Source organism: Buchnera aphidicola (Pterocomma populeum), from assembly GCF_049314985.1.
Lineage (GTDB): Bacteria > Pseudomonadota > Gammaproteobacteria > Enterobacterales > Enterobacteriaceae > Buchnera > Buchnera aphidicola_BQ.
In genome coordinates this window covers 519,041-576,711 of the sequence record NZ_CP186013.1, presented here as the reverse complement: position 1 = coordinate 576,711, position 57,671 = coordinate 519,041, and the positions used below count along the sequence as shown (strand labels likewise).

Genomic DNA, 57,671 nt, shown 5'->3' with positions numbered 1-57,671 from the left:
AGTTCAAATTACAGATATTGTAATCTTAGTTGTTGCAGCGGACGATGGTGTAATGCCTCAAACACTGGAGGCTATTCAACACGCTAAAGAAGCTAATGTTCCAATAATAGTTGCTATAAATAAAATAGATAAAATGGAATCAGATCTTGATAAAGTAAAAAATGACTTAATGAAATATGAAATTATTTCAGAAGATTGGGGAGGTAATAATATATTTATACCGCTTTCTGCTAAAACAGGAAAAGGTATTGATCAATTATTAAATGCTATTTTATTACAAGCAGAAATTTTAGAATTAAAAGCTATTTCTAATGGTATGGCAGAGGGTGTTGTTATCGAATCTTTTTTAGATAAAGGTAGAGGACCGATAGCTACTGTATTAGTTCAAAAAGGAAAATTAAATAAAGGTGATATAATATTATGTGGATTAGAATATGGTAAAATTAAAACTTTAAGAAATGAAATAGGTAAAGAAATTAAACATGCTGGACCTTCTATTCCTGTAGAAATATTAGGATTATCTAAAGTGCCTTTATCTGGAGATATAGTAACAGTAGTTCGTAATGAAAAACAAGCTAGAGAGGTAGCATTTTATAGACAAAATAAACATCGTGAAACAAAGTTATCGAATCAAAATCGAGTAAGTTTAGAAAACATGTTTGATAACATGAATAAAAATAATTTTTCTGAATTAAAAATTATTCTTAAATCAGATGTTCAAGGTTCTTTAGAAGCAATTTCTGGGGCTTTAATTCAATTATCTACTAATGAAGTAAAAATTAATATTATTAGTTTAGGAATTGGTAGCATTACAGAAACAGATGCTTCTTTAGCATTAGCTTCTAATGCTATTATTTTAGGATTTAATGTTCGAGCTGATAATACTGCAAAAAAAATTATTGATTCAGAGCACTTAGATATGCGTTATTATTCAGTTATTTATAATTTAATTGATGAAGTAAAATTAGCTATGACTGGTCTGTTATCACCAGAGTATAAACAAAATATTATTGGTTTAGTACAAGTAAGAAATTTATTTAAGTCTCCTAAGTTTGGCTTTGTTGCTGGTTGTATGGTAATAGAAGGTATTATTAAAAGACATAGTAAAATTCGAATAATCAGAGATAGTATTGTTATATATGAAGGTGAATTAGAATCATTAAGACGTTTTAAAGAAGATGTTAATGAGATTCGAAATGGCATAGAATGTGGTATTGCTATAAAAAATTATAATAATATACGTATTGGAGATACTATAGAAGTATTTGAAATAAAAGAAATAAAAAGAACAATATAAAAATTACTTTATTTAAATATTCTTTATTTTCTATATTTTTAAAATATCATTTTTTTTTGGTAATATAATTATGGAACAATTTTTTAGCCGATCTGATCGAATTTCACAAGAATTACAAAAAAATATTGCTTTTATCATACAACATTCATTAAATGATCCTCGTTTTAATACATTAATAACAGTATCTGAAGTTAAATTATCAAAAGATTTATCATATGCACAAGTATTTGTTAGTTTTTATAAAGATAATGATCAATATCATATAAAAAAAATTATTATTATGTTAAATAAAGCTTCTGGTTATATTCGTAAACTATTATGCAAAAAAATGAGATTGCGTATTATTCCATATATTATTTTTTATAATGATGATTCATTATTACAAGGTAATAAGATTTCTATGATATTAAATAATATTATGAATAAAAAGTAATGTCTATTTATAAAGAATGCATAGGATATATAAATGTTTTTTTATAAAAAACGAAATGTTAATGGATTACTATTATTAGATAAGCCACAAGGAGTGTCTTCTAATTATATTTTACAAAAAGTAAAATATATTTTTCATGCCAAAAAAGCAGGTTATACAGGAACATTAGATCCTTTAGCTACTGGTATGTTACCAATTTGTTTTGGAGAAACTACTAAGTTTTCTCAATATTTAAGTGAATCTGATAAAAAATACCATGTAATTGCAAAATTAGGTGAAAAAACTTCTACATCTGATTCTAATGGTATAATTATCAGAAGAAGAGTTATAGATTTTACATTTGATAAATTACATATGTCTATACAATCATTGACTGGTTTGATTGATCAAATTCCTCCAATGTATTCAGCTATTAAGCATAATGGAAAACCATTATATAAATATGCACGGAAAGGATTAATAATTAAGCGAAAGATAAGAAAAGTATTAATACATAAAATTGATTTTATTAATCAGTCTAATAATTGTATTGAATTTAATATATTTTGCTCAAAAGGAACGTATATTCGTACTCTTATAGAAGATTTAGGAGAAAAATTAGGCTGTGGTGCGCATGTTATTTTTTTACGTCGTTTGCAGGTAGCTTCATATTTTCAGTCACAATTAGTAACAATGGAAGATTTATATCATTGTTCTAATAATACTATTCATAGTATTAATTTTTTTGATACATTAGATAATTTTTTAATGCCTATAGATAGTCCTATATCTTTTTTACCAAAGATATTTATTTCTATAATGCAAGCATATGATTTTCATTTGGGTAAAAATATTTTTTTTTCAACTAATCTTCAAAATACTTTAGTACGAGTAATAGAAGAAAAAAATAAAAAATTTATAGGATTAGGTAAAATTAAAAATAATAGTATTATTATACCATATCGATTAATTTCTAATATAGATAATTAAGTAGTATATTTTTAAAAAATGAGTATGATATGATTTTTTAAATAATTTTACTATATTAAAATATATTTAATATAGTTTAAATATATGGAGTATTATATGTCTCTAAGTGTAACAGATAGAAAAAATATTATTTTAAAATATGGTAAAAATCAAAAAGATACTGGTATGACAGAAGTTCAAATTGCATTTTTAACACATCAAATTAATCATCTTCAAATTCATTTTTCTCAACATAAAAAAGATCATGGCAGTCGTAGAGGACTTTTAAGAATGGTTTCTAATCGTCGTAAATTATTAGATTATTTAAAGCATCAAGAAATATCTCGTTATACTATATTAATTGAAAATTTACATTTAAGACGATAATTATTTTTCATAAAAATATTATGTTTTATAAAGGGCTTTATTAGCCCTTTTTTTATAATTTTATCAGTTTTGATAATATTTAAAAATATATTTTTTATTTTATAAATAAAAAATTCTATTAATATTTTATCAATCGAATTTTTTATTAGTAACAATGGATTTATTACTTTCAATTTATTTTTAATTATTTTTAAGGATCATATCTTGCTCAATCCAATTGTACGTAAATTTCAATATGGACAACATACAATTACTTTAGAAACCGGTATCATGGCTAGACAGGCTACTTCAGCTGTAATGGCTAGTATGGATGATACTACAGTATTTGTTACAGTTGTTGGACAGAAAAAAATAAATGCAGAGCAAAAATTTTTTCCTTTAACTGTTAATTATCAAGAACGTGCATATGCAGCAGGTCGTATACCGGGTGGTTTTTTTAGAAGAGAAGGGCGTCCTAGTGAAAATGAAATATTAATAGCAAGATTAATTGATAGACCTATTCGTCCATTATTTCCAAAAGGTTTTTTTAATGAAATTCAAATTATTGTTACAGTAGTTTCAGTTAATCCACAAATTAATCCAGATATAATTTCTATTATTGGTGCATCGACTGCTTTAAGTTTATCAGGAATACCTTTTTATGGTCCTATAGGTGCTGCTAGAGTAGGGTATCTTAATAATCAATATATTTTAAATCCTACTAGTGATGATATGAAATGCAGTACTTTAGATTTAGTTATTTCAGGAACACAAAATGCTGTTCTTATGGTAGAAGCTGAAGCTAATATTATGAGTGAAGAAAAAATTCTTAATGCTATTCTTTTTGGCCATCATCAGCAACAGGTAGTTATTAATAATATTCGATCGTTATCTAATGAAGCAAGAAAATTACCATGGATTATATCTTATCCTGAAGTAAATCAATTATTAGAATCAAAAATTATAAAAATATCTGAATTAGAAATTAGTGCTGCTTATTGTATTTTTAATAAACAAGAAAGATGTGAAAAATTAAATAGTATTAAAGAAAATTTAATTGTATTTTTATCTAGTGAAAATGATAATATAGATCTTGAAGAAATAGAAGCAATTTTCCAAAAAATTGAAAAAAAAATAGTGCGTAAGCGTATATTAAATAATGAAAATCGTATTGATGGACGTGATAAAGATATGATTCGCGCACTAGATGTTCGTACAGGTATTTTACCCAGAACACATGGTTCAGCATTATTTACACGAGGAGAAACACAATCTTTAGTATCAGTTACTTTAGGGACATCTAGAGATGCACAAAATCTAGATGAATTATTAGGAGATCGAACAGATAATTTTTTATTTCACTACAATTTTCCACCTTATTCTGTAGGAGAAATAGGAATGATAGGATCTCCAAAGAGACGAGAAATCGGTCATGGCCGTCTTGCAAAACGAAGTTTATTAGCAGTGATGCCTAAATTAGATGAATTTCCTTATACTATTAGAATAGTATCTGAAATTACAGAATCAAATGGATCTTCTTCCATGGCTTCAGTTTGCGGAGCTTCTTTAGCACTTATGGATGCTGGAGTTCCTATTAAAGAAGCTGTTGCAGGAATATCTATGGGATTAGTAAAAGAAGGTAATAAATATGTTTTACTTTCAGATATATTAGGTGATGAAGATCATTTAGGAGATATGGATTTTAAAGTATCTGGAACAAAAAGTGGAATTACAGCATTACAAATGGACATGAAAATAGAAGGAATTACTAATGATATTATGAATTTAGCTTTATATCAAGCTAAAGCAGCTCGATTGCATATTTTGAATGTTATGCAACAAGCTTTAAGTGCTCCAAAAACTGATATTTCTGAATTTGCACCTCGTATTCATACAATGAAAATTAATCCTGAAAAAATTAAAGATGTCATAGGAAAAGGAGGATCTATTATTCGCATGTTAACTGAAGAAACTGGTACTGTGATTGAAATTGAAGATAACGGTATTGTTAAAATATCTGCTAATATTAAAGAAAAAGTAAAACATGCTATTCGTAGGATTAAAGAAATTACAGCTGAAATTGAAGTAGGTCGTATTTATTCTGGAAAAGTAACAAGAATTGTAGATTTTGGTGCTTTTATTTCTATTGGATTAGGAAAAGAAGGTTTAGTACATATTTCACAAATATCTGATCAAAGAGTGGATAAAGTGTCAAATCATTTGCAGCTTGATCAAATCGTTCTAGTTAAAGTTTTAGAAATAGATCGTCAAGGACGTTTACGATTAAGTATCAAAGAAGTAGATCATTCACTTAATCATAATAAATCTATAAAAAATATGATTATCTGATACAATTAATATACAGAATAATTTTTTTAATAAAATATAGATTTATATTTAATCCAATAGTACCATGTGAATAATATAAAAAATAATTTTTTTAAAATTATATCTTTATAATATTATGTTTTTAAAAAGATAATTTTTATTCATTGCTAATGCGATTTTTTAGTAATATATATTATATATCTAAAAATTCATTAGCAATCACTAATAAATATTAATATTAATTTAAATTTTTTTAAATTATTTAATTTTTTATTTATTACATCATATAATTTGAGCCGGTTCACACCTTTCAATGAGAATAAATAAATATTTTCATCATTAGCTATGTAGACTGGCCACTGTAACTAAAAAGGCATATCTACTGCATGACTCATATTGAAAGCACATTTTCTTTTCTTGGTTTAAATCCCTTTTTAATTCAATCTTTAACTGAAATGGGGTATGTTAAACCTTCTCCTATTCAATTAGCCTGTATTCCTCTTTTATTGGAAGGCAGAGATGTATTAGGAATGGCGCAGACAGGAAGTGGAAAAACAGCTGCTTTTTCACTACCTCTTTTACATAATTTAAAAGTTAATTTAAAAGTTCCACAAATTTTAGTATTAGCACCAACAAGAGAATTAGCAGTGCAAGTAGCTGAAGCTTTTTCATCTTTTTCTAAATATATAGTAGGAATAAAAGTTTTACCGTTATATGGCGGTCAAAGATATGAATTACAATTAAGAGCATTACGCCAAGGTCCTCAAATTGTTGTAGGTACTCCAGGACGATTATTAGATCATTTAAAGAGAGGAACACTTAATCTTTCTAATTTACATGGATTAGTTTTAGATGAAGCAGATGAAATGTTACGAATGGGTTTTATAGAAGATGTAGAAAATATTTTATCACAGATTCCTAAAGAACATCAGACAGCATTATTTTCAGCAACTATGCCAGAGGCTATCCGTCGTATTTCTAAACGTTTTATGAAAAACCCAAAAGAAATTAAGATACAATCAAATATTACTACTAGACCAGATATTAAGCAAAGCTACTGGATGGTATATGGAAAAAAAACTGATGCTTTAATACGTTTTTTAGAAGTGGAAGATTTTTCTGCTACAATTATCTTTGTTAGAACAAAAAATGCTACTTTAGAAGTATCTGAAGCATTAGAAAAAAATGGTTATAATAGCGCAGCGTTGAATGGTGATATGAATCAATCGTTACGTGAACAAACTTTAGATCGTCTAAAAAATGGAAGATTAGATATTTTAATTGCCACTGATGTTGCTGCTCGTGGTTTAGATGTTGATCGCATTAGTTTTGTAATTAATTATGATATTCCTATGGATGCAGAATCCTATGTACATCGGATTGGTCGTACAGGGCGAGCTGGACGAGCTGGACGAGCTTTATTATTTGTAGAACATCGTGAACGTCGTTTATTACGAAATATTGAAAGAATAATTAAACAGTCTATTCCAGAAGTGCAATTACCACATATTGATTTATTATGTCAAAAGCGTCTAGAAAAATTTTCAAAAAAAGTACAACAGCAGTTAGAAAGTAAAGATTTAGAACAATATATTATTTTATTAGATAAACTATATATTACGGATGAATTAGACATTAAAATTTTAGCTGCAGCATTATTAAAAATGGCTCAAGGGGAACGTCCGTTAATTGTGAAAAAAGATTTACTTATTCGTTCTTTTAAAACATCTTTTACAAGAGATGATTATCGACGTGAAGATACACGTCAAAATCGTATTCGACGTGAACGTCGAGATATAAAAAATACAGATATATATCGTATTGAAGTAGGTCGTAATGATGGAGTAGAAGTACGTCATATTGTTGGAGCTATTGCTAATGAGGGTAATATTAGTAGTCGATATATTGGGAATATTAAATTATTTTCTGCATATTCTACTATTGAATTACCTAAAAATGTTTCTAAGGATTTATTAAAAAATTGTATTCGAACTCGTATTTTAAACAAACCAATTAATATGCATTTATTTAATGATACTGTATTTTATGAAAATAAAATACCTAATCGTTCTGTTTTTCATAAAGATAAAATGAATTTTCGTCGTTCATCAGAAAGTAGTCAAAAAAAATTTAATACTCTAAAAAAATAGATATTTTTCTGTAAATATTGAATTTTTTATGCCGCTCTGCGGCATATTGAGATTTTAATTGCATATAATATAGAAGAGTTCATAAAATTTTTTATTAATATTATTTAAAAAATGCTATAGCTTCAATTTCAATTTTTGCATTTTTAGGTAATTTTTTAACCTCTACAAAAGATCTTGCAGGAAAAGTAGATTGATTGTTTATAAAAAATGTTTGATAAATATGATTAATAGCATCAAAATCTCTTAAATCAGTTGAAAAAATAGTTGTTTTAATAATATTTTTAACTTTTAATTCTGATGCATCAATAATAGATTTTATATTTTTTAATACAAGATATGTTTGTTCTTCAATTGTTTTTGGCATTTCTCCGGATCTTACATCAATGGGTATTTGTCCAGATATCATTAAAAAATGATTAACTTTTATTGCTTGCGAATACGGACCAATAGCATTAGGTGCGTTTTTAGTACTAATTATATAATTCATAAAAGATCACTATAGTTTTAAAATTTTTTTATGATAATAGTATTATTTACATCATAATACTGTATTTTTAGTAAATTCTTTTTCACAATATTTACATTTTAAATGCATATTTTTTTTTTTATCTTTTTTTAAAGTAAAACTAGATGTTATAAAATGGTTATTACTAATACAATTACTATTTGGACAAATTAAAATACGTTTAATTTCTTTTGGTAAATTAGGAAAAATTTTACCAACTACGTTATATTTATTTATATAATTTACAGAAGCACATGGAGCATAAATAGCTAATTGATTAATTTGATCATCACTTAAAAAAGTATTTTCTATTTTTATAATATCTTTTTTTCCTAATTTTTTAGATGGTAAATTTAATCCAATAGTAATTCTTTTTTCTGTTTCAGTAAATCTAAATAAAGATAGCAATTTAAATCCAATGTGTGCAGGAATATGATCAATGACACTTCCAGATTTAATTGCTTCTACTTGTAGTTTATTTGTTTGCATATGTTATAATTTATGTGTGTTTTTCAATTAAAACTAAAGATAAAATAGCTTGACGTGCATAAATTCCATTTTGAGCTTGTTTAAAATACCAAGCATAAGGTGTATGATCAACATCATAATCTATTTCATCTATGCGGGGCAATGGATGTAATATTTTTAAATTATTGCGTGCATTTTTTAAAGTTGTTGTATGTAATACGAATTTGGATTTTGCATTAGCATATTCTGTAGAATCTAATCGTTCTTTTTGTATTCTTGTCATATAAAGAATATCTATTTCAGAAATAATATCTTCAATATGATTATATCGATTCCAGCGAATTTCTTTTTTATATAACATGTCATTAATATAACTAGGCATAATTAATGCATCAGGTGAAATGAAAAAAAATTGATTGTGTTTAAATTTTGCTAATGCTTGTGTTAGTGAGTGTACTGTTCTTCCATATTTTAAATCTCCTACCATAGCAATATTTAAATGATTTAATCGTGTTTGAGTTTCTTGAATAGTAAATAAATCTAATAGTGTTTGTGTTGGATGTTGATTGGCTCCATCGCCAGCATTAAAAACAGGTATACCATTCGAGCATTCTGATGCGAAACGTGCAGATCCTTCTTGTGGATGTCTAATTATGATAGCATCTACATATGAACTTATGACTGAAATAGTATCAGATAGTGTTTCTCCTTTTTTTTCTAAAGAAATATTTTTACCATCAGAAAATCCTATAATAGATGCACCTAAACGATAAATAGCAGTTTCAAAAGATAATCGGGTTCGTGTTGATGCTTCAAAAAAACAACTGGCAATAATTTTATTTTTCAATAGATTAGGTTGTTGTTTTTTTTTTAAAAAAGCAGATTTTTTTAAAACTAATTCTAATTCATAACGATTTAAATCATTTATAGAAATAATATTTTTTTTATATAATGAATTTATCAATTTTTATTTTTCCTTCATTATTACAAAAAAGATAATTTTTTTGTTTTTACAATATATTAAATATATTAAAAATAAATATATAATCTTTTATTACGATTTGTACTATAGATATATTTTTTGTGATAAACTGGATACTAAAAGTGATTTAATAGTATGTAATCTATTTTCCGCTTGTTCAAAAATAATATTTTTATTTTTTTTAAAAATATCATTTGTTATTTCCATTCCATTTTCAAAACCATATTTTTTTAGTATTGATTGCCCTATTTTTGTTTCTTGATCATGTAATGCCGGTAGACAGTGTAATATTTTAATATGAGTGTTGTTACTCATATCTAACATAGAAGCGTTAACTTGATATTTTCTTAATAGTTGAATTCTTTTGTCCCATATTGTCTCCTTTTCTCCCATAGATACCCATACATCTGTATAAATAAAATCTGCATTTTTTACACCTTTTTCGATATTTTCAGTACATATAATATTGCCATTGTTTTTTTTAGCTTCTTCTTGACATGTAATAAAAAGATTTTTATCTGGCCAACATTCCCTTGGAGCAACTAATCGTAAATTTAAACCCACTAATGCAGCAGCTTCTAAAAAACTATTTCCCATATTATTATGTGCATCACCCACATATGCACATGTTATTTCAGAAAATAATTTATTAGGCATAATTTCTTTTATTGTTAATAAATCAGATATTAGTTGTGTTGGGTGAAATTGATCTGTTAATCCGTTCCATACAGGTACTTTAGAATATTTAGATATTGTTTCTATTATATGATGACTATGCCCCCGGTATTGAATTCCATCATATAATCGACTAAGAACTTGAGCAGTATCTTCTATAGATTCTTTTGTTCCAAGATGTGTACTATTAGGGCCTAGATAAGTAACATTTGCACCTTGATCAAATGCTGCAACTTCAAATGAACATCTTGTCCGTGTTGATTCTTTATCGAAAATTAAGGCAATATTTTTTTTTTTCAAAAGTTGTTTTTCTATATTATTTTTTTTATCAATTTTTAATTTTTGTGCTAAAAAAATAATATTTTTTAATTCATTTGGAGTAAAATCCATGAGTCTTAAACAATGATGTTGATACAGAGTATTCATTTTATATTTCCCGTATTGTATAATAGATGTTTGACTGAACTTAAATAATTCAATACATAATATTATTTTTTTTAAATAATTAAATTATTATGAATGTATTGAATAACTTATATTTTAATTAATACACAATATTATTAAATAATAAAATATCAAATATTTATAAAAATTTCATATTAATAATATAAAATAATATGATAAACTTTTTTGTATTAAAATATATTTTATTTATACACAGAGAAAAATTATGAAGTTTTTTATAAATAACTACGATTTAAATACATATAATTCTGATTGTATTATAGTGGGTGTATTTGAGCAAGATGAACTAAGTATTTCTGCAGAATATTTAGATAAAATGACTCATGGATATATTAGTTCATTAATAAAATTAGGAGATATATCTGGAATATTAGGTCAAACAATGTTATTACACAATGTTTCTAATATCCCTCATACAAGAGTTTTATTAGTGGGTTGTGGTAAAAAAAATAAATTAGATAGAAATAATTTTAAAAAAATTATAAAGAATAGTATACAATCGTTAAAAAAAACTTCTGTAAGAAAAGCAATGTTTTGTATAAATGAAATAAAAATTAAAGATTTAAATATGTATTGGACGATTAGGGTTTTTGTACAAAATATAATGGATTCTTTATATAATATTATTAAAATTAAAAATTCATTTAAAAAAAGAAATAATTTAAATGAAATATATATACATATTTTTGATACAAATGACATTATTTTCTTAGAAAAAGCATTACAGCATGCTTTAGCTATTAATGAAGGTATTATAGCTACAAAAAATATTAGTAATTTACCAGCAAATATATGCACTCCTTTATATCTATCTAAAAAATCAAAAGAATTGTCTCAAAAATATCAAAATAATATCACAGCAGAATGTATCAATGATGAAGATATGAAAAAATTAGGTATGAATTCTTATCTTGCAGTTAGTCGTGGATCAAAAAATAAACCTTATATGTCTATTATTAAATACACTAATAATGATATTCAGTCAAAAAAAGTTATTGTTTTAATTGGTAAGGGAGTTACATTTGATTCGGGAGGTATATCTATAAAACCATCTCATCGTATGCATGAAATGAAATATGATATGTGTGGAGCAGCAGCTGTATATGGTACTATGATTTCAGCAGCTATTTTAAAATTACCATTAACAATTATTGGTGTGTTAGCCAGTTGTGAAAATATGCCTGATGGAAATTCTTTTCGACCAGGTGATGTATTAACAACTATGTCAGGAAAAACAGTAGAAGTATTAAATACTGATGCAGAAGGAAGATTAGTATTATGTGATGTTTTAACATACGTAGAAAAATTTTCTCCAGATGTTGTTATTGATATTGCAACATTAACAGGCGCTTGTGTTGTAGCGTTGGGTAGTTGTGTTAGTGGTTTATTTTCAAATAATGATATATTATCTACTCAATTGATTAAAGCTTCTGTACAAACAGATGATAAAATATGGAAATTACCATTATTTCCTGAGTATCATAAAGATTTAGTATCCAATATAGCAGATTTTTCAAATATAGGTAAAGGAGAAGCTGGAGCTATTACTGCCGCTTGTTTTCTTTCTTTTTTTGCAGAAAAATATCATTGGGCTCATTTAGATATTGCAGGTACTGCTTGGAGGGATAACACAAAAAAAGGAGCTACAGGACGACCTGTGGAATTACTGTGTCAATTTTTATTAAATGCATCTCAATGTAATGAAATATAATAGAACTAAAATAACATAGCAAGATAATTAAAACTCATAGAAATTCTATCTTAATATAAAATATAGTATAAAATAATGGAAAAAAATTATAATCCTCAAGATATTGAAAAAAAATTATATGATTTTTGGGAAAAAAATGGATATTTTAAGCCAATTAATCATTTTAAAAAACCAAGTTATTGTATTATGATGCCTCCTCCTAATATTACAGGAAGTTTACATATGGGACATGCATTTCAACAAACGTTGATGGATATATTAATTCGATATAATAGAATGCAGGGAAAAAATACATTATGGCAAGTAGGAACAGATCATGCTGGCATTGCAACTCAAATTATAGTTGAACGTAAAATACAATTAGAAGAAAAAAAAATAAAAAATGATTATAGTAGGGAAGAGTTTATTAAAAAAATATGGTTATGGAAAAAAGAATCAAATCATGTTATTACAGATCAAATGCGTCGTTTAGGTAATTCAGTTGATTGGGATCGTGAAAAATTTACTCTAGATCCAGATATTTCATTAGCTGTTCAAGAAGCTTTTATTATTTTATATGAAAACAATTTAATTTATCAAAAAAAACGACTAGTACATTGGGATATAAAATTAGAAACAGTAATTTCTGATTTAGAAGTAGAACACAGATCTATGAAGGGAAAAAAGTGGTTTATTGCATATCCTATTCTTTATAATAATGCAAAACCACATAATGAAATGAAATATTTAACAATTTCCACAACAAGACCAGAAACTTTATTTGGAGATACGGCTATAGCAGTAAATCCTAATGATCATAAACATAATCATTTGATTGGTCAAAATGTTCTTGTTCCTTTAATTAATCGTGTTATTCCTATAATTTCAGATAAATATGCAAAAATAGACAAAGGAACAGGTTGTGTAAAAATTACTCCTGCGCATGATTTCAATGATTATAAGGTTGCTTATCGTCATAAATTACCCATGATTACTATATTTACTTTTAATGGAAAAATAAAATATAAATCTAAAATTTATGATTATAAAGGTAATCTATCAGATGTTTATAATTCTTTTATTCCATTAGAATTTCAGAATTTAGATATTATATCTGCTAGAAATAAAGTTATCCAAGAAATTAAAAAATTAGGTTTTTTAAGAAAAATAGAAGAATGTGATATTATTGTTCCTTATAATGACCGTAGTGGTGTGATTATTTTACCAATGCTGACTAATCAATGGTATTTAAAAGTTTCAGAATTATCTAAAAGTGCAATAAATGTAGTAAATAATAAAACAATTGAATTTATACCAAAACAATATAAAAGTATGTATTTATCTTGGATGAATAATATTGAAGATTGGTGTATTTCACGTCAATTGTGGTGGGGTCATAGAATTCCTATTTGGTATGACAATAAAAAAAATATATACATTGGAAGAAATGAAACTGAAATAAGAAAAAAAAATAATATTTCAGATGACATCTCTTTAGTACAGGATCATGATGTATTAGACACTTGGTTTTCTTCAGCATTATGGACATTTTCTACTTTAGGATGGCCGAAAAAAAGTATTTTATTAAAAACGTTTCATTCTACTAATGTTTTAATTAGTGGTTTTGATATTATCTTTTTTTGGATTGCTCGTATGATTATGTTAACTATGTATTTTATTAAAGATAAAAATGGAAATTCACAAGTTCCTTTTAAAAAAATTTATATTACAGGATTAATACGAGATGAAAAAGGTCAAAAAATGTCTAAATCTAAAGGAAATGTTATTGATCCAATAGATATGATAGATGGAATTTCTTTAAAAAAATTAATTGATAAAAGAACCAGTAATTTGATACAACCAAATGTTATTAATATAATACGATTGCGTACAATAAAAACATTTCCTAATGGTATTGAAGCTACAGGTGCAGATGCTTTACGTTTTACATTTTCTTCTTTAGCATCAAATACACGTGATATATATTGGGATATGAATAGATTAAAAGGATATCGTAATTTTTGTAATAAATTATGGAATGCTAGTCGTTTTGTAATTATAAATACTAAAGACCATCATTTTTCTCATTCATTCAAACAAAATAATACTTTATTATTTAATCAATGGATATTAATAGAATTTAATAGTACAGTAAAAAAATATCGTCAATCATTGGATACATATCGATTTGATTTAGCTTCTAATATTTTATATGAATTTATATGGAATAATTTTTGTAATTGGTATTTAGAATTTGTTAAAATTATTATTCATAATGGATCATCTTTTGAAGTTGATACTACTAAGAATATATTAGTTCATATTTTAGAATCTTTATTAAAATTAGCACATCCTATTATACCATTTATCACTGAAAATATTTGGCAGCGTATAAAAAAAATTAAAAATATTAAAAATAGTACAATCATGTTAGAATGTTTTCCTAAATATGAAAAAGAAAAATTAGATGATGGTATTATTCATAATGTTGATTGGATAAAAAAAATTATTATTTTTTTAAGAAATATCCGTAATACTATGAATATAAGTTCTATACAATTATTACCTATATTATTTTATAATATTTCATATGATCAAAAAAATCTTCTTAAAAATAACGCATTTTTTTTAAAAAAGATAGCTTATATAGAGAATATAACTTTTTTAGATAAAGAATATAATGACCCTTTATCAATTAAAAAAAATATTGATGGAGTAGAAATAATTGTACCAATTTTACAAATATTAGATAAAAAAACAGAATTAAATCGATTAAAAAAAGAAATATATAAAATTGAATTATCTATGAATAAAAGTCAAGAAAAAATCTTAAATAAAAATTTTATAACATATGCACCGAAAGATATTATTCAAAAAGAAAAAGAAAACTTTATGTATTTAAAAAAAATATATAAAAAAATATCATATCAAATTAAAATACTTATAAATTTAATTAATAAAAATAGATAATAATTTTAAAAATAAATAGATATTTCTTAAAGGTATATATAATATGTCAATATTACATAATCGTCTTTCTAAACAAAAATTAAAACAATATGCTTTATTTTTACAAGAAAATCGTATTAATTTATCTTTTTATAAATATTTTAATATTTTAAATGTACAAGAATATCGTGATAATATTTATAAATATTTTTATAAATATCACGTTTTAGGTCGAGTGTATATTGCAAAAGAAGGAATTAATGCGCAAATTAGTGTACCTATAGAATTTTATTCTATTTTAAAAAATTTTATATATAATTTTGATAATGCATTAAAAAATTTACGAATTAATAAATCTTTCAATAATGATAAATTGTCGTTTTGGGTATTATCTGTCAAAATAAAAAAAAATATTGTTGCAGATGGAATTAAGAATATTTTTTTTAATCCTAATAATGTTGGTATTTATTTAAAAGCTAAAGAAGTAAATTCCATGATAAATAATAATGATATTATATTGATAGATATGAGAAATTATTATGAGTATGCAATTGGACATTTCCCTCAAGCTATACAAATCAAAAGTATAACATTTCGAGAACAATTAAATATTATAGTAAAAAAATTAGAATACGCAAAAAATAAAAAAATTATTATGTATTGTACAGGAGGTATCCGTTGTGAAAAATCAACGGCATGGATGAAATTCAATGGTTTTAAATATGTTTATCATTTAGAAGGTGGAATTATAGGTTATGTTCATGATGCTAAAAAAAATAATTTACCCATTTTATTTGAAGGAAAAATGTTTGTTTTTGATAATCGTATGAGTGAAAAAATTTCTAATAAAGTAATATCATTTTGTCAACAATGTCATCATTCTTCTGATACATATACTAATTGTGCATATAATATATGTCACCAGTTATTTATTCAGTGTCGTTCTTGTGCTATTGATTTTCATAATTGCTGTTCAATAGATTGTATGAAAAAAATAATCTAGTAATATATATTATAAAATATTATTTTTCTAATTTTTCCCAATGTTTTATTTTTATTTGTAATTTTTTTTCATTATTTTTTAATTTTTCTAATATTTTTTTTTGTTCTATAATTGGTTTTTTAAAAAAATACAAAGAATTACATTGATTTTGTAATGTTTTAATCATTGATTCTATTTTTTCTATTTCTTTCAATATTTGATTAATTTCTATTTTATTTTTTTTAACAGAAAATATATTAGATTGATTTTTTTTTGGTAGTATTGTTAATACATGATGTGTTTTTGAAATAGTATTTTTTTGTTGAAATTGATTCTTATCATAGTAAGTATTAATATAACCCTGATCTTGAAATACCCAATATTTATTTACTGTATTTTCAATAAATTTTCTATCATGACTAACTATTAAAACAGTACCTTTATACTTAATAATAATTTTTTCTAATAATTGAAGAGTATCTAAATCTAAATCATTTGTAGGTTCATCTAAAATTAAAACATTACTAGGTTTTAAAAAAAGTCTTGCGAGTAATAATCGATTACATTCACCTCCAGATAATGTGCTAATTAAAGATTTAATTTGATGTGGTTTGAATAAAAAATTTTTTAAATATCCTATTAAATATTGTTCTTTTCCATTAATCTCTATTTTTTCTTTCCCACAATCAATATTATCTAAAATAGATTTATTTGGATCTAATAGTTCTCTATTTTGATCAAAATAAGCAATTTTTATTTCTTTGCTTATATATGTTTTTCCTGTATTAGGTTTAATTTTTTCTAGTATAATTTTTATTAAAGTACTTTTACCGCATCCGTTTTTTCCAATTAATCCAATTTTATCTCCATTTTGTATAATTGATGAAAAATTATTAATAATAATTTTATTATTAATAATCATATTAATTTTTTCTAATTTAAACATTACTTTTCCTGAATAACTACTAATTTGATTAATAGTAATATTTTTTATATTTTCAATTTTTTTATAATTAGCATTAGTTTCTCTTAATATTTTTAATTGTTTTATTCGTCCTTCATTTCTTGTACAACGAGCTTTAATTCCTTTTCTAATCCATTGTTCTTCTTTTTCTAAATTATGATCAAAAATTTTTTTATGAATTTTTTCAATCCTATTATTTTCATTTTTTAACAGTATAAAATTATTATAATCACCGGGCCAAGAAATAATTTTTCCACGATCAAGATCAATAATTCTAGTACAAATATTTTGAATAAAAGAACGATCATGTGATACAAATAGTATAGTACCAGAAAACTTTTTTAAAAATTTTTCTAACCATTGTACTGTTTCAATATCTAAATGATTAGTTGGTTCATCAAGTAAAAGTATATCTGGTTCTTGTACTAATGTTCCAGCAAGTATAACTTTCCGTAATAATCCTCCAGATAAAGAAGAAAGAAGTATATTTTTTTTAATTTTAATAATGTCAATAATTTTTTCTATTTTTACAAGGTAATTGATATTTAATTCACTGGAGTGATATTGATTATTATTTTTTATATTTTTAGTTAATTCTTGTTTAATAAAATTAAATACAGAAATATTAATATCAATAGGATTATTTTGTTTTAAATAAGATATTTTAATATTTTTTTTATATATGATATCTCCTTGATCTAAATCTTGTTTTTTACTAATTACTTTTAACAGAGTAGATTTTCCAGAACCATTTTTACCAGTTAAACAAATTCTTTCATTTTTATTAACGTATAATATAGCTTTATTAAATATTTCTAGATTACCAAATGATAGATAAGCATCTTGTATTTGAATAAGAGACATAAATTTTTTCTATCCTTATGTTTATTGTATATGTGTGATTAACCAAGAATGATATATATTTTTACTATTAAAAGAATCTTTTGATTTTGTTTGTGCAGTAATATTTTTTGCATATAATTTTATTTGATTTAAATCTTTTAAATTCATATCAAAATTATGTGTCGAACTAGAAAAAATAATAGTTCCATTTTTTTTTAAAATTCTTTTTAAATTTATTATTAATGTAAAATAATCTTTTTTTAATTCAAATTTTTTATTTGTTTTTTTAGAATGAGAAAAAGTAGGTGGATTAACAAAAATAAGATCAAACATTTTATTATTTTTTTTTAACCAATCTAAACAATCTGATTGAATAAAATGATGATTTTTATTCATGAGATTATTAATTGACATATTTTTTATAGACCATTGTAAATATGTTTTAGATATATCTATATTAGTTGTACTAATAGCGCCTCCTAATCCTGCAACAACACTTGCCGTACTGGTATAACAAAATAAATTTAAAAAACTTTTTCCATAAGACATTTCACTAATTATTTTTCTGATTAGTCGTTTATCTGAAAATAAACCAGTATCTAAATAATCAATTAAATTGACTAAAAATTTTGTATTGTATTCTTTTACTATAAAAAATGTATTTTTATTGTGTAATTTTTGATATTGTCTACCGTTTTTTTGTTTTTTTCTTATTTTTAAAACTATATTATTAATAGGAATAGATAATATTTTTCTAGTTTCATAAATAGCTTTACATAATCTTTTATATGCATTATGAGTATTAATTTCTTTAGGTGCTTCATATTCTTGAACAACAATCCAATTTTTATAAATATCCACTATTATATTATAGTTAGGCAAATCAGCATCATACACTCGAAAGCATTCTATGCCTTCTAATATTGACCATTTTTTTAATCTTTTTATATTTTTTTTTAATCGATTTGTATATTCATTTTCAGTTTTATTAGTTATATCATCAAAAATATTATAGTTTCTCTGAAAACAGTCTAATGGTCCATTTTTATAAATATATTCTTGATAACATTTCATTTGTATAAAATTAAGAAGATAAGTTGAAGCACTAAAAATTGATAAATTCCAGTTTGTAAAATATTTTTTTGTTATATATCCTATATGTATATATAATGCAACTAATTGACTTTCAGTTTGTTGTCTTTCACCATACGGTGGATTACTTAATATAGTGCCTATTTTTGTTTGATTAAAAACATTTTTAAAATTATTAATATTAATATTAAAAAACTTAACTATTTGCGAAACTCCTGCATTCAGTGCACATATTTTTGCTTCTTTAATAGAATTAATATCATAATCATATCCTAAAAAATCTTGGTTACATTTTTTTATACCTATTTTAAATTTTTCTAATGCTATTTTTTTTATTTTTACCCATGTCTCTTGATTATATTGTTTCCAATTTTCAAATCCCCATTTTTTTCTTCTTAATCCTGGCGCTCTATTAGAGCATAGCATCGCTGCTTCAATTAGAAGTGTTCCTGAACCACACATAGGATCAATTAATGGAGTATTTTTATTCCATTTAGATCGTAATACAATAGAAATTCCAAGATTTTTTTTAATAGGAGTAATATTTTTAGATACTTTTGAATATCCTCTTTTATGCAAAGATTCTCCGCTTAAATTTAACATTAAATAAATAATATTATTAAATAATACTGCTTTTATACGAATATCAGGAGAAATTCTATTAACAATAGGACGTAAAGATTGTTTTTTATAAAAATAATCTATAATAGCATCTTTAATAGTAAATACTCCAAATAAACTATTCCGAATAATATTATTTGTGCCTTTAAAATTAATCATAAATGTTTTTTTAGAATCAAATATTGTATCCCAATGAATTTGATATGTATTAAAATATAAATCATTAGAATTTGTAATGGTAAATTTTTTTATACATAAAAAAACACGTGATGCAATTCTGGTCCACATTAAAATATTATATAATGTATATTCATCAGCAGTATAATATATACCTCCCTTAATCAATTCTAAATTTGTTGCACCTAAAGATAAAAGTTCTTTTTCTAATAAATCTTCACATCCAAAATGAGTACTAGCAAATAAATAGTTCATGTTTATTTTTTACAATATAGTTATTTTTAAAAGTAAATAGCATAAAAGATTAAAATAAATTATATTTATTCAAAATTATTTAAATATATATTATTATATTTTTTTAATAATTTTTCTAATTATACTAGGACCGTGAAAAATTAATCCTGAATATACTTGTATTAAAGTAGCGCCTGCTTTAATTTTTTCTTGTGCAGAATATAGAGAATTAATCCCACCTACACCGATAATAGGTATTCTATTTTTTAATATTTTTGATAAAATAAAAATAATATTAGTACTTTTTCTTTGAAGAGGAAGTCCACTTATACCACCTTTTTTTAAATTTTTTTTAATATCAGGTATTACGGAATAATCTATTGTTGTATTGGTTGCAATGACTGCATCAATATTATGCTCGATTAATTTTTTTGAAATTCTAATTAATTCTTTTATAGATAAATCAGGTGATATTTTAATAGCTATAGGAACATATTTTAAATATTTTTTATGCATTATTTTTTGTGTTTTTTTTACTTTTTTTAACAATTGATCAAATATTATTCCATATTGTAAATTTCTTAAATTTACAGTATTTGGGGAAGAAATGTTAATAGTAATATAACTAGCATAACAGTATATTTTTTCTATGCATATTAAATAATCATTAATAGAATTTTCAATACTTGTATTTTTATTTTTTCCAATATTAACACCTATAATTCCTTTAAATTTAGATTTTTTTATATTTTTAATTAAATTATCTATTCCTAAATTATTAAATCCCATTTTATTTATAATTGCTTCTTCTGAAACAAGTCTAAATAATCTAGGTTTAGGATTTCCATATTGCGGTAACGGTGTCACTGTACCTAACTCAAGAAAACCAAATCCTAATTTGGACATAATATCAATATATTCTCCATTTTTATCTATTCCTGCCGCAGTGCCTAAAACATTATCAAAAACTAATCCCATACATTTTATTTTTTTTTGTGGTAATGGTTTTAGAAAAAAATAAATAATATTTTGTATATATTTTAAAGAGAAAAATTTTAATATCAATATATGTGCAATTTCTGGTTCAATAAGAAATAAAATTTTACGAATTAAATAATAAATCATTATAATTCCTTGATCTGTAAAGTATATTTTTTTATGATTATAGATAATTATCAGATAAAAATATTATTATATAAATATACTAGTAAAATTATTTTTATCTTTTTATACTGCAAAAATATAATATATCGTTTTTTATATTCCAAAAAAAAGAGAATAATAAAAATTAAAAATAATATGAAACAATATGATTATCCAATAGTAAAAACATTACTTGATACTGATGCTTATAAAATTCATATGCAACAAGCTGTTTTTTATCATTATAAGAATACAACAGTAGTAGCGGAATTTATATGTAGAGGACAAAATATATTAGGTTGTTATTCAAATATTTTACTAGATCAGATTACAATGATGACATCTTTATGTCTTACTACAGAAGAATATATTTATTTAAAATCTTTTTCTTTTTTTAAAGATGAATATTTACATTGGTTAAAAAAATTTCGTTATGATATTACACAAGTAAAAATTAATAATTATTATAATCGGTTACATATTCGCATTAGTGGTTTATGGAAAGAAGTAATTTTATGGGAAGTTCCTATTTTAGCATTAATTAGTGAAGTTTTTCATAACAATTCATCTCCTAAAATTACTCCAAAAATTGCAGTTCAACATTTAGATATGAAGTTAAATCAATTTTATCGTCACACTAAACTATTAAATTTATCTAATTTAAAGATTGTTGATTTTGGTACTCGAAGAAGATTTTCTTATGATGTTCATTACTCTATTGTAAAAAGATTAAAAGAAAATTTTCCCTTTTTTATAGGATCAAGTAATTATCATATTGCTCGTATATTAAATTTGCCACCTGTAGGTACTCAAGCACATGAATGGTTTCAAGCTCATCAACAAATAAGTGTTAATTTAATAGATAGTCAAACTTTAGCTTTGCACATGTGGTTATATCAATATCAGAATCATTTAGGTATTGCACTTACTGATTGTATTTCTATGGATGCTTTTTTACGTGATTTTAATCTTTATTTTTCTACTGTTTATCAAGGTATAAGACATGATTCAGGTGATCCAATTGCTTGGGGTGAAAAAGCTATTCAACACTACAAAAATTTAGGTATTAATCCTTTCACTAAAACATTATTATTTTCAGATAATCTAAATTTTAATACGATTATTTCTATTTATCAAAAATTTAATAATAGAATCAATATGATATTTGGAATTGGTACAACTTTAACTTGTGATATTCCTGCTGTTAAACCGTTAAATATTGTAATTAAATTAGTACAATGTAATGGAAAACCTGTTGCTAAAATATCTGATAGTCCTGGAAAAACGTTTTGTTCGGATAATAAATTTATTCAATCTTTATCTGCAGAATTTGGATTAAAATGTAAAAAATAAATCAATTTATACTTTTCTATGATATATCTTTATATTTAGTAATAATTAAATAAATTAAATATACAGAAAATATTTTTATATATTTTGGGTGAAATTTAAATGAATAAAATTTATTTTTATCATAATATATATATTACAAGGTTAAAGTGATAAATAATGAAAATAGTATCGGTATTGGATATTTATAAAGATAATATCAAAATTAATAGTGTTATTACTATTTATGGATGGATTAAAAGTCGAAGAGATTCTAAAGCTGGTTTTTCTTTTCTTACTATTTATGATGGTTCATGTTTACATGGTGTACAAATTATTGTGAGTAATGAAATATCTAATTATGATAAAGAAATATTATTTTTAACTATCGGTTGTTCTATTAAAGTAACAGGTACAGTAATATTATCATTAGGAAAACAACAAAAATATGAAATTCAAGCTGATAATATAGTCGTATTAGGTTGGATTAAAAATCCATCTAGTTATCCGATGTCTGCAAAAAAACATAGTATAGAATATCTAAGAGAATTTGCACATTTAAGACCTAGAACTAATATAATTGGTGTAGTATCTCGTATAAGAAATATAATACTACAAAGTATACATCAATTTTTATATAAAAAAGATTATTTTTGGGTTCCAACACCTATTATTACTGGACTAAATACAGAAGGTACAGGAGAAATGTTTCGTGTTTCAACATTAAATTTTAATAATTACGATTCTATTGATTTTAAAAAAGATTTTTTTGGTAAAGAATCGTTTTTAACTGTATCAGGACAATTGACATTAGAAGCATATGCTTGTTCTCTTTCTAAAGTATATACTTTTGGACCAACTTTTCGAGCAGAAAATTCTAATACTAGTCGTCATTTAGCAGAATTTTGGATGTTAGAAGTAGAATCTGCTTTTATGAATTTACATGATATAGCAAATTTTGCTGAAGAAATGTTAAAATATATTTGTAATAGTTTGTTACAAAAGTCTATGACAGATATTAATTTTTTAAAAAATAATATTGATTCTACAATATTAGATCGTCTTAAAAAATTATTGTTAGTAAATTTTATAAAAATTGAATATCAAGATGCTGTAAATATTTTGTTAAATTCAAAAATCAAATTTAAAAACCCCATTTTTTCAGGTGTTGATCTTTCTTCTGAACATGAACGTTACCTTGTTGAAAAATATTTTAAAATTCCAGTAATTATAATAAATTATCCGAAAGAATTAAAAGCGTTTTATATGAGATTAAATGATGATAAAAAAACTGTTTCTGCAATGGATATATTAGTTCCTGGTGTTGGAGAATTAATAGGAGGGTCTCAAAGAGAAGAACGTATATCTATATTAGATAATCGTTTATTAGAGTTAGGATTAGATAAAAAAGATTATTGGTGGTATCGTGATTTACGCCGTTATGGTACTGTTCCGCATTCAGGTTTTGGAATGGGTTTTGAAAGATTAATTTCTTATTTTACTGGAATATCTAATATAAGAGATGTAATACCATTTCCTAGAACTGTACGTAATGCTAATTTTTAAATAAAAAATAAAATATCAAATTATTTATTGTAAAAAATAAAATTGTGAATATATTACATTTTGATATTAATTTATATTATACCGACTAATAAGGTAGTATAAAATTATGCTATATCGTTATTTTTTTAAATTTTTAATACTAGTATTATTTTCTATTAATACTTCATATTCAGCACATATATTATATAAAAATGGTAATAAATTAAATATATATGGTAATTTTGATTCTCATTATTCAATATCTGACTTTTTTTCACCGTCTTTATCTACATACAAAAATAATATTGCATCCTTAGGACTATATGCAGAAGGACGAATAAATAATCAATTATCTAGCTATATGAATATAGAATACAATGCTTATTTATTTTTTCCGAAAAATATAATAGATAAAAAAAATACTAATGCTTTAAGAATGGGATATATTGGTTTAAAACATGATTTTTGGGGTTCAATAGATTATGGTCGTAATTATGGTGTTATGCATGATGCTAAATCTTTAACAAATCGTATTCCATATATTATTAAAAATACTATTTTTGAATATGATGATTATTATATGATGAATATAAATAATGGTCTTTTAACTTACCGTAATAGTAATATTTTTGGTTTATGTAAAAATCTTAATATGACATTACAATATCAAGAAAAAAATTATGATAGAAATATAGAACAAAATAATGGTTCAGGATGGGGAGCATCTTTTAAATATAAAAATAAGTTAGGATTTACTGCAGTTGGATCTTTTTTTTCATCTAATAAAAATTTTTTGAGATCTAATAAACATTTTTTACAATCTAATAAACAATTAAAAAAAATGTCTATAAAATCATATGGATTGGGTTTGGGATATAATATACATAATATATACTTAGGAGCTTTTTATGGATTATCATATCATTTAACACCATATAAAAATATAAAAAATAATAGTTCACATCAATATATAGATTCTATAAAAAATATTGAAATGATCGCAGAATATAATTTTAATTCTAAATTTTATCCTTCTATCAGTTACTTAGATTCTTCAGGAGATAATTTTAATTTAATAGATTATATATCTGGTGGAAATGCAATTAAATTAGCAAAACAAATTGATATTTCTACTCGCTATGATTTTAATCACAATATTTCTACATATGTTAATTATAAAATTAATTTATTAAAAAAGAATGATTTTATTAAAAATAATAATATAAATACAGATGATATTTTTGGAGCTGGAATATTATATCGATTTTAATTTTTTATTATATAAATAATAATTAAAATTAAGAGTTAGCACTTTTTACTCTATTAAAAAAAAATTAATTTTTTATAAATATATAAAAATATTTAAAATGTATCAATGGTATGAAAATATGTAAAAAGTGCTGCTCTTAATAATTAATATTATATAAAAAATTAATATTGAATATACTGATTTGTTATAATAAAAATGTTTTTATATTCTAGTATATACTCTTAATATTAAATTTATTTTATAAATATTTTATATTAATATGTATGATCTAATCTATTGAAAAAAATATATTAACATATCTTTCCAAGTTTTTTACCACCTAATAGATGCATATGTAAATAGTTGATTTCTTGTCCTCCATTTTTATTACAATTAATAACAATTCTGTATCCATCTTGACTAATGTTTTCTTTTTTAGCAATTTTAAGAGAAATACGAAACATATGTTCTATTATATAACTATTATTTTCATTAATTTCATTGATAGATATGATAAATATATTAGGTATTATTAGTATATGTATAGGAGCTTGTGGGTTTATATCTTTAAAAGCTGTCACAATTTTATCTTGGTATACAATATCTGCTGGAATGGTTTTATTAATAATTTTTTTAAAAATAATATAATTTTTCATGACAGAATCCGTTATTTGATAAAAAATTTATTATAAATCTTTTTTAATAGAATATATTATCTATATTTTATGTATATATTCGTCGATAGACGTTTTAATATTTTCAGATTTTGTTCCAAATACTATCTGTATTCCTAATCCAGAAATGACTATTCCTGCTGCACCAAGATTTTTTAAATCATGTTGATTAATTTTGGATATATCTACAACAGTAATTCTTAAACGAGTAATACATGCATCTAAGTTTTGAATATTTTCTTTTCCACCTAATGCAGAAACTATATATGGAGCTATTTCTTTATTATTTTTAGTAATGACATTATTTTTCTGAATATCCCGACCTGGTGTTTTTAAGTTAAATTGTATAATAAAAAAATAAAATATTATATAGTATAATAAGCTATAACATAATCCAACTATAGGAAATAAAAAGATTTTATTACTATTTCCACTTAATACGATAAAATCTATAAAACCATGTGAAAAACTAGTACCTGCTCGCATATTTAACATTATACATAAAGGAAAAGATAATCCTGCTAAAATTGAATGAATAATGTACAATATAGGAGCAACAAGTATAAAAGAAAATTCAATAGGTTCCGTAATTCCAGTTAAAAAGGCAGTTAATGCTGCAGATATCATTAGACTTCTTATTTTTATTTTATTTTCTTTTTTTGCTGTTCTCCAAATAGCAATGGCTGCTCCTGGAAGTCCATACATTTTAAAAATAAATCCTCCTGATAAATTTCCTGCTGTAGCATCACCTGCCATATATCGCGCAATATCTCCATGAAAAATTTGTCCTATAGAATTTGTGTATTCTCCAATTTGCATTTGAAATGGTACATTCCATATATGATGTAATCCGAATGGTACTAACATTCTTTCTATTAAACCATAAATTCCAAAAGCTAACATTGGATTTTGATATGCTGCCCATTGAGAAAAAATTTGAATATTGTGACCAATTGGTGGCCAAATAAAAGATAGTATTGATCCTACAATTATTGCAGAAAGACCAGAAATAATAGGTACAAATCGTTTTCCTGCAAAAAATCCTAAATATTCAGGTAATTGAATACGATAAAATGTATTAAACATATATGCTGCTATGGCACCTGAAATAATACCTCCTAATATACCAGTATCGGATAAATGATTATTTTTTATTTCTTCAACAGTTTGATGTAAAAATATTGGTTCTATAACAGATAGTGTTTTAATTAAAATACTATAAGCGATAACTGCAGCTAATGCTGCAACACCATCATTTTTAGTAAATCCTAGTGCTACACCAATAGCAAAAATTAAAGGCATATTATTAAAAACAGAACCACCCGTTTGTGCCATAATTTGAGAAATAATTTCTGGTATAAATTTAAAATGTGCCGAACCAATTCCTAATAAAATACCTGCAATAGGTAATACAGAAACAGGTAACATTAATGATTTTCCAATTTTTTGAAGGTATGCAAATGTATTTTGAAACATATTTTAAAAAACTCCAAATATATATAGTATAAAAATACAATTGTATTTTAAATAATCTTTCATGATATACATGACTATATGTTGAATAGTGTATAGAAATTTTTTGTTGTATTATATGCTACGGATTCTATATTTATTTTTTTTAATATGGAAATATTTTTTGCTATTTCTAGTAAATATGCTGGTTGATTTTCTTGTCCTCGATATGGAACAGGTGCTAAATATGGTGAATCAGTTTCTATTAATATGCGATCTAATGGAATTTTTTTTATAGTTTCTCTTAATATAATAGAATTTTTAAAAGTACTAATCCCAGAAAAAGAAATATAAAATCCAAGATCTAATAGTTGAGATGCTATACTATAGTCTTCTGTAAAAGAATGTAATACACCACGGCATCTATAATGACTATGTTCTTTTAAAATTAAAAGTGTATCTTTTATAGCATTACGAGAGTGTACAATTATTGGTTTATTTAAATTAATAGCTATTTTAATATGTTTATAAAAACAATCTTGTTGAATTTTTTTATTTTCTTGTGTTAAATGATAATCAAGACCAGTTTCACCTAATGCAATGACTTTATTTGTATTAGATAATCTTAATAGTTGATTTATATGATTTTTTTTTTGATGACAATTTAAAGGATGAATGCCGCAAGAATACAATATTGATTTATAATTTTTAAACATATTTTGTATTATATAAAAATTTTTAATAGATGTTGAAACAGTTAAAAATTTTTTGATATGATTTTTATATGCTTTATTTAAAACATCATCTATATTTTTATGTAATAAATCATAATTTAATTGGTCAATATGACAATGAGAATCAATTAATAGCATAATTTTATCTCTTTTATGAATTGTTTATATATTAAAAATTTATATTCTTTCCCATATTAATAATTGTTCTAATAATAACAATTCATTATTAATACCAGGTATGGTTATTAATCTATATTTACATTTAATCCAATTGAGAATAATATTATCTAATATAGTATTCGAATAATGATCAGAAAACATTTGAATTAATGGCATTTGATCTAAATTACTGATTGAATTTTTTTCATTTAATTTAAATTTTATAGCATCAAATAATAATAAACATATCCAATTAATTTTAATAATTACATGATTATTATTTAATATTTTAAGCATATTGAGTAAATTTTTATTTTTAAAAGAAGAATAAAGATTTTTTAAAAAATTTATTCTTTCTATCCAAATATCTCCATTAATGAATTTTTTTGTAGATATTGGAGATCCATAATTTAGTCTTAAAGCAGTAAGATAAGATATATTTTTCTTTCCTATTTCTTTATATAACCACAATAAACTATTTTTTTCTTTTGGGGTAATAAGATGATATATAATACATCGGCTACTTAAAGTTCTATGTAAATATGAAAAATTATAGTTAACAAACAAAAACCATGTGTTTTCAGGTGGTTCTTCTAATGTTTTTAAAAGTGCATTAGTAGCAGATTCTGTTAATTTTTGGATGTCTAATATAACAATAATTTTCGCTCCACCTTGTTGGGAATGTTGATAAATTTTATAATTTATATTATGAATCGAGTTTATATCATATATTTCACTATCTTTTTTTTTAATTAAATGCCAATCTGGATGGTTCATAGATAACATTAGTTGACATCCAGTACATGAATAACAACTCTTTATTCCTTTTCGATTTAAACATAATAACCATATACTAATATTCCAAATTAATTGAAATATTCCCATTCCTGTTGTTGTATTGATTAAAATAGCATGATGTGATTTTTTTTTTTGATGTTGATGAATAATTATATTATAAATTTTTGTTAACCAAGGGTACAATATCATATTATTTGATTTTTAAGCCATTTTAAAAGTTGATGTTTTATATTTTCATGAACGGTATTGATGTTTTTATTAGCATTAATAATAATATTATTATGTAATTTAATATTTTTTAAATAACTTTTTCTAACTCTCGTAAAAAAATCTAAAGATCGAGTTTCTATTACATCTAAAACTTTTCTTTTATATATACGTTTTAATCCAATTTTTGGATAAACATCTAAATAAATAGTTAAATCAGGTATAAATGCACCTAATAAAAATTTTCTAAGAGTATTAATAAATTTTTTATTAACATTCAATCCTCCACCTTGATAAGCTAATGAGGATAAATCATGACGATCAGAAATTACCCAAATACCTTTTTTTAATGCAGGTTTTATAACTTTTTCAATTAATTGAACTCTTGCTGCATACATTAATAATAATTCTGTTTCTTTGACCATATTTTCATTATAAAATTTTTTTTTTATTAAATTCCGTATTGATTCTGCAATATGTGTACTTCCTGGTTGACGCACTAAAAGAATTTTTTTAATATTTTTCTTATTAAGTATTTTTTTAATAAAAATGCAAGCATTTGTTTTTCCAGAACCATCTATTCCTTCAATTACAATAAATTTATTTTTTATCATTACTTTTGAAGAACTCATATAATTGAAATATTATAATTATATATAAATAATATTTTACTAATAAGATACATTGTCTTTATCATTAATATTTTTTTTAATATAATCAATAGATTTTTGCACAGTATTAATTTTTTCCGCTTCTTCATCTGTAATTTCAATATTAAATTCTTCTTCTAAAGCCATAATAAATTCTACTTTATCTAATGAATCTATATTCATATCTTGTTGAAAAGAAGAATCATTATGAATTTTTTCTAGTTGAATATGTAATTTTTCAGAGATTATATTTTTTATTTTTTTTTCAATATTATTCATATGTGTTCCAATTGTAGATAAATATTTTTATTAATTTTAATTAAATATTTTATTTTAATTTTTATATTATTTATATCATATACATACCACCATTTATATGCAATGTATGTCCAGTTATATATGAAGCTTTTTGAGAAGATAAAAATATTACAGCATCTGCTATTTCGTCTACAGTACCCATTCTTTTCATGGGAATAGTAGATAAATAATATTTATATTGTGTTTCATTTAATGATTTTGTCATATCTGTGTAAATAAGACCAGGTGCAATCATATTAACAGTAATGTTTTTTGATGCTAATTCTAAAGCTAATGACTTATGAAATCCTATAAGTCCTGATTTAGATGCACTATAGTTTGTTTGTCCTTTATTTCCCGTATAACCAATAATTGAATTAATAGTAATGATTCTTCCCCTTTTTTTTTTAATCATAGAATTTACAATAGATTTACATAAATAGAATATTGAAGAAAAATTAGTTTGAATTACATCTTCCCATTCTTGATAAGTCATTTTTATTAATAAATTATCTTTTTTTATTCCCGCATTATTTACTAATATATCAATAAAATAATTTTTTTGATAAATATTGTTGATTTCTTGAATAATAGAATGAGTATCTTTCAAATTTAAAATAATACCAAATCCATTATTTTTTAAATAATCATTAATTTTTTTTACTCCATATTGAGTTGTAGATGTTCCTATAACTTGAATGTTTTCTTCTACGAATTTTTTTGCAATAGCTTTTCCTATACCTCGACTTGCACCAGTAACTAATGCAGTTTTTTTTTAATATCCATTTTTTTCCTAATTAATTTGTTGAAATGAAATGATAAAATCATTTAAAGTATCTGTATGTAATGCAGTAATCTTTTTATTTTTTTTATTTAAATTAGTTAATATTTTATTAGGTCCAATTTCTAACATAAAAAAAATATTTTTGGATAAAATTAAATCTATAATTGATTTCCATCTAACAGGACTATATAGTTGTTTAATTAACGCGTTTTTAATATTTATATCTATAGTTTCTGATTTCATATCAACATTATTAATAACAGGTATCATTGGTTTATATATAGGAATATTTTTTAATATTTTTGTAAATCTTGTGCATATAGGTTTCATTAATTCACAATGTGCAGGAATATTAATATTAAGTTTAAATATAGATTTTGCACCTTTTTTTTTGCAATATACACAAGCTATTTCAACAGCTTTTTGATCACCAGAAATAATAATTTGATCATTAGAATTAATACATGATAGTGAAACTATTTTATCATATGAAGATATAGAGCATATTTTTTCAATAATTTTTTCATCTAATCCATGAATTGAATACATAGAAGATGGTCTATTAATTGTTATTTTTTGCATTAATAAACCTCGTAAAAAAACAATTTTTACTGCATCTGAAAATTTTATTGAATTTGCACATACTAGTGCAGAATATTCTCCTAAACTATGACCTGACATTAATTCTGGCATTTTTCCACATTTTTTTTTCCAGTACCGATATATCGCTACTGATGCTGTTAATATTATAACCTGTATATATTGATTTTTATTAATTTCTTTTGGAGAATTTTTTTTAATTAAATTTAATAAATTAATACCAATAATATGTGATGCTTCATCAAAAGTATTTTGAAAAATATTATCACTATAAAAAAAAGAAGATAGCATACCTATATATTGAGATCCTTGTCCTGGAAATAACATTGCAAAAGTAGGCATGATAATCTCCTTATAAATAAATTATCTTTTAAAATCAAAATTTTAATAATATTAAATGTCATTTTTTAAATTACTTTTTTTCCTTTGTAATAACCATTAGAGGTAACATGATGACGAATATGAGTTTCTCCTGAAAATTTATCTATTGATAAAGAAGGTATCAATACAGTATCATGAGATCTTCTTTTTCCTCTTTTAGAACGTGTTGGTTTATTTTTTTGAACCGCCATAATTTATCTCTCTATATTGTATTTTAAAAAAATAATACATAATAAGTAGTAATAATATTATTATTTTTATTAATATTAACTTGATATTATATTATATGAATATTCATATAATTTTTAAATTACATAAAATTTATATAGTATTAAACAAGAGTGTTTAAATAATTTTTAAACTTAATATCCAATGGTGCAATAATATTCATTTTTTTACCATTATGTGGATGTATAAAACATATTTTATATGCATGAAGTAATAATCGATTGATTTTTGTTGTATTATAAAGATTTAAATCTAATTTTTTTTTACCATATCGATTATCGAAGACTATCGGATATCCTGCATGTAAAGTATGTACACGAATTTGATGTGTTCGACCTGTAGTTGGTTTAATATTTAATAATGTTGATGATAAATATTTTTTTTCTATCTTAAAATATGTTTCTGAAATTTTTCCACTTTCATGAACAACAACTTTTTTTAGTTGATTTTGGTATTTAATTTTCAGTAAAGGTTCTTTAATATTTTTTATATTTGAAGGCCATAATCCATGTACTAATCCTATATATTCTTTTTTTATTTTTTTTTCTCTTAACTGACGATGTAGTTCACATAAAGATATTCTTTTTTTAGCTAATATGACAATTCCAGATGTATCACGATCAATTCGATGTACTAATTCTAAAAAATTATGTAATGGACGAATATTTCGAAAATATTCTATAATTCCAAAGCTAATACCACTACCACCATGTACTGCTATACCTGAAGGTTTATTAATTATTAATAAATACTGATCTTCATATATAATTGTATTTTTTAAATAGGAAACATGATCAAAAGAAACAAGTTTTTTTTTGGGTTGAATATTATATATTTTTGGAATATTTAATTGATCATTTATTTGAAGTTTATAATATGGTTTTATTTTTTTATGATTAACACGAATTTTTCCAGTTCTTATAATTCGATAAATCATACTTTTAGGTATATTTTTATATTGTTTTATTAAAAAATTATCTATTCGTTGATTTATCATATTTTCAGTAATATATATAATAGATATATTTTTAGTTGCTTTTTTCATTAAAAAAATCTCTATTTTGAATTAATTTTTTTAATTTTTACTAATTATAATATAATTATAAATATAAATATATGAATAATTATATTATATTAAATATATTTTTTATTTTATTTTTTATACTTTATTTAAGCTATTATTTTTTTATTTTATATATAAATAATATTATATATTTTATGTAGTAATGTTTTTAAAAAACACTTATTTTTATACATATTTTAAATAAATTTATAATATTTACCAGTCTATATTTTATTACTGTATTCACTTATTTATAAAAATAAGAGAGAAAATGTTATAATGAAAAGAATGTTAATTAATGCAACTCAGCAAGAAGAGTTGCGCGTAGCTTTAGTGGATGGTCAACGTTTATATGATTTAGATATAGAACATTCTGGATCTGAACAAAAAAAATCTAATATTTATAAAGGTAAAATTGCTCGCATTGAACCTAGTTTAGAAGCAGTTTTTGTTGATTATGGAACAGAAAAACATGGTTTTTTACCAATTAAAGAAATTTCTAGAAATTATTTTTCTATAGAAAAATTATTGAACTTAGGTACAAATATTAGAAAAATTTTAAAAGAAGGTCAAGAAATTATTGTACAAATAGATAAAGAAGAAAGAGGTAATAAAGGCGCAGCTTTAACTACATTCATTAGCTTAGCTGGAAGTTACCTTGTACTAATGCCCAATAATCCTAAATCAGGTGGTATTTCTAGAAGAATTGAAGGAAATGATAGAATATTATTAAAAGAAATATTACTTTCTTTAAAATTACCAGATAATATGGGGGTTATTATACGTACTGCAGGAATTGGAAAGTCTGCAGATGCATTACAATTAGATTTATCATTTAGATTAAAACAATGGAATTCTATTCAATTAGCCGCAAAAAGTCAATCAGCACCTTTTTTAATATATCAAGAAAGTAATATTATTTTTCGTGCTTTTAGAGATTATTTATGTCAAGATATTGGTGAAATTTTAATAGATAATCCTCAGTTATTAGATATTGCTCATAAACATATTTTATCTTTAGGTCGTTTAGATTTTATTAATAAAATTAAATTATATACTGGTTCAATTCCTCTTTTTAGTTATTATCAAATTGAATCACAAATCCATTCTGCTTATCAAAGAAAAGTAAGATTACCTTCAGGCGGATCTATTATTGTTGATACTACAGAAGCATTAACAGCAATTGATATTAATTCATCTAGGTCTACACAAGGAATAGATATTGAATCGACTGCATTTAATACTAATCTTGAAGCAGTAGATGAAATTTCTCGCCAGTTAAGATTACGAGATTTAGGTGGTTTAATTGTTATTGATTTTATAGATATGACCCCTATTAGTCATCAGAAAGCTATCGAAAATAGATTACGTGAGATTGTTCGAGGAGATCGAGCTCGTATTCAAATCGGAAATATTTCTCGATTTGGTTTATTAGAAATGTCTCGACAACGATTAAGTTCATCTTTAAATGAATCTAGTCATCATATTTGTCCTCGATGTAAAGGAACCGGTATTATTAGAGATAATGAATCTTTGTCTTTATCTATTTTAAGATTAATTGAAGAAGAATTTTTAAAAGATAATACACATGAAGTACATGCTATTGTTCCTATAGAAATTGCTTGTTATTTATTGAATGAAAAAAGAAATGAAGTATATGAAATGGAAAAACGTCAATCTGGCGGAAAAACCATTATTATTCCTAATAAAAATATGAAAACTCCTCATTATTCTATATTTAGAATTAAAAAAAGTAAAACAATTCGCACTATGAGTTATCATCGTTCTTATTGGAATAATTATGATACTTCAGATTTGATTAAAAAAGATGTATTGAATAAAAAAAATACAGATATACCAGTATTAAAAAATTTTAGTTTAAATAATAATTATATAAAAGAAAATAATTTCTTTTTTAGAATAAAAATTAAATATTTTAATAAAATAATATTATTTTTGTTCTCAATTTATAAAAATTGTACTAATAAAATAATATTTTTTCTGAAACATATTTTTTTAATAAAAAAGATATTTTTTAATAAGAAAGAAATTAGTAAAAAAAACATAATAATATCTAAAAATATTTCTAATAAAAATTTAGATATTCCTAAAAGATTATATAAAAATCAAAATATTCATAACAATATAATTAAAAAAGTAAAAAAATATAAATATAGAATTTTATTAAATAATAAAAATAATCAACAGAAAATAATTAAAAAAAATATTTTTTATGATTATAAAAATATTATAGAAAAATATTACTTTAATAATAAAAAAAATAGTTTATTTTTAATTTTTAATTATAAAATTATTAAAAAAAATCATTTTTTAAATATCAATTTACTAAAAAATAAAAATAATAATATTATTTTTCCCTTAATATATACTAAAAAAGAAATATCTTTATTAAAGTTTTCATTAAATTTATTTTTTATTTTTTATCAATTATGGAAATTTAATGAAATAATGAAGGATTATATTAGAGAACATCAAAAAAAAATTAATATTAACAATAAATGTAAAAAAAATATATTTTTTATTACTTACAGTACATCTTTAAATATTTTATATAAAAAATATAATATTAATAATGATTATTCTTTATTAAAAAACTCTCAAAATAATGTAAAGATATTACAAAATTATTATAAAAAATACACTACTATCAAACTTCATATTAATGAAAAACCTTTACATAACATTAAAAATAATAGTATTTTTTCTACTTTAAAAAAGTCTTTTTATAAAAAGAATCAAAAACAACAAGCTAGTGCACCTATCACAAAAATTTCTACAAAATTTCTATATAATAGAAATAAAAAAATGACTAATTCTGCTTTATTAATAAAAAAACATTATCGTGAAATAAAATATTTTTCCAGTGTTTATTTTGCAAAAAATCATTCTACTGCACCTGTTTTTAAACCTAAAAAAAATTAATATTTTTTATTTTTAAAAAATAAAAACTTACCTTTTGAGTAAGTTTTTATTTTTTAAAGAATGAAGATAAATTAATAAAAATTAACTATAAGCTGTAATTATATCATCTAAAATTTTTTCTGCTATTTTAAAAAGTTTACTATTAGCTTCATAACATTTTTGTTCTTGAACTAAATCTTGATAATCTTTTTCAATATCTTGAGACATTGCATCTTGTTTATCATGTAATACATCAACTATTTTTTCTTTAAATCCTAGTCCATTTTCTAATGTATGACGTTTGTAAGAAATAGCTTTTGTAAAGTTGTTATAAGATTCATGTAATGTTTCAGTTTGATTCACTAATGGATCTTCATTTAATTTTTGCATGATAAGCGCATTATTTCTATTAATTTGATTTAAATCATTAGTAGATGAAAATGCAAAAGGTGCATTTCTATCTGAAATTACTTGTAATTGTTCAAATGTTTTAGCATAAGGTTTAATGTCATAAGTATCACCTTCATGCGATGTGCCATTAATATTTAATGTAATTCCATCAAAACTAAGAGATGTAGATCCAAAATTATTATCTTGATTAAATTTTGTTGGTTGAATAATCTGATTATCTAATAATCTTGTTATTGTCCATTCATCATGATGAAATTTTACTTGATAATTACTAGCTTTAGCATTACTACTAGAAGACCATGTAGCTGATACTAATTGAGATGGTACGCTAGATTGTTTAGAAGTTACTTCCGGATCATCCATCTTAAAAATTTGTTGTCCTAATCTTCCATCTTTATCATACCCTAACATATGATATGAATTTATACTATCAATGAAATTAATAGATAATTGTCCAATTTTATTTCGTGTATTAAGAAGTTCTTCTCTTTTGAATTTAAATAATGCACCTAAAGATCCAGTAGAAATAACAGGTTCTATTTCATCTATGACTAAAGTACGAGTATTGTTATGTTTATATCCAATACTTATATATTTAGGGTCTTTAGGATTAGTAATTGAATAAATATTATGGTGCTCTGAATTATGAACTAAACTTTGTCCATTTTGAAGGGCTATATTATAATCTTTTTCAGATTTAGTGATTTTCACACCAATTAATTTTTGTAATTCAGTTTCTAAAAATTCTCTTTCACGTAATATTGGGTTTTTCTTTCCTGTTCTATCTCGAGCAGGTATAGATTCTAAGTGTTTATTAATCTCGCTAATTTTATTAGCTATTTCATCTGCTTGTGCAATGTAATTTTGAATACAATTTTTAATATCATTTTCTAAAAAACTAAGTTTTTTATCAAAATCTTTTATTTCAACTGTTACATTAGATAATTTCTGTGCTATACTTTCATTTATCTGAGTATTATGATTTACTATAATATCCTCTTTTATTTGGTCATACAATTCATTAACTTTAGTGCTAAAAACATCAGATTTGTCATCTAATAAATCTTCTATTTTCATCAATTGATCAATATGAGTTTGATCTTCACTTATTTTTGTATAATTTTGTTGTTTTTCTTCCGTAATAAAATCGTTATAATGATCATATACTTGTGTAACGTTTATTCCAGGATTAAAACTAAAAGGATCAATATTGTTTTCTAGGATTGGTTGATATGTACTTCCTGGTTTAGGAAAATTCATTTTAGCTATAGTACCATCAATAAGATCTTGCATTGCATTCATTCCAGACATACTTGATGTGAAAATGGAACTCATGATCTTTTCCTTTTTATTTTATATTTTACTTACAATATTTTGTAAAGTGAATTTATTTTACTTTATTTTTATTTATATTATTTAAAATAATATTAGTTAATCCAATACCTTTTTTTGTCATCTCTTGTGCAATTTGTTGATCATATATATCTACATAAAGACGGCTTTGATTATTATCTAATAAATTATCTTTTGATAAAGTATTTCTCATATTTTTAATTAATATTTGAATAAAAATACCCTCTACTTCTTTTGCGATTTGTAATGCATTATTTTTCTTTAAATAACTTTTATATTTTAATTCATTTTGTAATTGAGTACTATAATTAAATTCATGAAAAGGTAATAAAGTATTATTCATTACATAATCTCCAATTTTGCATGAAGGCAACCAGCACTTTTCATTAATTGTAAAATAGACATCAATTCTTCCGGTTTTTCTCCTAATATATTTAATGCTCGAATAATGTTATTTAAATTTGCATTGTTTAAAGAATTAAATTTTAAATAAGGTGCATTTTGTACATTTTTATATAAAATTTTTTTATAATCTTGATTTACTTTTGATATTAATAATGGATTTAATTTTTCTTGATTTATTAACATCGATAATGATCCGTGAGAAATTACACAAGAACCTAGTTTTACTTCTTTATTCATCACTATAGAACCAGTACGAGCATTTACTATTACTTTTGCTTCTTGTAACGGCATCGGAATATCTATATCTTGAATTTTAGAAATAGTATATACCTGTACTGTTTTATTTGCTGACATATTTAACTGTATAGTTTTTGAATCAATTGCAATAGCCATATTAGGATATTTCATATTAATTATATCACTAATGCGTTGAGCTGTACTAAAATTTTCTTCATTTAATTGCAAATTAACAGTTTTATTTTTTCCAAAATTATTATTTATTTCACGTTCAATAGTTGCACCATGGTCAATTTTTCCTCCATTTACTTCATTGGCGTGTAGAAAATTAATTTTTTTATCTACACTATTTCTTTCTGCAACTAAAATATTACCTTGTGCAATTGCATAAATTTGGTTATCTGATCCTCTTAAAGGAGTCATTAATAATGTTCCTCCTCGAAGACTCTTAGAATTTCCAATAGAAGATACTATAACATCTATTTTTTCGCCTATATGACCAAATGGAGGTAATTGAGCAGTAACAATTACTGATGCTACATTTTTTAAATTTATTTTATTATTAGATGATAAATTAACACCTAATTGAGTTAACATGTTATTTAATGATTGAGTAGTTTGTGGTGATTGTGTTGTTTGATCACCTGTACCATCTAATCCTGCTATCAATCCATATCCAATTAGTTGATTTTCTCTAATACCTTGAATACTTGTTAAATCACGTATTTTATCAGCATATGCATAAAAGCTAATTAAAAAAGATAAAATTAATTTTATTAATACAATTATATTATACATAAAAAACCTTTATAAATACATTTTATATTTAAATTATACAGTATGTATCAAATATATAAATTTATTATTGATTATTAAAATAACCATTTATAAAAATTTTTGTAATTAATAAAAATGTATTTTAAGTGTTACTCATAAAGGATTAATAATATCCCTTATGAGATTAATTATATTTAATAATTTATTTTTTATAAACATTCTATATATATATATATATTATACAGGTGAAATTTTTAATAATATTTTTTGAAGCCATCCCATTTCTTTTACTTTATTAAAAATTTCATTAGTAATGTACTCAATTCGTGCATCTGCTACTTGTGTAGATGTAATTAAATTACTTTGATTAATATTTTTAGGATTTACTACGCCTGAAAATCGGATAAATTCTGCAACTTTATTAATAGTTACCTGTTTTTCTCCAATTACTTTTAGATTACCATTAGGTAGTATATCCTGTACAGTTACTGTAATAAGGCCACTAAATTTATTATTAGCAGAATTGCTACCTTTTCCAGAAACTCCATTTTTCCCGGTACTATCTAATCCTGTTTTGACGTCACTAATATTTACTCCAAACATAGGATTTAACTGACCTGGTACAAATGATAATCCTAAATTAGTAGTAGCATTACGACTCATATCTGCAGATGAACTATTGCTAGCGCTTATATTTTCTTGTAATATAACGGTTAGTATATCTCCAATATTATGTGGTCGATGATCTTCAAAAAGAGCTTGATATCCGTAATTTATCAATGTTTTTTCTCGGAATAAAGATCCATTTTTAATATTTTCTTCTTTATATGATACTGAAAATGGTTTTATACCTGTCATAATTGATTGCTTATATACGTATGTACAACCATTAATGGATAAGAAAACAATAGCAGTTATAAACCATTTTATAAGATAAGTAAATAACTTTACCACGAAAAAATTACCTTTGATAATAATATTTTAGTATATAATAATTTGTTTCTCAATAGATATATTATATTATGATATAATATAATGATCAAAAGAAATGATTATAATTGTGATAATTTTTGTAACATCTGATCTGATGTGCTAATACATTTACTATTAATTTCATATGCACGTTGTGTTTGAATCATATTTACTAGTTCTTCTGCTACATTGACATTAGAAGTTTCTAAATATCCTTGATATAATAGTCCAGTGCTATTAGTTCCAGGATTGCTATCAATTGGAACTCCTGATGATTGGGTTTCTTGATATAAATTTTCACCTAAACTTTCTAATCCTGCATTATTAATAAAATTTGTCAAACTGATTTGTCCAACAGAAATTGGTTGCGATTGTCCTTTCATATTTACGCTAACAATACCGTCTCTACCAATATTAATAGTAGAAGAGTGTGGTGGAATAATAATAGTAGGTATTACAGTAAATCCAGTATTAGTTACCAATTGTCCATTTTGATTAAGCTTAAAAGAACCATCTCTTGTATATGCTATACTTCCATCTGCTAATTCAATTTGAAAAAATCCTGCTCCATTAATGGCTATGTCTGTTGCAGATTCTGTTTTTACCATATTTCCTTGAATATATATTTTTTCTGTAGATATAGGTCTAACTCCTGCTCCTAATTGTAGACCTGATGGTACAATAGTATCTACTGATGAGTTTGTTCCGGATTGTCTAATAGTTTGATACATTAAATCTTCAAAAACTGCTCTAGATCTTTTAAATCCATTTGTGCTTACATTAGCTAAATTATTAGAAATAACATTCATATTGATTTGCTGTGCATCAAGACCCGTTTTAGCAATCCATAAAGAAGAGATCATAATCTTATCCTTTATTATATTAGCTATTTATATTTAAAATTTGATTAGCATATTCTGTATTTTGATCATACATAGATATCATTTTCATTTGCATATCAAATTGTCTAGCATTTGATATCATATCAATCATATTTTTTGTTGGGTTTACATTACTATTTTCTAATACACCAGATTTTATCTGTATTCTATTATTATGATGTGTATTCTCATTATAAATCTTTTTATTAAGATAATATAATCCATTGCCTTTTTTAACAAGAGCACTCATGGGTAATTGAACTAATTTTAATCTACCAATGTTATATTGTACAATAGTATTTTTTTTATTTTTTTTATTTACTATTTCTCCATTAGATAATATTGTAATATCCGATTGTTTTGGAATTTTTATATAGTTATTATCATATCCTACTATTTTATGATTTTGAACAGTTAGTTGTCCTTGTGGGTTGACAATAATATGACCATTTTTTGTATATGCTTCTTTTCCATATTTATCTTTTACTGTTAACCATCCATTATCTTTAATAAATATATCTAAATTTCTATTTGTATAATCTAATAATCCGGTAGAAGTATTATAATATTCTTTTTCTTGTAAATTAGAATTATGATTTACATTATTTTTATTTTGACTATATTGTTTAATTATATAAATAAAATTTTCTTTAAATCCTGTTGTTGACATATTTGCTAAATTATTAGCAATGCTATTTTGCTTATTTAACAATTGGTTTGCAGAAACCATAGAATCATATATTGCATTTTCCATTGTACAATTAATCCTTTTTTTTATTAACGTAAATTTACTAAGGTGCTAAGAATTTTATCTTCTGCTTTTAATACTTGAGCGTTTGATTGGTAATTTCTTTGTGCTACAATCATATTTAATAGTTCTTTATTTAAATCAACATTTGATGTTTCTAAATTTTTGCTAACCAAAGTTCCAAAACCTATACTCCCTGCAGTACCAAGATGCTCTTGTCCTGATTCTACTGTAGAAGACCATAAATTAGATCCTTCAGCTTTTAATTTAGTAGGATTAATAAACTTTGCAAGCATAATTTGACCCATTTCATGCATTTGTTGATTTGAATATGTACCTATAATTTCACCTGTTGGAAGAATATCAAATGATTTTAATGTACCCTCTGGGTATCCATCTTGAAATGCTAAATCAAAAGTCTCTTTACTATCTTTTTTAGATATTATTCCTGTTAAATTTAAAGTAATTGGTTGATATAAAGAATTTTTTTGTGTTTTAGGAATTATAAAGGTAGGTGATGATATTAGTTGTCCTGCATCATCAAATTCAATAGTAAAAACACTATTAATTTTTTTATTCTTTAAATTATCATTCATATTCCGCGACTTAACATATACTTTCCAAATATTTTTATCTTGATTTTCTTTGTCAAATCTAATATCTATTTTCTGTGGATTAGTATCTTGATCATAAATAGTAAGACTGGTATTATACGGAATATATATATCATTATCCCCAGCATTAGGATTGGCATTAGTATTTAAAATAGGGCTAAATCTAATTGTTTGAGTGGGTTGTGCTAATAATACAAATCTTTTTTTTAAATTAATAGGTTCTAAATGATTTTGATGATTTACACTATTATTTACAAAATCATTATTTTGTCCTGTTACATATAATCCCTGCATATTAACTATATTTTTCTGTTTATCTATAGAAAATTGACCATTTCTTGTATAATGTACTCTTCCACGTGAGTCTAATACACGAAAAAATCCATCTTGATTAATTCCTATATCTAATTCTCTTCCTGTATTAATTAGTGTTCCGTTATTAAAATTTTGTACAAGACCAGAGACTTCAGCTCCTGATCCCATAGAATTTCTTTCTATTAAAGATTGTGATACAATATCACAAAAAGAAAGTGTACTTGATTTAAATCCTGTAGTGGATGCATTTGCTATATTATTTGATATTACATCTATGCAATTACTACTTGCTAATAATCCGCTAATAGCATTCATCATTGACATTATTATTTACCTATTCAGTTTAATAAAATCTTTTATCCAAAAATTTCTCGAATATTAGAAAGTAGTGTAGTACCTGATAATCCTAAGTTAACAATAGGATTTTTCGATATTTGAGATACAATAATACTTTTTACTAAAGATTGGACGAATGTATGTGTAGTAATGTTTTTATTTTGATTTTTTGCTTTTACAGTAATATGATATTTTCCAGTATCAACATCTTCTTGATTTAAATTTTTTCCATTCCATAAGAAATGATACATACCAGATTTCATATTTTTTATATTTTTATCAAATACAATTTTATTTTTTTTATCCTTAATTTCTATATTAACAAATTCAGCATCATGTAATAATTCTATTCCAAATGGTGTTGAATTGTTTTTACTATGAATTAAGTTGGAACTAGGTGTTAAAACACGATGTCCAATTAATGAAGATGCTTGAATACTTTTATTTTTTTGATTTTGAATAACCAATTGTTCAACAGTATGATTTAATTTTTCCATTTGACCTACTGTATTAATTTGAGCTAATTGTGATGTTAACTCTGTATTTTTCATAGGGTCAATAGGATCTTGATTTTTAATTTGTGCCATTAATAAAGTTAAAAAATTTTTTTGTAAATTTATAGTATTTGTATTATTTTTTTCATATTTTTTATTTAAAATAGTATTTTTTCCTGATATTGCCATATATTGATTGTTATCAATCAAGTTATTCATCTTATTCTCCTATTGTTAATGTTTTTATAATCATTGTTTTAATTGTTTTTAAAACTTCTATATTAGCCTGATAACTTCGAGAAGCTTCAATGTTATTAATTGTTTCTTCAACAAGATTAACATTAGATGTTTTAATATAACCTTGTTTATCAGATAAGGGATGATTTGGGTCATATACTAATTTATAAGGATTTTCAATATTTATAACTTTTGATACTTTTACACCACCAATACTAGAATTTTTTTGAGGATCTACTTGAAATATTACTCTTTTTGCAATATATGGATGAAATTTACCATTTTTATATACCATACTTTCAGAATTAGCTATATTACTGGCAATAATATTAATTTTTTGCGATTGTGCAATCATTGCTGATCCAGCAATATTAAATACATTTAGTAAAGACACTATTTTATCCTCGTAATACATGCATGATATTTTTAATTTGATTATTAATAAATATTATATGTGCTTGATATTTTAAACTGTTATCGATAAATGAAATTCTTTCACGATTCATATCTACTGTATTACCATTTTTTTTCAAATAATTTGATACTACTGGTAGTATTGTAAATGAAGATGTATTTTGTTTATACATGCTAATATGTTGTGGAGATGTTTTTTTTAATTGTATATTATTAGTTATATTATTTTTTCTTAATCTTTTATTAATTTCATTTTTAAAATTAATATCTTTTGATTGATATCCTGGTGTATCTGCATTGGCTATATTAGAAGCTATTATTTCTTGTCTTTTTGCGTAAATATCTAATGCATATTGACTAAATTTGAATAGTGCATTTATTTTATCTAACATATTTTATTTCCTAATTATATATTTAAGATATTAATCATAATAGTTTTATATTTCATATAAAATATAGTATAAAATATATTTTTAAAAATTATAATTATAATTTTTTTATTTTTATATATAAACAATTATATCTCTATATTATTCTTTCAGTAAATATTTAATCTTACAAAATTATATAATATTATAAATAGGAAAAAAAATGCTTGTAAAATATTTGATTTTTTTTTTGTCTTTTTCTTCAGTTCAAGCTATGAATTTAACTAATGAATTGATAAAATTTTTAAGTAAAGAATATTCTCTGAAAAAAAAAATATTAAAATTATTGTTCATACTTCATTAAAAAAAAATATATATTGTAAAAATCCATTTTTTGTAATTTCAAATAATACACATTATTTTGGTTTAATGGATATACTATTAACATGTGATACATTTACTAAACATTTAAAAACTGAAGTACAGGTAACGGGAAAATATATTGTTGCAAATCGATTTCTGCCCAGAGGTACTTATATTTCTAAATCTGATTTAAAAATTATAAGTGGACGTTTAGATATTTTACCTTATCAAACATATTTTAATGAAAAAGATGTTATTAAAAAAATAGCTTTAAAAAATATTTTTCCATTACAATCTATTACATCTTTTATGATACGTCCATTTTGGTTAGTACATATTAATCAAAAAGTAACGATTATTATTATAGGAACAAATTTTAAAATTATTTCTAAAGGAACAGCCTTAAAAAATGGAGCTAATAACGAACTGGTACCTATAAAAATGAGTAATAATCATATTATTCACGGATTAGTGAATAAATATGGAAATGTAGTAATATATTTATAATAATTGAACATTAATATTGTTAATATAGGATTAACTTAGTTTAATATAAGAAAAATAAAATGAAAAAATTGATAAATATCATAAAAAATATTGAAGATACTGTATATAATTTAAAAAATGTATTAAATGAAGAATATTTAGTTATTTTACAAAGTAAAAATAATATTGAAAAATTATATTGTATTTTTGAAAAAAAAAAAAAATTTTAGAAGAATTAAGACTTATGCAAGAAAAAAGATTATGTCTTGAAAAAGAAAAAAATTTTTTTTCACCATATGTTACTAATAATGAATTAAATACAATATGGAACAAAATTTCTGATACATGTCTAATTTTAAAAGAAATAAATTTAAAAAATAAGAAAATTTTAAATCAAAAATTTTATATTAATCAAAATTTTTTAGAAATTGCCTCTACTTATTCTAATAATATTATATATGATGATAAGGGTAATTTAAAATTTTAAATATCAATAGACCAATTTAATATTTGACCAGCTAAAAATGGAATAATAGTATTTTTTCCAATTTTAATTTGATCTATAATTTTATGAGGTTTTCGTATTAATGTAATAGTTTTTTCATTAATTGGAAGATTATAAAATTTTGGACCATTTTCTGAACAAAAAGATTGAAAATGCTGTAATGCTTGCATTTCTTCAAATACTGTTGCATAAATTAGCAAAGATGAAGGAGCATTAAATATACCTGCACAACCTGTAATATTAATTTTATTTTTATAGTAATGTGGTGCTGTATCACTACCTAAAAAAAAACTTTTATTTCCACTAGATATAGCATTTCGTAAAGCTGTTTGATGAATTTTTCTTTTTAGTATAGGCAAACAATATAGATATGGATTAATTCCATTTTCAAACATATGATTTCTATTTAATATTAAATGATGAGGTGTAATTGTTGCAGCTAAATAAGGTGAATTTCGTTCTATAACATAATCTACTGATTCTTTTGTAGTAATATGTTCTAATACTATCTTTAACGAGGGAAATTTTTTTTGAATAGGCTCTAAAGTAGTTTCAAGAAATTTTGCTTCTCTATCATAAATATCGATATTATGATCTGTTTCTTCACCATGTATTAGTAAAGGCATACCTATTTTTTCCATAATTTCTAATATAGAATAAATATTGTTAATATTTTTTATACCTATTTGAGAATTTGTTGTAGAATTTTTAGGATATAACTTGGCAGCTATAAATATTTTCTTATTAAAACCTATTTCTAATTCTTTAGATTTTGTAAAATCTGTTAAATAACATGTCATTAAAGGTTGAAATTTTACATGATTACTTTGTGCTTGTAAAATTTGTTTACGATAATTTATACTTTGTTTACAATTAATAATAGGATTTTCTAGATTAGGCATAATAATAGCTCGTTCATAAAAAATACCAGTATAATTAATCACTTTACTTAACATAGTATTTTCTCTTAAATGAACATGCCAATCATCTGGTTTTATAATAGTAATTTTTTTAAAAAATTTAGACATTGTTATATTCTATTAATTATTGAATTAAATTATGTAGGTGATGTTCATAATTCTTCAAATATTTATCTATAATATTGATTATATCATTAAAATCTTTAAAAATATAAAATTTAATATTTCTATTTTATGTTTATTATATTATAAGAAACTGTAGTTTTTTTAATAGTTATAAGTTTTTTAAAAATGAATATTTTAAAATCTTTAGTATCAGTGAGTATTATCACTTTTTTATCGCGTATTTTAGGTTTTTTTCGTGATGTATTAATTGCTCATACATTTGGTATTTCTATCTTTACTGATGCTTTTTTCACAGCTTTTAAAATTCCTAATTTATTACGTCGTATTTTTGCAGAAGGAGTATTTACTCAATCATTTGTTCCTGTTTTAGTAGAATATAAGCATCAAAAATCAGAAAAATATATACAATATTTTATTTCATGTGTATTTGGTTTAATGATTTTTTTACTTTTCATATTAACAGTATTAGGAATTTTTTTTGCTCGCAATATTATAATGATTAGTGCTCCAGGTTTTTCAAAATCTTTATACAAATTAACATTAGCTACAAATTTATTAACAGTTATGTTTCCTTATATTTTATTAATTTCTCTTTCATCGTTATTATCGTCAATTTTACATGCTTGGAATTATTTTTCTATTCCATCTATATCTCCTATCTTTTTAAATCTTAGTATGATTATATTTTTATTTTTTTTTCATTCTTATTTTCATCCTAATATTTTTGCTTTAGCATGGAGTGTGATTATAGGTGGAATGATTCAATTATTTTATCAATTACCGTATTTGTATAAGATTAATATGTTTGTAATGCCTATTATTAATTTAAAACATTCTGGTATTACTCGTGTTTTAAAAAAAATAGGATCTACTATTATAGGGTCTTCCGCAAATCAAATTTCATTAATTATCAACACTGTTTTTAGTTCACTTCTAAATGTAGGTTCAATATCTTGGATATATTATGCAGATCGATTAATTGAATTTCCAATAGGTATATTTGGTATATCACTTAGTACAATTTTATTTACGTCACTTTCTAAACACTATCATGAAGGTATAGTAAAAAAATATCAACAATCACTTGATTGGAGTATACGTCTAAGTTTAATCTTAGGAGTACCTAGTGCATTAGTATGTTTTATATGTGCAAAACCACTAATAATTATTCTTTTCCAATATGGAAAATTTACTGAATATGATGTTTTAATGACTCAAAAAGTATTAGAATTATATTCGTTTGGTTTGGTTTCTTTTATATTAGTAAAATTATTGTCTTGTGCATTTTACGCTTGTGAAGAAATACATATTCCTATGCGAGTTTCAATAATTACTATATTTTTTACACAATTAATTAATCCCATTCTTATTTTTTATTTTAAACATGCTGGTTTAGCTTTATCCATTAGTTTATCTAGTTGGTTTAATTTTTTATTTTTATATTGGAAATTATATCAAAAAAATCTTTTTTCTTTTAAATATAATTGGTATATTTTTATTTTTCGTTTATTTTGTTCTTCTACATTAATGGTTTTAATTTTACTTTTAATGTTGTACATTATGCCTTCATGGGATATAGGTTCTATATGTAATAAAATATTTCGTTTATTTTGTATTCTTTTTTGTTCTGTTATTGTATATTTTAGTGCTCTTTATTTTTTAGGTCTTCGTTTATTTACTTTTTTACATAATATTCAAAAATGAAAAAATTTTAAAAATTAAATGGCATATATTTTCATTTTATAATATATATTATTTCATAATATAAATATAATAATAGATTATTCAGTTAAAAAAATTGTTAAAGCATATTTTATAGAATATAGTTATGTATAAGAAGTTTTTTTATATTAAATTATTTTATTTTTTTAATTATTTACCTAACAATGGAGTTAAATATGAAAAAAAAAGCTACTGCTATCGCATTTTTATTAGCGAGCTTGGTTACTTCTGTTCAAGCAAATGCAGAAAATAGATGGTACATGGGTACAAAAATGGGATGGTCACATTTAAATTTAATGAAACATGAAAAAAGTTCTAAACAATCTGATCATAATCTTATAAATAAGAAAGAATCTGCACCTATTGTAGGATTGTTTTTAGGATATAATTTAAATTCACATATTGGATTTGAAATAGCCAATGATACAACTGGTTTTCATCCATATTTAATGTTTAACAAGAAAGATAAATCTTCTCAATTTAATAATATTCAGCTATCAACAAAATTATCGTATCCAATGACAAAAAGTATAAATGTTTATACTCAGGTAGGTGGTTTGTTATTTTGGGAAGATATGTCTTCTAAAGAAGATTTAAAACATATTTTTACTAAGCACACTTCAGTCATTCCTAGTGTTTCTTTAGGTGCTGAATATATTATAAATAAAACATTTATTACTCGTTTAGATTATACTTGGAAAAATAGCTTTAAAAATATTATACATACTCCAATTAAATCAAAATCTGGAGATTTATCTTTTTCATTTGGATGGAAATTTGGAAATCCTCATATTCATGATATAGTATCATTATATTCTTCTGAAATATCAGAAAAACCATATGTTACATTAAATGAAAGTATTAATTTTCCTTTTGATAGCACTGAAATACAACAAAATAATTGTGAAAAATTATATAAATTAGATGCTAAAATAAAGAAAATGAAATTAAAAAATATTTCTATTGTATTGTCAGGATATTCAGATCGAATAGGTGATGACCATTATAATCAGATGTTATCTGAAGAACGTGCTTATAATGTAAAAGATTATTTTATTTCTAGAGGTTTACCTAATAGCGCTATTACTGTTCAAGGTTTAGGAAATTCATATCCGATGACTAATCAAGCATGTAAAAATGTAGACAATCATGATTTATTAGTAAATTGTTTAGCACCAGATCGTCGTGTAGATATTGAAATTATAGCAGAATAGTAAGTTATATTTTATAATATGATATACAATAAAAAATAAAATATAAAAGTTTTATAATTAATTTTAGAATTATTGTTTATGAAATAAATATAGTAAGGGAGAGGTGTGCATTGAATTTTAATATTAATTTTTAATATCTTTTTTTCGGAGAGAGAGAGATTCGAACTCTCGAACGATTTCTCGTCGGCGGTTTTCAAGACCGCTGCCTTAAACCACTCGGCCACCTCTCCATTATAAAGAATATTTAAATCTTTAAAAGAAATATAATATTAAATCATTATATGACTAGATGTAAAGAAAATTTTATAATATAAAAATATAATTTATGTTATAAAATAATTAAAATATAAATTTTTTACTGATTAAAATTAAAAAATAAAAGAAATATCTAAAGTTATAAAATTTTATTTGTATTTTATGTATTTTTTTTCTATAATAGAATCACAGGCGTATTGACAGATTGGATATGTGGCGGACTGCAAATCCGTATAACTCGGTTCGATTCCGGGATACGCCTATAAAAAATAATTAAGCCCGGATGGTGAAATTGGTAGACACAAGGGACTTAAAATCCCTCGGCTTTAAATGGCTTTGCGGGTTCAAGTCCCGCTCCGGGTAATAAAATAATATTGATATTTTAAATCAAAAATGCTTGATATACTTTATATTTTTTATTTTTTTTTAAAACTGTATATTTTTTAAAAATTTTTTTAAGTAAATTATCATAACTAAAACAAATATTTGTTACAAATCTTAATTCTCCAGATAATCTTAAATATTTTACAGAATAAACAATTATTTTTTTAGTGATTTGAAAATTTAATTTTAAGTCATTATGAAACGGTGGATTAGAAATAATCATATTAAATTTTTCAGATACATTAGAATATAAGTCGCTCAACAAAACTTTTCCTTCAATATTGTTTTCTTTTAATGTAGATAAACTTGAAATTAATGCATTTTTATTATTGTCGATCAATGTTAATTGAATATTTGGTGAATAATAATGCAGTAACACAGATAAAAATCCTGATCCGCAACCTATATCTAAAATCGATCCTTTGATTTGATTTGAAAAAGTAGATGCTAATAATTTGCTTCCAGAATCTATTTTTTTATAACCAAATACACCAGGTAAAGATTTAATTGATATGTTATTATATATATGTGTGTGAAAAAAATTTTTTATTATAAAGATTGATTTTTTTATTAATATCCCATGACTTAAAACACAGTGTTTTGCACGATCTAATATATTTAATTTTACCCACTGATGTAACATTTTTGATGCACTATTTACTCCGCTATTATTTTCTCCAACAATAAAAATTTCAGTACCAGTAAATAATGAAGAAAATAAATTCATTAATTGAAAATACGCTTCTTTTTTATCTTTAGGCCAATAATATATCAAGATATTATAATTTCTAGTCATATGATGAGTAATAATATAATTATGACAAATATCTATTTTTTTATTTTTTTTTATTAGATCAAATTGTAATTTATTATAATATTTTTGAATATGGATTTTAGTTTTCAATGTTGATAATTCACTGGGAAAGGTATCTTGTATATTTCCAGAAAAAAAAATATTTTTATATTTAAATATTTTAGAATGGCGTAATATTAATTTACTTGTATTTGTAATAAACAAAAGAAAATTATCCTTTTTAATATTATTTATAATAGATAAATTATTTTTATAAAATAAATAAAAATAATAATAAAAAAATAGAAATTGTGATCATAGAATATTTATACTATAATTATACATAGTAAATACATAGATACTATTTCATTAAAAATTATTAAAAATATTTGTATTAAATAATTAATATTCTTTGAATATAATTTCGTTGAGTTATAAATATGTTAAAAAAATATATTGAACTGAAAAGTGGAAGTTTTACATTTTTAGTTTTTTATTTATATAATAATAATATAGAATTTATCAATAAATATTTATATGAAAAAATTAAAAAAAATCCTCATTTTTTTCATAATGCACCAATTGTAATTAATATATCAGGATTATTAAATATTGCAAATTGGAAAAAAATAAAAAATGTTATTATTTCACATGGTTTTTTTATTGTAGGAGTAACAGGATGTCACAATTATCATTTTAAGAAGATTATTTATGATTCTGGCCTTCCTATTATATCTGAAGGTGGAATAAAAAATATTAATATTTATCATAATAAAATGAAAATTATTTCTAATCCTTCTTCTACAGTTAGTATAAGTAAAATAGAAAAAACACATTTTATTGATAAACCTATTCGTTCAGGTCAAAAAATTTATGCTAAACATGCAGATTTAATTATAACAAATAATGTTAGTGCAGGCGCAGAATTAGTAGCAGATGGAAATATTCATATATATGGCATATTAAGAGGCAGAGTATTGGCTGGTGCAAGAGGAGACATTACTAGCAAAATATTTTGTACTAGATTATTTGCTGAATTAGTATCTATATCTGGTGAATATTGGTTATCTGATCAAATTCCTGTTCAATTTATTGGTAAATCTGCACAAATATTTTTAAAGAACAAATTTTTAAATATACACTCTTTAGGTTAATTATATAATTTAAAGGATATTTTTTATATGACGCGGATTATTGTAGTTACTTCAGGGAAAGGAGGTGTTGGTAAAACTACTTCAAGCGCAGCAATTGCAACTGGATTAGCAAAAAAAAATAAAAAAACTATTGTTATAGATTTTGATATCGGTTTAAGAAACTTAGATTTAATTATGGGGTGTGAACGTCGAGTTGTTTATGATTTTATTAATGTTATTCAAGGTGATGTAACATTAAATCAAGCTTTAATTAAAGATAAGAAAACAAATAATTTATTTATTTTACCAGCATCACAAACAAGAGATAAAGAAGCTTTAACACGTTCTGGAGTTGAAAAAATTTTTTTAGAATTGAAAGATATGAATTTTGATTTTATTATTTGTGATTCACCTGCAGGAATCGAATCAGGTGCAATATTAGCAATCTATTTTGCCGATGAAGCAATTATTATCACTAATCCAGAAGTATCTTCAGTACGAGATTCTGATCGTATTCTAGGAATTATTTCTTCTAAGTCACAAAGATCAGAAAAAAGACAGCATCCTATTAAAGAACATTTGTTATTAACACGTTATAATGTTAAACGAGTAAATAATGGAGATATGTTAAGTATGAAAGATGTTTTAGATATTCTTAATATACCATTAATAGGTGTTATTCCGGAAGATGAATCAGTACTTCGTTCATCTAATCAGGGAAATTCTATAATATTAGATCATAAATCTCATGCAGGACAAGCTTATATAGATACAGTAAATCGATTATTAGGATATGAATGTCCATTTCGATTTGTTCAAGAAGAAAAAAAGAGCTTTTTAAAACGTTTATTTGGAAGATAAGTATGACTTTGTTAGATTTTTTTTTATCCCGAAATAAGAATACAGCTGATATTGCAAAAAAAAGATTACAAATTATTGTTGCAGAACAAAGAAAATATAAATCTAAACCTGATTATTTACCACAATTAAAACAAGAAATTTTACTTGTGATATGTAAATATGTAAATATAGATCCAAATATGATTACAATTGAATTAGATCAAAGAAATGAAGATATTTCTGTATTAGAATTAAATATTGTGTTACCTGAATAAATATATTTAATTAATACTGAAGTATATAAAATACTTCCGTATTAATTTTGTATTATATATTTTTATTTTCAAAAACATTATTTAAATAATTTGGTTTTATGTCAATAGGCATAAAAATTTGATTATTTTTTATAGATAATAGAGCTACAGGAATCATATCTTGTGCATGTGGGAATACAATTTTTTTGTTTTCTATATTTAATAGGTATTTTTTTTTAATTTTAATCCATGCATTACCAACTAATACCCATTTTTTTTTAAAAATATTTATTTTATTTTTTATTAATGATATATCAATACATGATTCTGTGTTTTCACCTATCCATGTTGAGTGTATGTTTCGAGTATATTCTGCCCAATATACTTTTTTTTGACTAGCTTGAATAGCAACTAATATTTTATTTTTTTGATATTTTCTCCATGCTTGTTCAGATAGAAGAAGAAGAGTAGAAATACTAATTAATGGTATCTTAAAACTTAATGATAAACTTTGTGCAATACTTACTGCAATTCTAATACTTGTAAAATTACCTGGTCCTCTTGATACTGCAATTGTGCTCAATTGTGAAAATTTTGTTTCTGTTTTTTCTAAAAGTTTATTAATCATTGGTAATATATATATAGTATGTTTTTTATCACATATTTTAAACAATGAATAAATTTTTTTTTTATAAAGCGCAACTGAACAAGAATCCAGAGAAGTATCAATAGCTAATATTAGATTGGACATATTTTTCTCAAATATAATAGTAAAAATAATATCATCATTATGTGATATTTAAAAAGATAAATATTAATTTATCATTTTGTCTGTTTCTTTATATTTTATAATTCTTACAAGATCAATACGATATGCTGTTGCTTTAATTATATGAAAATTAAATTTATCAATTTTAATTATATCTCCAGGTAATGGAAGTTGACCTTTTTGAGAAATTAGTAATCCTCCTAATGAGGCATATTTATCTTCTTTAATTAATTCTTCAGTATTTAATAATTGTTGTAATGAATGTAAATCTGTTTCACCTTTTACTAACCAACTATTTTTTTCTTTAATAATATCTGGTGTTTCATCAGCATCAGGAAATTCTCCAGCTATTGCTTCTAAAACATCTAAAGGCGTAATTAATCCTTGTACTACTCCAAATTCATTACTAACAACTACAAAGCTTCCTTGGGCACGACGTAGTACTCCAAGTAGATTTATTGGATCTAGAGTATCTGGGATAATAATTGGTACTTTTTGACTAGCAAATTCAGATATATTAACATCTTGATCTAGAGCAACTAATAATTCTTTTGCTCTGACAATTCCTATAATTTCATCTAATTCTCCTTTACACACTGGAAATAAACTATGAGGTGTATCTAATAATTGTACTCTAATTTCATTAATATTTTTTTCTATATTAACCCATGAAATATTACTTCTTGGTGTCATAATACTACGAATAGATCTTCCAGCTAGAGTTAGAACGCCATTAATCATATATTTTTCTTCTTCTTTAAAAGTTTCACTTTCTATAGAAGAATCACAATATTTTTTTTCATTTTCTTGATTTGATTTAGAATTTGATAATTTTTGTTCATTATTATTTTTTTCTCGAATCATAAAACGTAGAATAGTTTCTGCCGCTCTTTGTCTCATAGGTCTTCGAGACTGATTTTTTATAAAATTACGTCGTGCAATTTGATTAAAAAATTCTATTAATATAGAAAATCCAATTGCTACATAAAGATATCCTTTAGGAATATAAAAACGAAACGATTCTGCGACTAACGTAAAACCAATCATTAATAAAAAACTAAGGCACAAAACTACAACAGTTTGATGGAGATTAATAAATTTTGTTAATTTTTTTGAAGCCATTAACATTAAAATTGCAGCTATTATTACCGCTATGATCATAATGAATAATTGATTAACCATCCCAACAGCAGTTATAATAGCATCTAAAGAAAATACTGCATCTAATACAACTATTTGAATAACTACAGGCCAAAAACTAGCATAGTTTTTATTTTCTACATTTTCATCAGGATTATTTTCTAATCTTTCATGTAATTCAATTGTTGCTTTAAATAATAGAAATAAACCACCAAATAATAATATACAATCACGTACTGATAGAGTAAAAATAGAATTATTAATAATTGGAGTAGTAAGTGTAATTACCCAAGATAATAACAACAGTAATCCTAAACGCATACATAAAGCCAAGCACAAACCAATTATCCGTGCCTTATCTCGTTGATGAGGTGGTAATTTTTCTGATAAAATAGCAACAAAAATTAAATTATCAATGCTTAATACGATTTCTAATACAATTAGCGTCAATAAACCGGCCCAAGTTGATGTGTCTAACAAAAACTCCATCAGAAAAGCTCCGTAAAAAATAAAGAATAAATATATAAGTAAAATAAAATATATATTTTATTATATCTATCACTTTTAAAAACATATAAATTGCAATATTTATATAAATAGATAAATATAAAGAAATTATATTTTTTTGGAATTAGAATATATTATACTTTATGTTAAACATTTTTAATGTAGTATAATAAGAACCTCTAATTTTTGATAATAGAGGCATTTAAAAATTGATATTTGATAAATTTTTATATTCAATCAAATTAAAGATTTTAGATATGTAGAATTGATTAATTTTTTTAATGAAAATAAGAATATTTTTTTTATATTAAAATTATTTTCATTTTCTCTTAATAGAAGGATATTATTTTTTTGTTCTATTAAGAGAAAGAATAATATATTATATATCACTACATGTAATCCTTATTATGCAGTGCTTGTATTCTTTTTTCTAAAGAAGGATGAGATGCAAATAATTCTAAATATGTATTATGAGATTTTCCATTGATGCATAATGCGATCATACTGTCTGCTTCTTGTGGTTCATGACTAGTTTTTAATCTCTGTAAAGCAGAAATCATTTTATCTTTACCAACTAATTTTGCAGAATGAGCATCTGCATAAAATTCACGATGTCTAGAAAACCACATAGTAACTAAACTGGCAAAAGTACCAAAAATTAACTGTAATAATATAGAAATAAAAAAATATGTTATAGGATTTTTTTCTTCAATATTTTCATCATTTTGGTCATTAGTAAAAAATCGAGTTATTATTTGAGAAAGAAAACGGGATATAAAAATAACAAATGTATTTACTACACCTTGTACTAAAGTCATAGTAATCATATCTCCGTTAGAAATATGACTCATTTCATGTGCCAGTACAGCCTCTGCTTCATCACGAGTCATATTGTTTAATAATCCTGTAGATACAGCAATCAAAGCAGAATTACGACGCGCGCCTGTTGCAAAAGCATTCATATCCATTGCATCATACACAGCTACTTGAGGCATAAAAATACCTTTTTGAATCGCCTGTCGGCGAACAGTATTTATAAGCCATTTTTCTGTTTCATTTTTAGGATTAGTTATAATTTCACCATTAATAGAAGACAACGCTATCCATTTTGACAAAAGTAATGAAATAATAGATCCTCCGAAACCAAATAAACCAGATATAATTATTAGACCATAAATAGTATTAGATGAAATTCCTGTTACACTAAGGAAAATACTAAATATTAACATAACTGCTAAATTAGTTAACAGAAAAAGAAAAATACGTATCATAAGATATTATATTCCTAAATTAGCAAAATTGTTTATGTATAAA

At 23.5% G+C, this 57,671-nt stretch carries 52 protein-coding genes, 2 tRNA genes and 1 pseudogene (1 of these 55 cut by a window edge); 22 read left to right on the top strand and 33 right to left on the bottom strand.

Features of this window, described 5'->3' with window-relative positions:
• The 6 genes from infB to ACOI1G_RS02805 all read left to right on the top strand — a co-directional run.
• Positions 1 to 1,297, top strand: partial view of a translation initiation factor IF-2 gene (gene infB, locus ACOI1G_RS02830; protein WP_422667292.1) — the 3' portion only. It extends 1,295 nt beyond the left edge of the window; only the last 1,297 of its 2,592 coding nucleotides appear in the window; its start codon lies off the left edge, out of view; the stop codon is at positions 1,295 to 1,297.
• A 70-nt stretch (positions 1,298 to 1,367) separates the two neighbouring features.
• Positions 1,368 to 1,730, top strand: coding sequence for a 30S ribosome-binding factor RbfA (rbfA, locus tag ACOI1G_RS02825; protein ID WP_422667291.1), 363 nt, complete (start codon positions 1,368 to 1,370; stop codon positions 1,728 to 1,730).
• A 33-nt stretch (positions 1,731 to 1,763) separates the two neighbouring features.
• Positions 1,764 to 2,699 (top strand): tRNA pseudouridine(55) synthase TruB, encoded by a 936-nt coding sequence (gene truB, locus ACOI1G_RS02820; RefSeq protein WP_422667290.1) that lies wholly within the window; start codon positions 1,764 to 1,766, stop codon positions 2,697 to 2,699.
• A 96-nt stretch (positions 2,700 to 2,795) separates the two neighbouring features.
• A complete protein-coding gene (gene rpsO, locus ACOI1G_RS02815; RefSeq protein ID WP_422667289.1) occupies positions 2,796 to 3,065 on the top strand; it encodes a 30S ribosomal protein S15 in 270 nt (89 codons plus the stop codon).
• A 204-nt stretch (positions 3,066 to 3,269) separates the two neighbouring features.
• Positions 3,270 to 5,393, top strand: coding sequence for a polyribonucleotide nucleotidyltransferase (gene pnp / locus ACOI1G_RS02810; protein WP_422667288.1), 2,124 nt, complete (start codon positions 3,270 to 3,272; stop codon positions 5,391 to 5,393).
• A 365-nt stretch (positions 5,394 to 5,758) separates the two neighbouring features.
• A complete protein-coding gene (locus ACOI1G_RS02805; RefSeq protein WP_422667287.1) occupies positions 5,759 to 7,522 on the top strand; it encodes a DEAD/DEAH family ATP-dependent RNA helicase in 1,764 nt (587 codons plus the stop codon).
• 100 nt (positions 7,523 to 7,622) lie between these two features.
• Here ACOI1G_RS02805 and ACOI1G_RS02800 read toward each other — a convergent pair whose 3' ends face one another.
• From ACOI1G_RS02800 to argF, 4 genes are all read right to left on the bottom strand, one after another.
• The gene (locus ACOI1G_RS02800; RefSeq protein ID WP_422667286.1) at positions 7,623 to 8,009 is read right to left on the bottom strand and encodes a Rid family detoxifying hydrolase; all 387 of its coding nucleotides are present in this window, start codon (positions 8,007 to 8,009) and stop codon (positions 7,623 to 7,625) included.
• Positions 8,010 to 8,060: 51 nt separating this feature from the next.
• Entirely contained in the window at positions 8,061 to 8,516 is a 456-nt protein-coding gene (gene pyrI / locus ACOI1G_RS02795) for an aspartate carbamoyltransferase regulatory subunit (protein ID WP_422667285.1), read from the bottom strand.
• Positions 8,517 to 8,526: 10 nt separating this feature from the next.
• Positions 8,527 to 9,459 (bottom strand): aspartate carbamoyltransferase, encoded by a 933-nt coding sequence (pyrB, locus tag ACOI1G_RS02790; RefSeq protein WP_422667284.1) that lies wholly within the window; start codon positions 9,457 to 9,459, stop codon positions 8,527 to 8,529.
• Positions 9,460 to 9,561: 102 nt separating this feature from the next.
• Complete coding sequence (gene argF / locus ACOI1G_RS02785; protein WP_422667283.1) at positions 9,562 to 10,578, bottom strand: ornithine carbamoyltransferase; 1,017 nt, start codon at positions 10,576 to 10,578, stop codon at positions 9,562 to 9,564.
• 244 nt (positions 10,579 to 10,822) lie between these two features.
• On the opposite strand from argF, the gene ACOI1G_RS02780 reads away from it, so the two are divergent.
• The 3 genes from ACOI1G_RS02780 (at position 10,823) to ACOI1G_RS02770 (ending at position 16,259) form a co-directional block, all read left to right on the top strand.
• Positions 10,823 to 12,328, top strand: a complete 1,506-nt coding sequence (locus ACOI1G_RS02780; protein ID WP_422667282.1) for a leucyl aminopeptidase — start codon at positions 10,823 to 10,825, stop codon at positions 12,326 to 12,328.
• A 75-nt stretch (positions 12,329 to 12,403) separates the two neighbouring features.
• Entirely contained in the window at positions 12,404 to 15,277 is a 2,874-nt protein-coding gene (locus tag ACOI1G_RS02775) for a valine--tRNA ligase (RefSeq protein ID WP_422667281.1), read from the top strand.
• A gap of 43 nt (positions 15,278 to 15,320) precedes the next feature.
• Complete coding sequence (locus tag ACOI1G_RS02770) at positions 15,321 to 16,259, top strand: rhodanese-related sulfurtransferase (protein ID WP_422667280.1); 939 nt, start codon at positions 15,321 to 15,323, stop codon at positions 16,257 to 16,259.
• A gap of 19 nt (positions 16,260 to 16,278) precedes the next feature.
• On the opposite strand, the gene ACOI1G_RS02765 is transcribed toward ACOI1G_RS02770, so the two are convergent.
• The 3 genes from ACOI1G_RS02765 to pyrD form a co-directional block, all read right to left on the bottom strand.
• Positions 16,279 to 18,066: an ATP-binding cassette domain-containing protein gene (locus ACOI1G_RS02765; RefSeq protein WP_422667279.1), complete on the bottom strand. Its 1,788-nt coding sequence runs from the start codon at positions 18,064 to 18,066 to the stop codon at positions 16,279 to 16,281.
• Positions 18,067 to 18,087: 21 nt separating this feature from the next.
• Positions 18,088 to 20,190: a bifunctional 23S rRNA (guanine(2069)-N(7))-methyltransferase RlmK/23S rRNA (guanine(2445)-N(2))-methyltransferase RlmL gene (gene rlmKL, locus ACOI1G_RS02760; protein ID WP_422667278.1), complete on the bottom strand. Its 2,103-nt coding sequence runs from the start codon at positions 20,188 to 20,190 to the stop codon at positions 18,088 to 18,090.
• 93 nt (positions 20,191 to 20,283) lie between these two features.
• Positions 20,284 to 21,294 (bottom strand): quinone-dependent dihydroorotate dehydrogenase, encoded by a 1,011-nt coding sequence (gene pyrD / locus ACOI1G_RS02755; protein ID WP_422667277.1) that lies wholly within the window; start codon positions 21,292 to 21,294, stop codon positions 20,284 to 20,286.
• Between the two features lie 174 nt (positions 21,295 to 21,468).
• Here pyrD and pncB point away from each other — a divergent pair, with 174 nt between their 5' ends.
• The 3 genes from pncB (at position 21,469) to ACOI1G_RS02740 (ending at position 25,456) form a co-directional block, all read left to right on the top strand.
• Positions 21,469 to 22,665 (top strand): nicotinate phosphoribosyltransferase, encoded by a 1,197-nt coding sequence (gene pncB / locus ACOI1G_RS02750; RefSeq protein ID WP_422667276.1) that lies wholly within the window; start codon positions 21,469 to 21,471, stop codon positions 22,663 to 22,665.
• Positions 22,666 to 22,821: 156 nt separating this feature from the next.
• On the top strand, positions 22,822 to 24,207 hold the full coding sequence (gene asnS, locus ACOI1G_RS02745; protein ID WP_422667275.1) for an asparagine--tRNA ligase: 1,386 nt from the start codon (positions 22,822 to 22,824) through the stop codon (positions 24,205 to 24,207).
• Between the two features lie 106 nt (positions 24,208 to 24,313).
• Complete coding sequence (locus ACOI1G_RS02740; RefSeq protein ID WP_422667274.1) at positions 24,314 to 25,456, top strand: porin; 1,143 nt, start codon at positions 24,314 to 24,316, stop codon at positions 25,454 to 25,456.
• 290 nt (positions 25,457 to 25,746) lie between these two features.
• Here ACOI1G_RS02740 and ACOI1G_RS02735 read toward each other — a convergent pair whose 3' ends face one another.
• From ACOI1G_RS02735 to rluC, 10 genes and pseudogenes are all read right to left on the bottom strand, one after another.
• Complete coding sequence (locus ACOI1G_RS02735) at positions 25,747 to 26,091, bottom strand: HIT domain-containing protein (RefSeq protein WP_422667273.1); 345 nt, start codon at positions 26,089 to 26,091, stop codon at positions 25,747 to 25,749.
• 60 nt (positions 26,092 to 26,151) lie between these two features.
• Entirely contained in the window at positions 26,152 to 27,585 is a 1,434-nt protein-coding gene (gene ptsG / locus ACOI1G_RS02730; protein WP_422667272.1) for a PTS glucose transporter subunit IIBC, read from the bottom strand.
• A 74-nt stretch (positions 27,586 to 27,659) separates the two neighbouring features.
• Positions 27,660 to 28,433, bottom strand: coding sequence for a TatD family hydrolase (locus tag ACOI1G_RS02725; protein ID WP_422667271.1), 774 nt, complete (start codon positions 28,431 to 28,433; stop codon positions 27,660 to 27,662).
• A 39-nt stretch (positions 28,434 to 28,472) separates the two neighbouring features.
• Complete coding sequence (locus ACOI1G_RS02720; protein WP_422667270.1) at positions 28,473 to 29,441, bottom strand: DNA polymerase III subunit delta' C-terminal domain-containing protein; 969 nt, start codon at positions 29,439 to 29,441, stop codon at positions 28,473 to 28,475.
• Positions 29,438 to 30,073, bottom strand: a complete 636-nt coding sequence (gene tmk, locus ACOI1G_RS02715; protein ID WP_422667604.1) for a dTMP kinase — start codon at positions 30,071 to 30,073, stop codon at positions 29,438 to 29,440. Before tmk ends, ACOI1G_RS02720 begins: the two co-directional genes overlap by 4 nt.
• 57 nt (positions 30,074 to 30,130) lie before the next feature.
• Positions 30,131 to 30,388: an acyl carrier protein gene (gene acpP / locus ACOI1G_RS02710; RefSeq protein WP_422667269.1), complete on the bottom strand. Its 258-nt coding sequence runs from the start codon at positions 30,386 to 30,388 to the stop codon at positions 30,131 to 30,133.
• A gap of 70 nt (positions 30,389 to 30,458) precedes the next feature.
• A pseudogene (fabG, locus tag ACOI1G_RS02705) lies at positions 30,459 to 31,178 on the bottom strand (3-oxoacyl-[acyl-carrier-protein] reductase); the annotation flags it as partial.
• A 21-nt stretch (positions 31,179 to 31,199) separates the two neighbouring features.
• Positions 31,200 to 32,132: an ACP S-malonyltransferase gene (gene fabD, locus ACOI1G_RS02700; RefSeq protein WP_422667268.1), complete on the bottom strand. Its 933-nt coding sequence runs from the start codon at positions 32,130 to 32,132 to the stop codon at positions 31,200 to 31,202.
• Between the two features lie 65 nt (positions 32,133 to 32,197).
• The gene (rpmF, locus tag ACOI1G_RS02695) at positions 32,198 to 32,362 is read right to left on the bottom strand and encodes a 50S ribosomal protein L32 (RefSeq protein WP_422667267.1); all 165 of its coding nucleotides are present in this window, start codon (positions 32,360 to 32,362) and stop codon (positions 32,198 to 32,200) included.
• A 140-nt stretch (positions 32,363 to 32,502) separates the two neighbouring features.
• Positions 32,503 to 33,444, bottom strand: a complete 942-nt coding sequence (rluC, locus tag ACOI1G_RS02690) for a 23S rRNA pseudouridine(955/2504/2580) synthase RluC (protein WP_422667266.1) — start codon at positions 33,442 to 33,444, stop codon at positions 32,503 to 32,505.
• A gap of 297 nt (positions 33,445 to 33,741) precedes the next feature.
• Here rluC and rne point away from each other — a divergent pair, with 297 nt between their 5' ends.
• Positions 33,742 to 36,405: a ribonuclease E gene (rne, locus tag ACOI1G_RS02685; RefSeq protein ID WP_422667265.1), complete on the top strand. Its 2,664-nt coding sequence runs from the start codon at positions 33,742 to 33,744 to the stop codon at positions 36,403 to 36,405.
• Positions 36,406 to 36,486: 81 nt separating this feature from the next.
• On the opposite strand, the gene ACOI1G_RS02680 is transcribed toward rne, so the two are convergent.
• From ACOI1G_RS02680 to flgB, 10 genes are all read right to left on the bottom strand, one after another.
• On the bottom strand, positions 36,487 to 38,130 hold the full coding sequence (locus ACOI1G_RS02680; RefSeq protein ID WP_422667264.1) for a FlgK family flagellar hook-associated protein: 1,644 nt from the start codon (positions 38,128 to 38,130) through the stop codon (positions 36,487 to 36,489).
• Between the two features lie 52 nt (positions 38,131 to 38,182).
• Positions 38,183 to 38,491 carry a rod-binding protein gene (locus tag ACOI1G_RS02675; protein WP_422667263.1) on the bottom strand — a complete coding sequence of 103 codons (309 nt, stop codon included), beginning with the start codon at positions 38,489 to 38,491 and terminating at the stop codon, positions 38,183 to 38,185.
• Positions 38,491 to 39,588, bottom strand: a complete 1,098-nt coding sequence (locus ACOI1G_RS02670) for a flagellar basal body P-ring protein FlgI (RefSeq protein ID WP_422667262.1) — start codon at positions 39,586 to 39,588, stop codon at positions 38,491 to 38,493. Before ACOI1G_RS02670 ends, ACOI1G_RS02675 begins: the two co-directional genes overlap by 1 nt.
• Positions 39,589 to 39,804: 216 nt before the next feature.
• Positions 39,805 to 40,521 (bottom strand): flagellar basal body L-ring protein FlgH, encoded by a 717-nt coding sequence (locus ACOI1G_RS02665; RefSeq protein ID WP_422667261.1) that lies wholly within the window; start codon positions 40,519 to 40,521, stop codon positions 39,805 to 39,807.
• 98 nt (positions 40,522 to 40,619) lie between these two features.
• The gene (gene flgG, locus ACOI1G_RS02660) at positions 40,620 to 41,402 is read right to left on the bottom strand and encodes a flagellar basal-body rod protein FlgG (RefSeq protein WP_422667260.1); all 783 of its coding nucleotides are present in this window, start codon (positions 41,400 to 41,402) and stop codon (positions 40,620 to 40,622) included.
• A gap of 19 nt (positions 41,403 to 41,421) precedes the next feature.
• Positions 41,422 to 42,174: a flagellar basal-body rod protein FlgF gene (gene flgF, locus ACOI1G_RS02655; RefSeq protein WP_422667259.1), complete on the bottom strand. Its 753-nt coding sequence runs from the start codon at positions 42,172 to 42,174 to the stop codon at positions 41,422 to 41,424.
• A gap of 23 nt (positions 42,175 to 42,197) precedes the next feature.
• On the bottom strand, positions 42,198 to 43,421 hold the full coding sequence (locus ACOI1G_RS02650) for a flagellar hook protein FlgE (protein ID WP_422667258.1): 1,224 nt from the start codon (positions 43,419 to 43,421) through the stop codon (positions 42,198 to 42,200).
• Between the two features lie 32 nt (positions 43,422 to 43,453).
• A complete protein-coding gene (locus ACOI1G_RS02645) occupies positions 43,454 to 44,146 on the bottom strand; it encodes a flagellar hook assembly protein FlgD (RefSeq protein WP_422667257.1) in 693 nt (230 codons plus the stop codon).
• 1 nt (position 44,147) lies between these two features.
• Positions 44,148 to 44,558 (bottom strand): flagellar basal body rod protein FlgC, encoded by a 411-nt coding sequence (gene flgC / locus ACOI1G_RS02640; protein ID WP_422667256.1) that lies wholly within the window; start codon positions 44,556 to 44,558, stop codon positions 44,148 to 44,150.
• Positions 44,559 to 44,562: 4 nt separating this feature from the next.
• A complete protein-coding gene (gene flgB / locus ACOI1G_RS02635; protein ID WP_422667255.1) occupies positions 44,563 to 44,970 on the bottom strand; it encodes a flagellar basal body rod protein FlgB in 408 nt (135 codons plus the stop codon).
• Positions 44,971 to 45,375: 405 nt separating this feature from the next.
• On the opposite strand from flgB, the gene flgA reads away from it, so the two are divergent.
• The 3 genes from flgA to flgN are packed head-to-tail and all read left to right on the top strand — an operon-like array spanning position 45,376 to position 46,282.
• Positions 45,376 to 45,816, top strand: coding sequence for a flagellar basal body P-ring formation chaperone FlgA (gene flgA / locus ACOI1G_RS02630; RefSeq protein WP_422667254.1), 441 nt, complete (start codon positions 45,376 to 45,378; stop codon positions 45,814 to 45,816).
• Positions 45,817 to 45,875: 59 nt separating this feature from the next.
• Positions 45,876 to 46,025, top strand: coding sequence for a hypothetical protein (locus ACOI1G_RS02625; protein ID WP_422667253.1), 150 nt, complete (start codon positions 45,876 to 45,878; stop codon positions 46,023 to 46,025).
• A 14-nt stretch (positions 46,026 to 46,039) separates the two neighbouring features.
• Positions 46,040 to 46,282: a flagellar export chaperone FlgN gene (flgN, locus tag ACOI1G_RS02620; RefSeq protein ID WP_422667252.1), complete on the top strand. Its 243-nt coding sequence runs from the start codon at positions 46,040 to 46,042 to the stop codon at positions 46,280 to 46,282.
• On the opposite strand, the gene pyrC is transcribed toward flgN, so the two are convergent.
• The gene (gene pyrC / locus ACOI1G_RS02615) at positions 46,279 to 47,328 is read right to left on the bottom strand and encodes a dihydroorotase (RefSeq protein ID WP_422667251.1); all 1,050 of its coding nucleotides are present in this window, start codon (positions 47,326 to 47,328) and stop codon (positions 46,279 to 46,281) included. The two genes, flgN and pyrC, sit on opposite strands and share 4 nt — an antisense overlap.
• 183 nt (positions 47,329 to 47,511) lie before the next feature.
• Here pyrC and murJ point away from each other — a divergent pair, with 183 nt between their 5' ends.
• On the top strand, positions 47,512 to 49,050 hold the full coding sequence (gene murJ / locus ACOI1G_RS02610) for a murein biosynthesis integral membrane protein MurJ (RefSeq protein WP_422667250.1): 1,539 nt from the start codon (positions 47,512 to 47,514) through the stop codon (positions 49,048 to 49,050).
• Between the two features lie 194 nt (positions 49,051 to 49,244).
• Positions 49,245 to 50,282, top strand: coding sequence for an OmpA family protein (locus ACOI1G_RS02605; RefSeq protein WP_422667249.1), 1,038 nt, complete (start codon positions 49,245 to 49,247; stop codon positions 50,280 to 50,282).
• Positions 50,283 to 50,427: 145 nt separating this feature from the next.
• Here ACOI1G_RS02605 and ACOI1G_RS02600 read toward each other — a convergent pair.
• A tRNA-Ser gene (locus ACOI1G_RS02600) sits at positions 50,428 to 50,512 on the bottom strand.
• A gap of 302 nt (positions 50,513 to 50,814) precedes the next feature.
• On the opposite strand from ACOI1G_RS02600, the gene ACOI1G_RS02595 reads away from it, so the two are divergent.
• Positions 50,815 to 50,900 (top strand) — tRNA-Leu (locus ACOI1G_RS02595).
• 19 nt (positions 50,901 to 50,919) lie between these two features.
• On the opposite strand, the gene rsmC is transcribed toward ACOI1G_RS02595, so the two are convergent.
• Positions 50,920 to 51,939, bottom strand: a complete 1,020-nt coding sequence (gene rsmC, locus ACOI1G_RS02590; RefSeq protein ID WP_422667248.1) for a 16S rRNA (guanine(1207)-N(2))-methyltransferase RsmC — start codon at positions 51,937 to 51,939, stop codon at positions 50,920 to 50,922.
• Between the two features lie 215 nt (positions 51,940 to 52,154).
• Between rsmC and minC the strand changes: the two genes are divergently transcribed.
• The 3 genes from minC to minE are packed head-to-tail and all read left to right on the top strand — an operon-like array spanning position 52,155 to position 53,962.
• Positions 52,155 to 52,868: a septum site-determining protein MinC gene (minC, locus tag ACOI1G_RS02585; RefSeq protein WP_422667247.1), complete on the top strand. Its 714-nt coding sequence runs from the start codon at positions 52,155 to 52,157 to the stop codon at positions 52,866 to 52,868.
• 27 nt (positions 52,869 to 52,895) lie between these two features.
• Complete coding sequence (gene minD, locus ACOI1G_RS02580; protein WP_422667246.1) at positions 52,896 to 53,708, top strand: septum site-determining protein MinD; 813 nt, start codon at positions 52,896 to 52,898, stop codon at positions 53,706 to 53,708.
• A 2-nt stretch (positions 53,709 to 53,710) separates the two neighbouring features.
• A complete protein-coding gene (minE, locus tag ACOI1G_RS02575) occupies positions 53,711 to 53,962 on the top strand; it encodes a cell division topological specificity factor MinE (protein ID WP_422667245.1) in 252 nt (83 codons plus the stop codon).
• Positions 53,963 to 54,014: 52 nt separating this feature from the next.
• Here minE and tsaB read toward each other — a convergent pair whose 3' ends face one another.
• The 3 genes from tsaB to htpX form a co-directional block, all read right to left on the bottom strand.
• A complete protein-coding gene (gene tsaB / locus ACOI1G_RS02570; RefSeq protein ID WP_422667244.1) occupies positions 54,015 to 54,692 on the bottom strand; it encodes a tRNA (adenosine(37)-N6)-threonylcarbamoyltransferase complex dimerization subunit type 1 TsaB in 678 nt (225 codons plus the stop codon).
• Between the two features lie 63 nt (positions 54,693 to 54,755).
• Positions 54,756 to 56,339, bottom strand: a complete 1,584-nt coding sequence (locus tag ACOI1G_RS02565) for a TerC family protein (RefSeq protein WP_422667243.1) — start codon at positions 56,337 to 56,339, stop codon at positions 54,756 to 54,758.
• A gap of 407 nt (positions 56,340 to 56,746) precedes the next feature.
• Positions 56,747 to 57,628: a protease HtpX gene (htpX, locus tag ACOI1G_RS02560; RefSeq protein ID WP_422667242.1), complete on the bottom strand. Its 882-nt coding sequence runs from the start codon at positions 57,626 to 57,628 to the stop codon at positions 56,747 to 56,749.
• Positions 57,629 to 57,671: the final 43 nt, after the last annotated feature.

Excerpts from the sequence above, each read along its gene's own strand:
- rbfA (WP_422667291.1), top strand. The coding sequence starts at position 1,368 with ATGGAACAATTTTTTAGCCGATCTGATCGAATTTCACAAGAATTACAA.
- truB (WP_422667290.1), top strand. The coding sequence starts at position 1,764 with ATGTTTTTTTATAAAAAACGAAATGTTAATGGATTACTATTATTAGAT.
- rpsO (WP_422667289.1), top strand. The coding sequence starts at position 2,796 with ATGTCTCTAAGTGTAACAGATAGAAAAAATATTATTTTAAAATATGGT.
- ACOI1G_RS02805 (WP_422667287.1), top strand. The coding sequence starts at position 5,759 with ATGACTCATATTGAAAGCACATTTTCTTTTCTTGGTTTAAATCCCTTT.
- ACOI1G_RS02800 (WP_422667286.1), bottom strand. The coding sequence starts at position 8,009 with ATGAATTATATAATTAGTACTAAAAACGCACCTAATGCTATTGGTCCG.
- pyrI (WP_422667285.1), bottom strand. The coding sequence starts at position 8,516 with ATGCAAACAAATAAACTACAAGTAGAAGCAATTAAATCTGGAAGTGTC.
- argF (WP_422667283.1), bottom strand. The coding sequence starts at position 10,578 with ATGAATACTCTGTATCAACATCATTGTTTAAGACTCATGGATTTTACT.
- ACOI1G_RS02780 (WP_422667282.1), top strand. The coding sequence starts at position 10,823 with ATGAAGTTTTTTATAAATAACTACGATTTAAATACATATAATTCTGAT.
- ACOI1G_RS02775 (WP_422667281.1), top strand. The coding sequence starts at position 12,404 with ATGGAAAAAAATTATAATCCTCAAGATATTGAAAAAAAATTATATGAT.
- ACOI1G_RS02770 (WP_422667280.1), top strand. The coding sequence starts at position 15,321 with ATGTCAATATTACATAATCGTCTTTCTAAACAAAAATTAAAACAATAT.
- ACOI1G_RS02765 (WP_422667279.1), bottom strand. The coding sequence starts at position 18,066 with ATGTCTCTTATTCAAATACAAGATGCTTATCTATCATTTGGTAATCTA.
- rlmKL (WP_422667278.1), bottom strand. The coding sequence starts at position 20,190 with ATGAACTATTTATTTGCTAGTACTCATTTTGGATGTGAAGATTTATTA.
- pyrD (WP_422667277.1), bottom strand. The coding sequence starts at position 21,294 with ATGATTTATTATTTAATTCGTAAAATTTTATTTCTTATTGAACCAGAA.
- pncB (WP_422667276.1), top strand. The coding sequence starts at position 21,469 with ATGAAACAATATGATTATCCAATAGTAAAAACATTACTTGATACTGAT.
- asnS (WP_422667275.1), top strand. The coding sequence starts at position 22,822 with ATGAAAATAGTATCGGTATTGGATATTTATAAAGATAATATCAAAATT.
- ACOI1G_RS02740 (WP_422667274.1), top strand. The coding sequence starts at position 24,314 with ATGCTATATCGTTATTTTTTTAAATTTTTAATACTAGTATTATTTTCT.
- ACOI1G_RS02735 (WP_422667273.1), bottom strand. The coding sequence starts at position 26,091 with ATGAAAAATTATATTATTTTTAAAAAAATTATTAATAAAACCATTCCA.
- ptsG (WP_422667272.1), bottom strand. The coding sequence starts at position 27,585 with ATGTTTCAAAATACATTTGCATACCTTCAAAAAATTGGAAAATCATTA.
- ACOI1G_RS02725 (WP_422667271.1), bottom strand. The coding sequence starts at position 28,433 with ATGCTATTAATTGATTCTCATTGTCATATTGACCAATTAAATTATGAT.
- ACOI1G_RS02720 (WP_422667270.1), bottom strand. The coding sequence starts at position 29,441 with ATGATATTGTACCCTTGGTTAACAAAAATTTATAATATAATTATTCAT.
- tmk (WP_422667604.1), bottom strand. The coding sequence starts at position 30,073 with ATGATAAAAAATAAATTTATTGTAATTGAAGGAATAGATGGTTCTGGA.
- acpP (WP_422667269.1), bottom strand. The coding sequence starts at position 30,388 with ATGAATAATATTGAAAAAAAAATAAAAAATATAATCTCTGAAAAATTA.
- fabD (WP_422667268.1), bottom strand. The coding sequence starts at position 32,132 with ATGCCTACTTTTGCAATGTTATTTCCAGGACAAGGATCTCAATATATA.
- rpmF (WP_422667267.1), bottom strand. The coding sequence starts at position 32,362 with ATGGCGGTTCAAAAAAATAAACCAACACGTTCTAAAAGAGGAAAAAGA.
- rluC (WP_422667266.1), bottom strand. The coding sequence starts at position 33,444 with ATGAAAAAAGCAACTAAAAATATATCTATTATATATATTACTGAAAAT.
- rne (WP_422667265.1), top strand. The coding sequence starts at position 33,742 with ATGAAAAGAATGTTAATTAATGCAACTCAGCAAGAAGAGTTGCGCGTA.
- ACOI1G_RS02680 (WP_422667264.1), bottom strand. The coding sequence starts at position 38,130 with ATGAGTTCCATTTTCACATCAAGTATGTCTGGAATGAATGCAATGCAA.
- ACOI1G_RS02675 (WP_422667263.1), bottom strand. The coding sequence starts at position 38,491 with ATGAATAATACTTTATTACCTTTTCATGAATTTAATTATAGTACTCAA.
- ACOI1G_RS02670 (WP_422667262.1), bottom strand. The coding sequence starts at position 39,588 with ATGTATAATATAATTGTATTAATAAAATTAATTTTATCTTTTTTAATT.
- flgG (WP_422667260.1), bottom strand. The coding sequence starts at position 41,402 with ATGATCTCTTCTTTATGGATTGCTAAAACGGGTCTTGATGCACAGCAA.
- flgF (WP_422667259.1), bottom strand. The coding sequence starts at position 42,174 with ATGGAAAATGCAATATATGATTCTATGGTTTCTGCAAACCAATTGTTA.
- ACOI1G_RS02650 (WP_422667258.1), bottom strand. The coding sequence starts at position 43,421 with ATGTCAATGATGAATGCTATTAGCGGATTATTAGCAAGTAGTAATTGC.
- ACOI1G_RS02645 (WP_422667257.1), bottom strand. The coding sequence starts at position 44,146 with ATGAATAACTTGATTGATAACAATCAATATATGGCAATATCAGGAAAA.
- flgB (WP_422667255.1), bottom strand. The coding sequence starts at position 44,970 with ATGTTAGATAAAATAAATGCACTATTCAAATTTAGTCAATATGCATTA.
- flgA (WP_422667254.1), top strand. The coding sequence starts at position 45,376 with ATGGATATACTATTAACATGTGATACATTTACTAAACATTTAAAAACT.
- ACOI1G_RS02625 (WP_422667253.1), top strand. The coding sequence starts at position 45,876 with ATGAAAAAATTGATAAATATCATAAAAAATATTGAAGATACTGTATAT.
- flgN (WP_422667252.1), top strand. The coding sequence starts at position 46,040 with ATGCAAGAAAAAAGATTATGTCTTGAAAAAGAAAAAAATTTTTTTTCA.
- pyrC (WP_422667251.1), bottom strand. The coding sequence starts at position 47,328 with ATGTCTAAATTTTTTAAAAAAATTACTATTATAAAACCAGATGATTGG.
- murJ (WP_422667250.1), top strand. The coding sequence starts at position 47,512 with ATGAATATTTTAAAATCTTTAGTATCAGTGAGTATTATCACTTTTTTA.
- ACOI1G_RS02605 (WP_422667249.1), top strand. The coding sequence starts at position 49,245 with ATGAAAAAAAAAGCTACTGCTATCGCATTTTTATTAGCGAGCTTGGTT.
- minC (WP_422667247.1), top strand. The coding sequence starts at position 52,155 with ATGTTAAAAAAATATATTGAACTGAAAAGTGGAAGTTTTACATTTTTA.
- minD (WP_422667246.1), top strand. The coding sequence starts at position 52,896 with ATGACGCGGATTATTGTAGTTACTTCAGGGAAAGGAGGTGTTGGTAAA.
- minE (WP_422667245.1), top strand. The coding sequence starts at position 53,711 with ATGACTTTGTTAGATTTTTTTTTATCCCGAAATAAGAATACAGCTGAT.
- tsaB (WP_422667244.1), bottom strand. The coding sequence starts at position 54,692 with ATGTCCAATCTAATATTAGCTATTGATACTTCTCTGGATTCTTGTTCA.
- ACOI1G_RS02565 (WP_422667243.1), bottom strand. The coding sequence starts at position 56,339 with ATGGAGTTTTTGTTAGACACATCAACTTGGGCCGGTTTATTGACGCTA.
- htpX (WP_422667242.1), bottom strand. The coding sequence starts at position 57,628 with ATGATACGTATTTTTCTTTTTCTGTTAACTAATTTAGCAGTTATGTTA.